The organism is Streptomyces sp. NPDC024698, from assembly GCF_055559015.1.
The window spans coordinates 548,142-603,663 of record NZ_JBVHLK010000003.1 but is presented as its reverse complement, the minus strand read 5'-3'; the positions used below and the strand labels follow the sequence as shown (position 1 = coordinate 603,663).

General features: G+C 72.2%; 50 protein-coding genes, 1 pseudogene and 1 riboswitch (1 of these 52 running past the window's edge). Of the genes and pseudogenes, 20 read left to right on the top strand and 31 right to left on the bottom strand.

Annotated features, from left to right (window positions below; translation table 11 throughout):
- Both ACZ4AA_RS10585 and ACZ4AA_RS10580 read left to right on the top strand, forming a co-directional pair.
- Window positions 1-199: the 3' portion of a helix-turn-helix domain-containing protein gene (locus tag ACZ4AA_RS10585; RefSeq protein WP_467598710.1), read on the top strand. Its footprint begins 374 nt before the window's first position; only the last 199 of its 573 coding nucleotides appear in the window; its start codon lies beyond the left edge, outside the window; it ends in the stop codon at window positions 197-199.
- Window positions 200-288: 89 nt separating this feature from the next.
- Entirely contained in the window at window positions 289-849 is a 561-nt protein-coding gene (locus ACZ4AA_RS10580; protein ID WP_467598707.1) for a YbaK/EbsC family protein, read from the top strand.
- Between the two features lie 202 nt (window positions 850-1,051).
- Here the strand turns inward: ACZ4AA_RS10580 and ACZ4AA_RS10575 are convergent, their stop codons facing one another.
- Complete coding sequence (locus tag ACZ4AA_RS10575) at window positions 1,052-2,173, bottom strand: cation diffusion facilitator family transporter (protein WP_467598704.1); 1,122 nt, start codon at window positions 2,171-2,173, stop codon at window positions 1,052-1,054.
- Window positions 2,174-2,234: 61 nt separating this feature from the next.
- On the opposite strand from ACZ4AA_RS10575, the gene ACZ4AA_RS10570 reads away from it, so the two are divergent.
- A complete protein-coding gene (locus tag ACZ4AA_RS10570; protein WP_467598701.1) occupies window positions 2,235-2,594 on the top strand; it encodes an ArsR/SmtB family transcription factor in 360 nt (119 codons plus the stop codon).
- Window positions 2,595-2,651: 57 nt separating this feature from the next.
- On the opposite strand, the gene ppk2 is transcribed toward ACZ4AA_RS10570, so the two are convergent.
- The 3 genes from ppk2 to ACZ4AA_RS10555 all read right to left on the bottom strand — a co-directional run bounded on the left by ppk2 (window position 2,652) and on the right by ACZ4AA_RS10555 (window position 5,078).
- Window positions 2,652-3,584 carry a polyphosphate kinase 2 gene (gene ppk2 / locus ACZ4AA_RS10565; protein ID WP_467598698.1) on the bottom strand — a complete coding sequence of 311 codons (933 nt, stop codon included), beginning with the start codon at window positions 3,582-3,584 and terminating at the stop codon, window positions 2,652-2,654.
- A gap of 190 nt (window positions 3,585-3,774) precedes the next feature.
- On the bottom strand, window positions 3,775-4,182 hold the full coding sequence (locus ACZ4AA_RS10560) for a CoA-binding protein (RefSeq protein ID WP_467598695.1): 408 nt from the start codon (window positions 4,180-4,182) through the stop codon (window positions 3,775-3,777).
- Between the two features lie 23 nt (window positions 4,183-4,205).
- Window positions 4,206-5,078: an alpha/beta fold hydrolase gene (locus tag ACZ4AA_RS10555; RefSeq protein WP_467598963.1), complete on the bottom strand. Its 873-nt coding sequence runs from the start codon at window positions 5,076-5,078 to the stop codon at window positions 4,206-4,208.
- Between the two features lie 293 nt (window positions 5,079-5,371).
- Here ACZ4AA_RS10555 and ACZ4AA_RS10550 point away from each other — a divergent pair, with 293 nt between their 5' ends.
- The 5 genes from ACZ4AA_RS10550 (at window position 5,372) to ACZ4AA_RS10530 (ending at window position 11,733) form a co-directional block, all read left to right on the top strand.
- Entirely contained in the window at window positions 5,372-6,121 is a 750-nt protein-coding gene (locus ACZ4AA_RS10550; RefSeq protein ID WP_467598692.1) for a hypothetical protein, read from the top strand.
- Window positions 6,118-6,660, top strand: coding sequence for a SixA phosphatase family protein (locus ACZ4AA_RS10545; protein ID WP_467598689.1), 543 nt, complete (start codon window positions 6,118-6,120; stop codon window positions 6,658-6,660). The genes ACZ4AA_RS10550 and ACZ4AA_RS10545 overlap by 4 nt, the downstream gene beginning before the upstream one ends.
- Before the next feature lie 121 nt (window positions 6,661-6,781).
- Window positions 6,782-7,408, top strand: a complete 627-nt coding sequence (locus ACZ4AA_RS10540; RefSeq protein ID WP_467598686.1) for a YigZ family protein — start codon at window positions 6,782-6,784, stop codon at window positions 7,406-7,408.
- A 109-nt stretch (window positions 7,409-7,517) separates the two neighbouring features.
- Window positions 7,518-8,681 carry an exonuclease SbcCD subunit D gene (locus ACZ4AA_RS10535; protein ID WP_467598684.1) on the top strand — a complete coding sequence of 388 codons (1,164 nt, stop codon included), beginning with the start codon at window positions 7,518-7,520 and terminating at the stop codon, window positions 8,679-8,681.
- A gap of 55 nt (window positions 8,682-8,736) precedes the next feature.
- Window positions 8,737-11,733, top strand: a complete 2,997-nt coding sequence (locus ACZ4AA_RS10530; protein ID WP_467598681.1) for an AAA family ATPase — start codon at window positions 8,737-8,739, stop codon at window positions 11,731-11,733.
- 35 nt (window positions 11,734-11,768) lie between these two features.
- On the opposite strand, the gene ACZ4AA_RS10525 is transcribed toward ACZ4AA_RS10530, so the two are convergent.
- Window positions 11,769-12,215 (bottom strand): Lrp/AsnC family transcriptional regulator, encoded by a 447-nt coding sequence (locus tag ACZ4AA_RS10525; RefSeq protein WP_467598678.1) that lies wholly within the window; start codon window positions 12,213-12,215, stop codon window positions 11,769-11,771.
- Between the two features lie 185 nt (window positions 12,216-12,400).
- Here ACZ4AA_RS10525 and ACZ4AA_RS10520 point away from each other — a divergent pair, with 185 nt between their 5' ends.
- Entirely contained in the window at window positions 12,401-12,919 is a 519-nt protein-coding gene (locus tag ACZ4AA_RS10520; protein ID WP_467598675.1) for a rhodanese-like domain-containing protein, read from the top strand.
- Window positions 12,920-13,037: 118 nt separating this feature from the next.
- Window positions 13,038-13,553, top strand: a complete 516-nt coding sequence (locus ACZ4AA_RS10515) for an immunity 21 family protein (RefSeq protein WP_467598672.1) — start codon at window positions 13,038-13,040, stop codon at window positions 13,551-13,553.
- Window positions 13,554-13,717: 164 nt separating this feature from the next.
- On the opposite strand, the gene ACZ4AA_RS10510 is transcribed toward ACZ4AA_RS10515, so the two are convergent.
- Both ACZ4AA_RS10510 and ACZ4AA_RS10505 read right to left on the bottom strand, forming a co-directional pair.
- Window positions 13,718-15,409 carry a DUF885 domain-containing protein gene (locus ACZ4AA_RS10510; protein ID WP_467598670.1) on the bottom strand — a complete coding sequence of 564 codons (1,692 nt, stop codon included), beginning with the start codon at window positions 15,407-15,409 and terminating at the stop codon, window positions 13,718-13,720.
- Between the two features lie 50 nt (window positions 15,410-15,459).
- The gene (locus ACZ4AA_RS10505; protein WP_467598667.1) at window positions 15,460-15,978 is read right to left on the bottom strand and encodes an Lrp/AsnC family transcriptional regulator; all 519 of its coding nucleotides are present in this window, start codon (window positions 15,976-15,978) and stop codon (window positions 15,460-15,462) included.
- Between the two features lie 60 nt (window positions 15,979-16,038).
- On the opposite strand from ACZ4AA_RS10505, the gene ACZ4AA_RS10500 reads away from it, so the two are divergent.
- On the top strand, window positions 16,039-17,256 hold the full coding sequence (locus tag ACZ4AA_RS10500; RefSeq protein ID WP_467598662.1) for a trans-sulfuration enzyme family protein: 1,218 nt from the start codon (window positions 16,039-16,041) through the stop codon (window positions 17,254-17,256).
- A 229-nt stretch (window positions 17,257-17,485) separates the two neighbouring features.
- Here ACZ4AA_RS10500 and ACZ4AA_RS10495 read toward each other — a convergent pair whose 3' ends face one another.
- From ACZ4AA_RS10495 to pdxR, 5 genes are all read right to left on the bottom strand, one after another.
- The gene (locus ACZ4AA_RS10495; protein ID WP_467598659.1) at window positions 17,486-18,958 is read right to left on the bottom strand and encodes a GNAT family N-acetyltransferase; all 1,473 of its coding nucleotides are present in this window, start codon (window positions 18,956-18,958) and stop codon (window positions 17,486-17,488) included.
- Between the two features lie 214 nt (window positions 18,959-19,172).
- A complete protein-coding gene (locus ACZ4AA_RS10490; protein WP_467598656.1) occupies window positions 19,173-21,932 on the bottom strand; it encodes a DUF7824 domain-containing protein in 2,760 nt (919 codons plus the stop codon).
- Window positions 21,929-23,452: an SWIM zinc finger family protein gene (locus tag ACZ4AA_RS10485; protein ID WP_467598653.1), complete on the bottom strand. Its 1,524-nt coding sequence runs from the start codon at window positions 23,450-23,452 to the stop codon at window positions 21,929-21,931. Before ACZ4AA_RS10485 ends, ACZ4AA_RS10490 begins: the two co-directional genes overlap by 4 nt.
- A 113-nt stretch (window positions 23,453-23,565) precedes the next feature.
- Window positions 23,566-25,161, bottom strand: coding sequence for an alkaline phosphatase D family protein (locus tag ACZ4AA_RS10480; RefSeq protein ID WP_467598650.1), 1,596 nt, complete (start codon window positions 25,159-25,161; stop codon window positions 23,566-23,568).
- A 236-nt stretch (window positions 25,162-25,397) separates the two neighbouring features.
- Window positions 25,398-26,849 carry a MocR-like pyridoxine biosynthesis transcription factor PdxR gene (gene pdxR / locus ACZ4AA_RS10475; protein ID WP_467598647.1) on the bottom strand — a complete coding sequence of 484 codons (1,452 nt, stop codon included), beginning with the start codon at window positions 26,847-26,849 and terminating at the stop codon, window positions 25,398-25,400.
- On the opposite strand from pdxR, the pseudogene ACZ4AA_RS10470 reads away from it, so the two are divergent.
- A pseudogene (locus tag ACZ4AA_RS10470) lies at window positions 26,840-27,733 on the top strand (DMT family transporter); the annotation flags it as partial. The gene pdxR and the pseudogene ACZ4AA_RS10470 overlap by 10 nt on opposite strands.
- A gap of 93 nt (window positions 27,734-27,826) precedes the next feature.
- Here ACZ4AA_RS10470 and ACZ4AA_RS10465 read toward each other — a convergent pair.
- Together ACZ4AA_RS10465 and ACZ4AA_RS10460 are read right to left on the bottom strand one after the other, a co-directional pair.
- Window positions 27,827-28,657, bottom strand: coding sequence for an alpha/beta fold hydrolase (locus ACZ4AA_RS10465; RefSeq protein ID WP_467598644.1), 831 nt, complete (start codon window positions 28,655-28,657; stop codon window positions 27,827-27,829).
- Between the two features lie 264 nt (window positions 28,658-28,921).
- Window positions 28,922-29,575 carry an NADPH-dependent F420 reductase gene (locus ACZ4AA_RS10460; protein WP_467598641.1) on the bottom strand — a complete coding sequence of 218 codons (654 nt, stop codon included), beginning with the start codon at window positions 29,573-29,575 and terminating at the stop codon, window positions 28,922-28,924.
- A gap of 388 nt (window positions 29,576-29,963) precedes the next feature.
- Here ACZ4AA_RS10460 and ACZ4AA_RS10455 point away from each other — a divergent pair, with 388 nt between their 5' ends.
- On the top strand, window positions 29,964-30,725 hold the full coding sequence (locus ACZ4AA_RS10455) for a GntR family transcriptional regulator (protein ID WP_467598639.1): 762 nt from the start codon (window positions 29,964-29,966) through the stop codon (window positions 30,723-30,725).
- Window positions 30,726-30,981: 256 nt separating this feature from the next.
- Here ACZ4AA_RS10455 and ACZ4AA_RS10450 read toward each other — a convergent pair whose 3' ends face one another.
- Window positions 30,982-32,139 carry an ROK family transcriptional regulator gene (locus ACZ4AA_RS10450; protein WP_467598636.1) on the bottom strand — a complete coding sequence of 386 codons (1,158 nt, stop codon included), beginning with the start codon at window positions 32,137-32,139 and terminating at the stop codon, window positions 30,982-30,984.
- Window positions 32,140-32,509: 370 nt separating this feature from the next.
- On the opposite strand from ACZ4AA_RS10450, the gene ACZ4AA_RS10445 reads away from it, so the two are divergent.
- Window positions 32,510-32,965 carry a hypothetical protein gene (locus tag ACZ4AA_RS10445; RefSeq protein WP_467598633.1) on the top strand — a complete coding sequence of 152 codons (456 nt, stop codon included), beginning with the start codon at window positions 32,510-32,512 and terminating at the stop codon, window positions 32,963-32,965.
- An 85-nt stretch (window positions 32,966-33,050) separates the two neighbouring features.
- Here ACZ4AA_RS10445 and mug read toward each other — a convergent pair whose 3' ends face one another.
- The 4 genes from mug to ACZ4AA_RS10425 all read right to left on the bottom strand — a co-directional run bounded on the left by mug (window position 33,051) and on the right by ACZ4AA_RS10425 (window position 36,427).
- On the bottom strand, window positions 33,051-33,551 hold the full coding sequence (gene mug, locus ACZ4AA_RS10440; protein ID WP_467598630.1) for a G/U mismatch-specific DNA glycosylase: 501 nt from the start codon (window positions 33,549-33,551) through the stop codon (window positions 33,051-33,053).
- An 83-nt stretch (window positions 33,552-33,634) separates the two neighbouring features.
- On the bottom strand, window positions 33,635-35,077 hold the full coding sequence (gene purB / locus ACZ4AA_RS10435) for an adenylosuccinate lyase (protein ID WP_339127989.1): 1,443 nt from the start codon (window positions 35,075-35,077) through the stop codon (window positions 33,635-33,637).
- Window positions 35,078-35,377: 300 nt separating this feature from the next.
- Window positions 35,378-35,863, bottom strand: coding sequence for a hypothetical protein (locus ACZ4AA_RS10430; RefSeq protein ID WP_467598626.1), 486 nt, complete (start codon window positions 35,861-35,863; stop codon window positions 35,378-35,380).
- Between the two features lie 96 nt (window positions 35,864-35,959).
- Window positions 35,960-36,427, bottom strand: coding sequence for a transcriptional regulator (locus ACZ4AA_RS10425; protein WP_467598623.1), 468 nt, complete (start codon window positions 36,425-36,427; stop codon window positions 35,960-35,962).
- 438 nt (window positions 36,428-36,865) lie between these two features.
- Between ACZ4AA_RS10425 and ACZ4AA_RS10420 the strand changes: the two genes are divergently transcribed.
- Window positions 36,866-37,447: an RNA polymerase sigma factor gene (locus tag ACZ4AA_RS10420; protein WP_467598620.1), complete on the top strand. Its 582-nt coding sequence runs from the start codon at window positions 36,866-36,868 to the stop codon at window positions 37,445-37,447.
- Window positions 37,444-39,027 carry a BN159_2729 family protein gene (locus ACZ4AA_RS10415; protein WP_467598618.1) on the top strand — a complete coding sequence of 528 codons (1,584 nt, stop codon included), beginning with the start codon at window positions 37,444-37,446 and terminating at the stop codon, window positions 39,025-39,027. The genes ACZ4AA_RS10420 and ACZ4AA_RS10415 overlap by 4 nt, the downstream gene beginning before the upstream one ends.
- 689 nt (window positions 39,028-39,716) lie before the next feature.
- On the opposite strand, the gene ACZ4AA_RS10410 is transcribed toward ACZ4AA_RS10415, so the two are convergent.
- The 6 genes from ACZ4AA_RS10410 to ACZ4AA_RS10385 form a co-directional block, all read right to left on the bottom strand.
- A complete protein-coding gene (locus tag ACZ4AA_RS10410) occupies window positions 39,717-40,514 on the bottom strand; it encodes an SGNH/GDSL hydrolase family protein (protein WP_467598615.1) in 798 nt (265 codons plus the stop codon).
- 179 nt (window positions 40,515-40,693) lie between these two features.
- On the bottom strand, window positions 40,694-41,707 hold the full coding sequence (locus ACZ4AA_RS10405) for a hemolysin family protein (RefSeq protein WP_467598610.1): 1,014 nt from the start codon (window positions 41,705-41,707) through the stop codon (window positions 40,694-40,696).
- Window positions 41,704-43,029 (bottom strand): hemolysin family protein, encoded by a 1,326-nt coding sequence (locus ACZ4AA_RS10400; RefSeq protein ID WP_467598607.1) that lies wholly within the window; start codon window positions 43,027-43,029, stop codon window positions 41,704-41,706. Before ACZ4AA_RS10400 ends, ACZ4AA_RS10405 begins: the two co-directional genes overlap by 4 nt.
- 260 nt (window positions 43,030-43,289) lie before the next feature.
- Window positions 43,290-43,715: a GNAT family N-acetyltransferase gene (locus ACZ4AA_RS10395; RefSeq protein ID WP_467598604.1), complete on the bottom strand. Its 426-nt coding sequence runs from the start codon at window positions 43,713-43,715 to the stop codon at window positions 43,290-43,292.
- A 213-nt stretch (window positions 43,716-43,928) separates the two neighbouring features.
- Window positions 43,929-46,493: an ABC transporter permease gene (locus tag ACZ4AA_RS10390; RefSeq protein WP_467598601.1), complete on the bottom strand. Its 2,565-nt coding sequence runs from the start codon at window positions 46,491-46,493 to the stop codon at window positions 43,929-43,931.
- A 7-nt stretch (window positions 46,494-46,500) separates the two neighbouring features.
- Window positions 46,501-47,415, bottom strand: coding sequence for an ABC transporter ATP-binding protein (locus ACZ4AA_RS10385; RefSeq protein ID WP_467598598.1), 915 nt, complete (start codon window positions 47,413-47,415; stop codon window positions 46,501-46,503).
- A gap of 207 nt (window positions 47,416-47,622) precedes the next feature.
- Here ACZ4AA_RS10385 and ACZ4AA_RS10380 point away from each other — a divergent pair, with 207 nt between their 5' ends.
- Both ACZ4AA_RS10380 and ACZ4AA_RS10375 read left to right on the top strand, forming a co-directional pair.
- Window positions 47,623-47,862, top strand: a complete 240-nt coding sequence (locus ACZ4AA_RS10380; RefSeq protein ID WP_339127977.1) for a toxin-antitoxin system HicB family antitoxin — start codon at window positions 47,623-47,625, stop codon at window positions 47,860-47,862.
- A 40-nt stretch (window positions 47,863-47,902) separates the two neighbouring features.
- Complete coding sequence (locus ACZ4AA_RS10375) at window positions 47,903-48,241, top strand: fic family toxin-antitoxin system, toxin component (protein ID WP_398392372.1); 339 nt, start codon at window positions 47,903-47,905, stop codon at window positions 48,239-48,241.
- Window positions 48,242-48,318: 77 nt separating this feature from the next.
- On the opposite strand, the gene bioD is transcribed toward ACZ4AA_RS10375, so the two are convergent.
- From bioD to bioB, 3 genes are read right to left on the bottom strand one after another with little or no spacing between them, the layout of a single operon-like run.
- Window positions 48,319-49,035 carry a dethiobiotin synthase gene (gene bioD / locus ACZ4AA_RS10370; protein ID WP_467598593.1) on the bottom strand — a complete coding sequence of 239 codons (717 nt, stop codon included), beginning with the start codon at window positions 49,033-49,035 and terminating at the stop codon, window positions 48,319-48,321.
- Between the two features lies 1 nt (window position 49,036).
- Window positions 49,037-50,317, bottom strand: a complete 1,281-nt coding sequence (locus tag ACZ4AA_RS10365) for an adenosylmethionine--8-amino-7-oxononanoate transaminase (protein WP_467598591.1) — start codon at window positions 50,315-50,317, stop codon at window positions 49,037-49,039.
- Window positions 50,310-51,560 (bottom strand): biotin synthase BioB, encoded by a 1,251-nt coding sequence (bioB, locus tag ACZ4AA_RS10360; protein WP_467598588.1) that lies wholly within the window; start codon window positions 51,558-51,560, stop codon window positions 50,310-50,312. The genes ACZ4AA_RS10365 and bioB overlap by 8 nt, the downstream gene beginning before the upstream one ends.
- 170 nt (window positions 51,561-51,730) lie before the next feature.
- Here bioB and ACZ4AA_RS10355 point away from each other — a divergent pair, with 170 nt between their 5' ends.
- A complete protein-coding gene (locus tag ACZ4AA_RS10355) occupies window positions 51,731-52,855 on the top strand; it encodes an 8-amino-7-oxononanoate synthase (protein ID WP_467598585.1) in 1,125 nt (374 codons plus the stop codon).
- Between the two features lie 27 nt (window positions 52,856-52,882).
- Here the strand turns inward: ACZ4AA_RS10355 and ACZ4AA_RS10350 are convergent, their stop codons facing one another.
- Window positions 52,883-53,107: a DUF397 domain-containing protein gene (locus tag ACZ4AA_RS10350; protein WP_467598582.1), complete on the bottom strand. Its 225-nt coding sequence runs from the start codon at window positions 53,105-53,107 to the stop codon at window positions 52,883-52,885.
- 11 nt (window positions 53,108-53,118) lie between these two features.
- A complete protein-coding gene (locus ACZ4AA_RS10345) occupies window positions 53,119-53,976 on the bottom strand; it encodes a helix-turn-helix domain-containing protein (protein WP_467598579.1) in 858 nt (285 codons plus the stop codon).
- A gap of 212 nt (window positions 53,977-54,188) precedes the next feature.
- Between ACZ4AA_RS10345 and ACZ4AA_RS10340 the strand changes: the two genes are divergently transcribed.
- Complete coding sequence (locus tag ACZ4AA_RS10340; protein WP_467598576.1) at window positions 54,189-54,647, top strand: ATP-binding protein; 459 nt, start codon at window positions 54,189-54,191, stop codon at window positions 54,645-54,647.
- A gap of 201 nt (window positions 54,648-54,848) precedes the next feature.
- Here the strand turns inward: ACZ4AA_RS10340 and ACZ4AA_RS10335 are convergent, their stop codons facing one another.
- A complete protein-coding gene (locus tag ACZ4AA_RS10335) occupies window positions 54,849-55,322 on the bottom strand; it encodes a C40 family peptidase (protein WP_467598573.1) in 474 nt (157 codons plus the stop codon).
- Between the two features lie 3 nt (window positions 55,323-55,325).
- Window positions 55,326-55,481, bottom strand: a riboswitch (cyclic di-AMP (ydaO/yuaA leader).
- Window positions 55,482-55,522: the final 41 nt, after the last annotated feature.

Below are 55,522 nucleotides of genomic sequence, written 5' to 3'. Positions count from 1 at the left end.
CGACCCGCATCCCGCGGGGACCGTCGAACTCGTGCACGTCATCTCGGGCGACATGACCCTCACCGTCGACGGGGTCGAGCACCGCGTGCCCGAGGGGGCGAGCGTGTCGTTCGAGGCCGACACCCCCCACACGTACGCCAACACGGGCGAGGTCCCGGTCGAGATGGTCATGGCCGTCTCGGTCCCGCTCGTGCACTGAGGTCCGCGACCCCGTCCCGTCCCCGAAGGACCGTTCCCGGAGGGCAAGGCGGGCGCCGGGCGCGCCCACCGGACTGTTAGCGTGCCGTCATGCGCGCGCCCATCGGACACTTCGACGATGCCTGTCCGGCCCCCGACCGTCTGGACGAACTCGTCCGCCCCGTCGCCGACGCGGTGCGCGGCTGGCGCGGCGGTACGCCCGCCGAGCAGATCGTCTACGTCGAGACGAACCCGGAGTGGGCCGACACCGCCGTCTTCGTGGAGCACTACGGCAAGGAACTGCTCGACACGTCCGCCAACTGCGTGGTCGTCGCGGGCAGACGAGGCAGCGAGACCACCCTGGCCGCGTGTGTCGTCCTGTCCGCCACCCGCGTCGACGTCAACGGCGTCGTACGACGGCAACTGGGCGCCCGCAAGGCCTCGTTCGCCCCGATGGACCTCGCCACGGGCGAGAGCGGCATGGAGTACGGCGGCATCACCCCCGTCGGACTCCCCGCGGACTGGCCGGTGTTGGTCGACGCGGCCGTCGTCGCGCTGCCGTACGTGCTGGTGGGCAGCGGACGCCGACGCGGCAAACTCCTGGTGCCGGGCAAGGCGTTCGCGGAGCTGCCGAACGCGGTGGTGCTGGAGGGACTGGGTGTCGGCGTCTGACGCCCGCCTGCCGCTGAGGTGTGACCGCCCCGCCGATTGACTTCTCGTCGACGGGCCGGTGCCCCGTCGTGACCGCGACCGTGACTGCGACCGCGGAAGGTCACGGCCTTGGGTGGTCGCGACCCCGGACGGGGCGATGTCCGACGGGACCAGGGCCTCGCCCGGGCGCGAACCGGGGGCGGAGGCCGGCGGCGGGGTCCGTTCACGCGGCCGTGTGATGTGCCAGCGCCCGATGGGGGTCCGCCGCGCCCGGTGCCGGCGCCGGATCGGCGTGGACCAGGGCGGCGGTCAGTCTCGGGACGGCGTGCAGCAGGGCGTGTTCGGCGTCCACGGTGATGTCGTGGGCGTGCCGCACGGTCGCCTCGCCGTCCACCACGACCGCCACCTCGGCGCGCAGCCTGTGCCCGATCCAGCGCAGCCGCAGTTCCCCCACGTCACGCACCCCCGGAACCTGCCGCAAGGCGCGTTCGGCCCGGTCCACCAACTCCGGCTCCACGGCGTCCATCACGCGCCGGAAGACCTCCCTGGCGGCGTCGCGCAGCACGAGCAGGATCGCGGCGGTGATCGCCAACCCCACCAGCGGGTCGGCGAGTTGCAGGCCGAGGGCGGTGCCACCCGCACCCACCAGCACGGCGAGTGAGGCGAACCCGTCGGTACGGGCGTGGAGTCCGTCCGCGACCAGTGCGGCGGAGCCGATCTCGCGCCCGACGCGGATGCGGTACCGGGCGACCCACTCGTTGCCGGCGAAGCCGAGGAACGCGGCGGCCGCCACCACCGGAAGGTGCCGCACCGGCTGGGGGTCGAGCAGCCGGCCGACGGCCGCCCAGGCCGCGAAGGCGCCGGAGGCCGCGATCGTCAGGACGATCATGATGCCCGCCAGGTCCTCCGCCCTGCCGTAGCCGTAGGTGAAGCGCCGCGTCGCGGCCCGGCGGCCCAGGGTGAAGGCGACCGCGAGCGGCAGGGCGGTCAGGGCGTCGGCCGCGTTGTGCACGGTGTCGCCGAGCAGCGCGACCGATCCGGACAGTGCGACAACGGCCGCCTGCGCCAGGGCCGTCGTGCCGAGGACGGCCAGGGAGATCCACAGTGCCCGCATGCCCCGCGCCGATGCCTCCAGCGCGGAATCGAGCTTGTCGGCCGCCTCGTGGGAGTGCGGGGAGAGGAGATGGCGCAGCCGGCCCAGGCGCCCGTGCGGATCGTCGTGCGCGTGACGGTGGGGCCGCCCGCCGGTGCCCTCGCTGTCCTCGCCGCCGTGGCCGCCGCTGCCGTGGCCGTCCGCGTGGTGATGGCCGTGGTGGTGCCGGTCGTGGTCGTGCCGGTCGTTCACGTGCGTCCCCTTCCGTGCGCGGGAGTGGACGCGCCGACGCCCACGGGGCCATTATGTGCGTATGAGCGCACGCATGCACCTGTCACCTGCACATGCTGCGCACCCGCGCACCCCGGGCGAGGAACAGTTCGCGCTCGCCGCCGAACTCCTCGCCCTGCTCGCCGACCGCACCCGCCTGACGCTGCTGCACACGCTGACCGGGGGAGAGGCCGATGTCACGACGCTGACCGAGACCTGCGGAGCCGCTCGTCCGGCGGTCAGCCAGCATCTGGCCCGGCTGCGTCTGGCGGGGCTCGTGAACACGAGAAAGGAAGGGCGCCGGGTGATCTACTCGCTCGGGGACGGGCATCTGCGCCGGGTGGTCGACGAGGCGCTGAGCCTCGCCGACCACCGGCTCACCGACCGTCCGGCGCACGACTGAGGCCACCCGCGCGCGGTGGCCGGGCGGGTCAGGGCCGTCCCGTCCGACCGCCGGCGGTCAGCGGGTGAGGGTGCCGTCGCCCAGGACCGGGCGGTCCTCCGCGGGCGTGACGTGGTCCTCGCCCTCGCCCTCCTCCAGCAGGTTCGCCGCCGCGCCCACGATGCTGGGGTCGGGGCTGCCGACGACCTCATGGTCCTTGTCCGCGTAGGCGAAGCGGGCCAGGACGCTGCGCATGGCCTCGACGCGGGCCCGCTTCTTGTCGTTGCTCTTCACCACGGTCCAGGGCGCCTGCGCGGTGTCCGTCTCGCGGAACATGGCGACCTTGGCCGCCGTGTAGTCGTCCCAGAGGTCCAGCGAGGCCAGGTCCATGGAGCTCAGTTTCCACTGCCGTACCGGGTCGACCTGACGGATCGTGAAGCGGGTGCGCTGCTCACCCTGGGAGACCGAGAACCAGAACTTGATCAGGTCGACCCCGTCGTCGACGAGCATCCGCTCGAAGGCGGGCGCCTGGCGCATGAAGCGGCGATACTCGTCGTCGGTGCAGAAGCCCATCACCCGCTCCACGCCCGCCCGGTTGTACCAGGACCGGTCGAACATCACGATCTCGCCCGCGGTCGGCAGATGCTCCACGTACCGCTGGAAGTACCACTGCCCGCGCTCCCGCTCGGTCGGCTTCTCCAGCGCCACCACGCGGGCGCCGCGCGGGTTGAGGTGCTCGGTGAACCGCTTGATCGTGCCGCCCTTGCCTGCCGCGTCGCGCCCCTCGAAGACGACGACGAGCCGTCGGCCGGTCTCCTTGATCCAGCTCTGGAGCTTCAGCAGTTCGATCTGCTGGAGCCGCTTGTGCCACTCGTACTCCTTGCGCTCCATGCGCCGCTCGTACGGGTAGTTCTCCCGCCAGGTGTCCACCGGGCTGCCGTCCGGCCGGATCAGTACGGGGTCGTCGTGGTCGGTGTAGTCCACCCGCATCCCAGCCAGCAGTTCCGTCATCCGGCCCTCCTCCGCCCGTGCCCCGATTGTCCGCCGATCCGTTCGTTCGCGCCGTTTCAGTGATCATCGCGGGAGGGGCGTGATGGTGCCCGTCCCCGATGGAAGCAAGCGGAGGCGTACAGCGGGAGAACCACAGACGAAGAAGCCGAGCCGGAGCCGAGGCCGGGGTGCCGGTCGGGGCGTCCCCGCCTCAGCCCATGCGCGGGATCTCGATCGCCGGGCAGCGGTCCATCACCATGTCGAGGCCGGCAGCGCGGGTTCGCTCGTAGGCCGCTTCGTCGATGACGCCGAGCTGGAACCAGACGGCCTTGGCGCCGATGGCGACCGCCTCGTCCGCCACGGGACCCGCGAGGTCGCTGTTGACGAAGACGTCGACGACATCGACCTCGAAGGGGATGTCCGCGAGCGAGGCGTACCCCCGCTCCCCGTGGACGGTCTCGGCCTTCGGGTGCACGGGCACGATCCGCTTGCCGTAGCGCTGGAGGACGTCGGCGACCCCATGGGCCGCGCGCCGCTCGTTGGACGAGAGCCCGACGATCGCCCAGGTCTCGCCCTGCTCGGTCAGGATCCTGCGGATCGTGTCTGAGTCGCCGTACACGCTCGGCCTCCCTGGGGGCTGGATCAGTTGGTTCCATCCCGCTCAACGGTGGGCGGAGCGTGATGATTCCTCGGGCCGTGCGCCCGCAGGTGGTCGAGCAGCAGACGGTTCAGCGTCCCGGGTGCCTCCTCCGGGATCCAGTGACCGAGGTCCGGAAGGACCTCGAACCGGTACGGCCCCTCGACCCAGCGCGCGGTGTCCTTCGCGGGAACCGGGCCGAACGCGCTGTCCCCCGTGCTCCACACGTACAGCGTGGGCACCTCGATGACGCCGATCGTGCCGTCGGGGCGTCCGGACCGGTACCAGTTCAGCGCCGCGGTGAGGGCGCCCGGCCGGGACAGGTGCCGGACGTAGGCGTCGGCACTGGCCCGCGGGACCCCACCGGCGTAGAGCCCGCGCAGCAGCCCGGCGTCGTCGGCCAGCATGCGCTGCTCGGTCGCGGGTGTCTCGCGCCAGTCGATCATGTACCGGGACCGTGCGCGCTGGTCGTCGTCGGTGCGCAGCGCCTCGGCGAGAGCGCCGGGGTGCGGGGTGGACACGACCGTCAGGGTGCGGACGCGGCCGGGATGGGCCGAGGCGGTCCACCAGGCCACGGCGCCGCCCCAGTCGTGACCGACGAGGTCGAACGTGGACCAGCCCAGCTCCTCCGTGATGGCGACGACGTCCGCGACCAGGAGGCTGATGCGGTAGTCCTCGGCCCGCTCCGGGCGTACCCCCGGGGAGTAGCCGCGCTGGTCGGGCGCCACGACGCGGCAGCCCTCCGCGGCGAGCGCCTCGATCTGCGCCCGCCACGCCAGCCCCGTCTGGGGGAAGCCGTGCAGCAGCAGTACCGGGCGGCCGTCGGGCGGACCCGCCGCGACGGCGTCGAACGCACCGGCGGCGGTGGAGATGCTCATCCGGGTCACGGTCCACTCCTTCATACCGACTGGTCGGTCAGTCCTTGGCCAGCCTTTCGTCGGTGGAAGCGGATTGTCAAGGGCGCGTGGACCCGCGCCCCGATCCCCTCGCCCGGGACCGGCCCGCGACACCGAACGGACCGTACTGCACGCGCTGTTCACGCCCGCCGGGACCCCGCCCGGCCGTCCCGGGACCCGCGGCCGTCGTCGGACACGCGTTCCCCGCGCGGGCGCGTGTCCGGAACGGCCCCCACCTCCCCGCACCCGCACCGACGGCCGCCTAGGCTCACCTCGTGCTCCGTATCATCGACGCCCGTACGGGCGAACCCGTCGACGCAGCCCTCGCCCGCCGCGGTCTGGTCCGCGTCCACGCGCATCCGCCGGGGTCCGACCTCACGGGTCTGCGCGTGCTCCTCGTCGCCGACGTCCTGGTCCGGGCCCTGGAGATCGGCGGCAACCCCGCCTGGACGACGCTGACTTCGGCGCCGGACCCGGTCGACGGGGAAGCCTCCTGGGGCGAGGCGGGGCTCCGGGCGCGCGCCGCCGAACTCGGGATCCGGCCGTTCGAGGAGCACAGGGACACCGAACCGGGACCCGCGGCGACACGGACCGTCGACGTCGTCGGGCAGGGCGCCGCGGTGACGGGCGGACCGCGGGTCGAGGTGGCACCGGTCGCCACCGGGCAGGGTCCCGCACCCGCTCCCGGGGACCCCACGGCGCTGCGGCTCGCGCTGCTCGCCCGGCGGCGGGACCTGCCCCTGAGCCTCGACACCGAGACCGTCGCGGAGGCGGAGGGAACACTGGGGCGCTGGCGCGCCGCCGTCGCCGACTGGGCGACGCGGCCCTCCAAGCCGGTCCCCGAGGACGTACGCCTGCGGCTGCGCGCCGCCTGGGAGGACGACCTCGACATGCCCGCCGTGCTGGACGTCCTGCGGTCGGTGGAGACCTCCGCCGTCCCCGAGGGCGCCCGGTTCGAGACGTACGCCTACGCCGACCGGCTGCTCGGCCTCGAACTCACCCGCGAGATCGGGGCGTCCCGGTGAACGTGCGCGCGGCCGGCGGCCCCAGGCGAAGACTGGTCGTCCTGCGGCACGCCAAGTCCGCCTGGCCGGACGGGGTGTCCGACCACGAACGGCCGCTCGCGACGCGCGGCCGCCGCGACGCCCCCGCCGCCGGGCGCGCCCTGGCGGACGCCGACCTGCTGCCGGACCTCGCGCTGTGTTCGACCGCCGTACGGGCCCGGGAGACCTGGGAGCTGGCGGCGCGCGAGTGGGGCACACCGCCGCCCGTACGGCTCGACGGGCGGCTGTACGGGGCGGACGTAGGGGAGTTGCTGGACGCGGTGCGCGAAGTCCCCGAACACGTAAGGACCTTGCTGCTCGTCGGGCACAACCCGGGGCTCGAGGAGCTGGTCCTGGAACTGGCCGGGGACGGCTTCGACGACGCGCTGGGCCAAGTCCGGACGAAGTTCCCGACCTCGGCCGTCGCCGTCCTGGTCTGGCACGGCAGCGCCTGGCGCGAACTCGCCCCCGGTGACGCGCTGTTGACGGACGTCGTCGTACCGAGGGGCAAGAAGGAGTGAATCCCGGCCGACGTGCGCCCGCGTGGCCTGCCGGACGGCTGCGCCGTGTGATCGCGGATGCGCGCAGGGTCGCCGTCCGGGCCCGTCGGCCGCGCCCGCGCGCAGCGCATACGCTGGGCTGATGCAGGACGAGTACCGCACAGTGGCCCACCCGGGCGTGCACGAGACCGAGGTCAACCGCTCCCGTTTCCTGTGCGCTCTCGCCCCGGCCGCCAGCGAGCGGGAGGCCCAGGACTTCGTCGCGGCCGTCAGGAAGGAACACGCGGACGCCTCGCACAACTGCTTCGCGTACGTCATCGGGGCCGACGGCGCCGTGCAGAAGGCGAGCGACGACGGGGAACCGGGCGGCACCGCGGGCGTCCCCATGCTCCAGATGCTGCTGCGCCGCGACATGCGCTACGTCGTGGCCGTCGTCACCCGCTACTACGGCGGGGTCAAGCTGGGGGCCGGCGGACTGATCAGGGCGTACGGCGGCTCGGTGGGCGAGGCGCTGGACACGCTGGGCACGATCACCCGCCGCCGGTTCCGGCTGGCCACGGTGACCGTCGATCATCAGCGGGCCGGCAAGGTGCAGAACGATGTGCGGTCGACCGGCCGCGAGGTGCGTGATGTGCGTTACGGCGAGGCCGTCACCATCGAGATCGGGCTGCCGGACGCCGATGTCGAGTCCTTCCGGGCCTGGTTGGCCGACGCGACCGCGGGGACGGCCGGCTTCGAGCTGGGCGGAGAGGCCTACGGAGACGTGTGACAAACCGGGCGATCGTGGATGAATGACCCGCGTCCGGTGACGGTCGTGGTGGGCCGATACGGGAGTAACCGCCCGTGATGTCAGACCCGGCCGATACCCTTCGGGGATCATGAGGCTCCTGCACACTTCCGACTGGCACCTGGGCCGGGCGTTCCACCGCGTGAACATGCTCGACGCCCAGTCCCGCTTCATCGGCCATCTCGTCACCACCGCGCGCGAGCGCGACGTGGACGCCGTGGTCGTGTCGGGAGACGTGTACGACCGTGCCGTGCCGCCCCTGGCCGCGGTCCAGCTCTTCGACGACGCCCTGCACCGGCTCGCCGACCTCGGTGTGCCCACGGTCATGATCTCCGGTAACCACGACTCGGCCCGGCGGCTCGGCGTCGGTGCCGGACTCATCGGACGCGCGGGCGTCCATCTGCGCACCGACCCCGCCGGGTGCGGCACCCCCGTGGTGCTGGCCGACGCCCACGGCGATGTCGCCTTCTACGGCCTGCCCTATCTCGAACCCGCCCTGGTGAAGGACGAGTTCGGGGTCAAGAAGGCCGGCCACGAGACCGTGCTGGCCGCCGCCATGGACCGGGTCCGCGCCGACCTCGCCGGCCGCGCGCCCGGCACCCGCTCCGTCGTCCTCGCCCACGCCTTCGTCACAGGCGGCGAGGCGAGCGACAGCGAGCGGGACATCACCGTCGGCGGCGTCGCCTCCGTGCCCGCCGGAGTCTTCGACGGCGTCGACTACACCGCGCTCGGCCACCTGCACGGCAGCCAGACCATCACCGAACGCGTCCGCTACTCGGGGTCCCCGCTGCCGTACTCCTTCTCCGAGGCCGACCACCGCAAGAGCATGTGGCTCGTGGACCTCGGACCCGACGGCTCCCTGACCGCCGAGCGGATCGACTGCCCGGTGCCCCGCCCGCTCGCCCGTCTCCGGGGACACCTGGAGGACCTGCTCGCCGACCCCGGACTCGAGAGCCACAGGGACGCCTGGGTCGAGGCGACCCTCACCGACCCGGTGCGGCCCGCCGACCCCATGGCGCGGCTCGCCGAGCGCTTCCCGCACACGCTCAGCCTCGTCTTCGACCCCGAACGCTCCCCGCAGGCCCCGGACGTCTCGTACGCCCGCCGGATCGCGGGCCGCACCGAGGAACAGATCGCCGAGGACTTCGTGGCCCATGTGCGGGGGACCGGGCCCGACGCCCGGGAACAGACCGTGCTCCGGGACGCCTTCGACGCCGTCCGCGCCGACGAGAGCGCGCGGGAGACCGCCCGGTGACCTCACGTCCGCCGCACACCCAGCGGGCCGACCGCCCGGAGACCGAGGGAAACCGATGAGGCTGCACCGCCTGGAGATCACGGCCTTCGGCCCGTTCGCCGCGACCCAGCGGGTCGACTTCGACGAGCTGTCCGGCGCCGGGCTCTTCCTGCTGCACGGACCCACGGGCGCGGGCAAGACCTCCGTCCTCGACGCCGTCTGCTACGCGCTGTACGGAGCGGTTCCCGGCGCCCGGCAGAGCGCCCAGGGCCTCGGCCTGCGCAGCGACCACGCGGCACCCGACGCCCGCACCGAGATCCGCCTCGAACTCAGCGTCGCCGGACGCCGGCTGGAGGTCACCCGGCAGCCGCCCTGGGAACGCCCCAAGCTGCGCGGCAAGGGCATGACGACCGAGAAGGCCCAGAGCTGGCTGCGTGAGTACGACGCCACGGCCGGCACCTGGAAGGACCTCAGCCGCTCCCACCAGGAGATCGGCGAGGAGATCACCCAGCTGCTGGGTATGAGCCGCGAGCAGTTCTGCCAGGTCGTCCTGCTGCCCCAGGGCGACTTCGCGCGCTTCCTACGGGCCGACGCCGAGGCCCGCGGCAGACTCCTCGGCCGTCTCTTCGACACCCACCGCTTCGCCGAGGTCGAGAAGCGTCTCGCCGAGCGCCGGCGCGCCGCCGAGGCCGAAGTACGGGCCGCCGACACCACCCTGCTCGCCGACGCGCACCGGATGCACCAGGCGGCAGGCCGCACCGTCCAGGAACCGCTGCCCGACCTCGCGCCCGGTGATCCGGGCCTCGCCGAGTCCGTGCTCGGCTGGGCCGCGCTGGCCCGCAGCACGGCCCGCGAGACGCTGGCCGTCGCCCACTGCGCCCGCGGGGCCGCGGAATCCGCCCAGGCCGCGGCCGACCACGCGCTCGACGACGTACGCGAAGTGGACCGGCTCCAGCGCCGGTTCACCGAGGCACAGGAACGGGCCGCACGACTGGAGCAGCGCGCCGACGCCCAGCGGGAGGCCCGCACGCGCATGGAGCGGGCCCGCAAGGCCGAGGCCGTGGCCCCCGCGCTCGACCTGCGCGACGCGGCCGAAGCCGAACACCGACGCGCGAGCGCCGAGGAGACCCGCGCGCGTGCCGCCCTGCCGGAGACGTTCGCCGGCGCCGGAGCGCCCGGACTCGCGGCCGCCGCACGCAAGGCCGCCGAGGAACTGGGCGGTCTGGAGTCGGCCCGCCGCGCCGAGCGGCGCCTCGGTGAACTCGCCGCGGAGCGCGCCCTGCTGGACCGCGAGGAACGCGCCGACGACGACGTCCTCCAGGACGCCGAGAGCTGGCTGGCCGACTGGGAGGAGACCCGCGCCGGTGTCGAGGCGCGGGTCGACACCGCGCAGCAGGCCGCCGCGCGCGCGGAACAGCTCGCCGTCCAGCGCGAACCGGCGTCCAAGCGGCTCGCCGCCGCCCGGCTGCGCGACGAACTGGCCCAGGACACCGAGAACGCCCACGCCCGGAGCCTGGCCGCGCGTGAGCAGGCGACGGGGGCGCACGCCCGCTGGCTCGACCTGAAGGAACAGCGCCTCCAGGGCATCGCCGCCGAACTCGCCGCCGGACTGGTCGACGGCGAGTCCTGCGCCGTGTGCGGGGCCACCGAACACCCGGAGCCCGCGCGGAAGATCGCCGGGCATGTCGACCGCGAGACGGAGGAGCGGGCCCTCGCCGCCTACCGCGGCGCCGACGAGGAGCGCGCCCGGGCCGAGCGCGGGCTCGGCGTCGTACGCGAGGCACTGGCCGCCGCGACCGCCGAGGCGGGCGACGCGCCGACCCATCAACTCCAGCGACAGGCCGAGGAATTGGACCGGCTGCACACCGAGGCGCGGACGGCCGCCTCCGGGCTGCACGCCGCCCGCGAGGCCCGCGAGCAGGCCGAGCGGGAACACGAACGACGGCTGACCGACCGGCAGGAGGCCGGCCGGCGGGCCGCCGCACGGACCTCGCACCGGGACTCACTGGACCGTGAGAAGGCCTCCCTGGAAGGGGAGTTGGAACAGGCGCGGGGCACCGCCGCGAGCGTGTCCGAGCGGGCCACGCAGCTGGAGCGGCAGGTGGCCCTGCTCACCGAGGCCGCGGACGGCGTCCGGGTGGCGGAGGACATCGCGCGGCGCCTCAAGGACGCCGACGCGCGTCTGGCCGACGCGGCCTTGCGCGCCGGATTCGAGACCCCGGCGGCAGCGGCCGCCGCCATGCTCGACGACGTGGCACACCGTGGCCTCCAACGGCAGCTCGACGCCTGGCAGTTGGAGGAGTCCTCGGTGCGCGCCGTACTCGCCGAGGCCGACACGGCGGCCGCGGCGCGGCGCCCCGCGGTCGACGTGCGGGCCGCCGAGCGGACCGCCGAGTCCGCCGCGCGGCGGCTGCGGGAGAGCGCGTCGGCGCGGGACGCCGCGGCCCGGCGCTGCGCCGAACTGGACGCGCTCTCCGCCCACGCGACCGCGGGAGCGCGTCGGCTCGCCCCGCTGCGGGAGGAGCACGAGCGGGTGGCCCGTCTGGCGGGACTCGCGGCCGGCACGTCTGCGGACAACGAGCGCAGGATGCGCCTTGAGGCGTACGTCCTCGCCGCCCGGCTGGAACAGGTCGCCGCCGCCGCGACCGTCCGCCTCCAGCGGATGTCCTCGGGGCGCTACACCCTGGTTCACTCCGACGACCGGGCCGGCCGGGGGCGCAGCGGCCTCGGATTGCATGTCGTGGACGCCTGGACCGGACGGGAGCGCGACACCGCGACCCTCTCCGGAGGCGAGACCTTCTTCGCCTCCCTCGCCCTGGCCCTCGGTCTCGCCGACGTGGTCACCGACGAGGCCGGCGGGGTACGGCTCGACACGCTCTTCATCGACGAGGGCTTCGGAAGCCTCGACGACCAGACGCTCGACGAGGTGCTGGACGTCCTCGACTCGCTGCGCGAACGCGACCGCAGCGTGGGCATCGTCAGCCACGTCGGGGACCTGCGCCGCCGCATCCACGCGCAGCTGGAGGTCGTGAAGGGCAGAACGGGATCGGTGGTACGGCAGCACGGCGCGTGATCGTCGCCGGGGACGGCCCGCCGACCGCCCCGGTCTCAGTGGCCCAGCGGCCGGCCGGGCAGTGGTGAGGAGTAGACGACGCTCGTCGTCACCGAACCGAGCGTGCCGATCTTGCCCGAAATCGTCTCCAGATGGGACATCGACCGCGCGGCGACCTTGATGACGAAGCAGTCGTCGCCCGTGACGTGGTGCGCCTCCAGGATCTCGGGCGTGACCTCCACGAGGTCGTGGAACGGCTTGTAGTTGCCGTTCGGGTATCGGAGCCGGACGAACGCGAGGATCGGCAGTCCGAGGCGCTCGGGGTCGACGACGGCCGCGTACCCGCGTATGACGCCCGCCTCCTCCATACGGCGAACCCGCTCGGTGACCGCGCTCGCGGACATGGAGACGGCCCGTGCCAGCTCGGCGAAACTGGACCGGCCCTCACGCTGGAGGACGTCGAGGATGCGCCAGTCGGTGGCGTCGGGGGAATACGTGGTCATCCGCGATGCATACCAGGGAAATCCCCGGCCGATCAACCGTACCGCCGTGGATCGTCACTTCAGGACACAGGCCGGCGCCCGTAGATTTTCACCGAGAGATCCCGCGGAACGCGGTGCGCGGAAGCACCGGGACGGCAAGGGCGGCATCCGTCCGGCGGGATCACGGAGCGAAGAGAGGCCAGGCCATGACTGCGACTGCCGAGGGCACCACCGACGGCACGGTGACCGGTTCCACGTCGGCGGCGAACCCCGTCCTGCGGGTGCCGCCGGCTTCGCCCGCCGCGGCCGCCGCCTACTTCGGCGCGAGCCTCGCGTTCCACGCGGACGTGGCCGACGTGGCCGCGGCCCTCGCGGCCGGCGGTGATCCCGGGTTCGTCGTCCTCGACTCCCGCTCCACCGCGTCCTGGGACCAGGGCCACATCCCCGGCGCGGTCCACCTGCCCACCGCCCTCGTCGCCGAGCAGGCCGAGCGGCTTCTGGACAAGTCCGTCCCGGTCGTCACGTATTGCTGGGGACCCGGCTGCAACGGCGGGACCCGCGCGGCCCTCGCCCTCGCCGAACTCGGCTTCCAGGTCAAGGAGATGCTCGGTGGCTTCGAGTACTGGGCGCGCGAGGGCTTCGCGTTCGAGACCTGGCAGGGGCGGGAGAGCCGTGCCGCGGACTCGCTGACGGCGCCCGTGGACGCGGAGGACTGCGGCTGCTGACCTACCGGGACGGGGAGCGCGCCGACCGGCCGGGCCTCTGTCCTCACCGGTGTCCGGATCCGTTTTCCGGGGGCCAACTGCCTTAGGGGGGAGCGGTTCCGCCGTGTAGTTTCTGCGCATGCCAAGATACGCGGACCCCGGTGCGGTCCAGTGGGTGGAGTCGGGCGGCGGGCCGCTCATAGCGATTCCGGAGACGGTGCTCCCGTTCTGGTCGGGGGCCGACGGCGACGACCTGTCCTGCGACTACGACCGGGCCTGTGACGTCGACGGGTTCATCGGCCTCCTGCCGGTGGGCGACACCAGGGCACTGGTCCTCGGCGACGATCCCGCCTCGACCACCTACCTCCCCGAGCACGGCGTCTTCGTCCGCTGGTGCGCGGCCGAGTCCGAGGACGAGCTGCTCTCCGTCGTCCCGGCGGCACTGGCACAGGCCGCGTGGCAGCCGGAGGTGGAGTGGACGGTACCCGGCCCCGTCGTCCTCTTCGACGCCACCTGGCCCGGCACCGCGTCCGAGAGCACCGAGCACCTGAAAGTGGATCTCGCGCCGGGCCGTTACGGGGTCCGCGCGGCCCGCGTCGAACCGGGACCCGAGACATGGGTGGGACTCGTACGACTGCGTCGGCTGACGCCCTGACGCCCTGACGTCGTGCCGGCCTGACGTCGTGCCGCTCTGACTTCGTGCCGCTCCGACTCCGTGACGCCGGGTCACTCCGACCGCGTGCCGCCGTGCCGCCGTGACATTTCCGCGTCACGGTGACGCGCGCGGCGGCCGGACTCCGGCCGCCGCGCGGGACGCCGTCAGAGCCGGGAGAGTTCGTCCACCAGGTCGTCCAGGCCCAGGGAACCCTGGGACAGGGCGGCCATGTGCCAGGCCTTCGCGTCGAAGGCGTCACCATGGCGCTTCTTCGCGTTCGCGCGCCCCAGCAGCCAGGCACGCTCGCCGAGCTTGTAGCCGATGGCCTGGCCCGGCATCGTCAGATAGCGGGTCAGCTCGCTCTCCACGAAGTCGGCCGGCCGGCTGCTGTGGGCGCCGAAGAACTCCTGGGCCAGGTCCGGGGTCCACCGCTCGCCCGGGTGGAAGGGCGAGTCGGCCGGGATCTCCAGCTCCAGGTGCATGCCGATGTCGACGATGACCCGGGCGGCACGCATCATCTGCGCGTCGAGATATCCCAGCCGCTGTTCGGCGTCGGTGAGGAAGCCGAGTTCGTCCATCAGCCGTTCCGCGTACAGGGCCCAGCCCTCGCAGTTGGCGCTGACCATACCGACGGTGGCCTGGTAGCGGGACAGGTCGTCGACGACGTACGCCCACTGCGCGAGCTGGAGGTGATGGCCGGGCACGCCCTCGTGGTACCAGGTCGAGACGAGATCGTAGACGGGGAAGCGGGTCTGTCCCATCGTGGGCAGCCAGGTGCGGCCCGGCCGGGAGAAGTCCTGCGAGGGGGCGGTGTAGTAGGGGGCCGCCGCGCTGCCGGGCGGCGCGATCCGGGACTCCACCTTCCGTACCGGCTCGGCGAGTTCGAAGTGAGTGCCGTCCAGGGCCTCGATCGCCTCGTCCATCAGCCCCTGGAGCCACCGCTGGACCTCTTCGACGCCCTCGATGTGCCGGCCGTGCTCGTCGAGGTGGGTGAGGGCCACCCAGGGGGTCGCCGCACCGGGCAGGATCTTCTCGGCCTCGGTCCGCATCTCGGCCAGGAGACGGTGGTACTCGGCCCAGCCGAACGCGTACGCCTCGTCCAGGTCCAGATCCGTACCGTTGAAGTAGCGCGCCAGCCGCGCGTATCGCTCGTGGCCAACGGTGTCGGGACCGCCCTCGATCGTGGGCGCGTACACATCACGCATCCAGTCCCGCAGCGCGACCACGGCCCCCGTCGCGGACCGAGCGGCCGTGTCCAGCTCCTCGCGCAGGGAGGCGGGACCCGCCGAGACGAAGTCCTCGAACCAGCCGCGGCCCTGTCCGTCCGTGTCCGACCACTCCGTGAGCTGCTGGACGAACGTCGCGGTCGGGCGCGGCCCCGCGTACAGCTTGCGGTCGAGCCCGAGCGCGAGGGACTCCCGATAGCCCGCGAGCGCGTCCGGCACCGCCCGCAGCCGTTGCGCGACCGTGGCCCAGTCCTCGTCGCTCTCCGTCGGCGTCAGGTTGAAGATCTCCCGGACCGAGTGCACCGGTGTGTGCAGATTGCCGACCGCCCGCAGGCCCTCGCCGGCCTCGTGGACCGCGATCGCGGCGGTGAGGCGCTCACGCAGCAGCCGGGCACAACGGCGCTCGATGTCACGGTCCGCGCCCGGACGCCGCTGCGCCTCGTCCAGCCGCGCGAGGGTCACCCGCGCCAGTTCGGCGACGGCCTCCTGGCCGGCGGGCGAGGTGTCGGGAAGCCTGCCGTGACTCTCCTTCACACCGAGGTAGGTGCCGAGAACCGGGTCGAGGGCGATGAGCTCGTCGACGTACGCGTCGGCGACCTCGCGGGGCAGCGGGTTCTTCGTCTCTGACATGCGCACATCCTCGTACGGGCACGGGTGCCGCGTCAGCCCGCGCAACCGGGCTATTCGGCGGGTCGGGCGGATTTGGCCGGAGACGGTGTGCCGGACGCGGCGGGCGGCAGCAACGGCCCGCAGTCCCATTGCTGGAATATCAGCCGCGTCTCGACCCGCGCCACTTCACGCTGCGAGGTGAACTCGTCGAGCACCAGCCGCTGGAGATCAGCCATGTCCGCGACCGCGACATGGACGAGATAGTCGTCCGGGCCGGTCAGATGGAAGACGGTCCGCGACTCCGGCAGCAGCCGGATCCGGTCGACGAACGGGCCCACCAGTTCCCGCCGGTGCGGCCTGACCTGCACCGACAACAGCGCCTCCAGACCCCGGCCGAGCTTCGCCGGGTCGAGCCGCAGCTGATGGCCGAGAATCACTCCGGCCCGTCGCAGCCGGGTCACCCGGTCGAGGCAGGTGGACGGAGCGACCCCGACCTGGGCTGCGAGGTCGCGGTAGGTCGTCCGGGCGTCGTTCTGCAACAGCCGCAGCAGATGAAGATCCACCGGATCGAGTACGACAGAATCGGCCATGGCGCGAACGTAACACGGGATGCGGCGCCGAAACTCCGCCCGGTGTTCAGGCTTCGGCGCATGGACTCCGTTGTGTACGACACGAAGGGCGCGCAGGACGCGCAGGACGACCTGAACGGAAACGGCCAGGTCTTGGCGGCTCCGACCCGGGCACTCGCCACGGAAGCCGTGCACGCGGGGCGGGAGGACCTGGCGGCTCTGGGCCTGCACGCCGCCCCGATCGACCTGTCCACCACCTACCCCTCGTACGACAGCCGGGGCGAGGCGGCCCGGATCGACGCCTTCGCGGCCGAGGGCGCCGAGCCCGAGGGCCCGCCCGTCTACGCGCGGCTCGGCAACCCGACCGTCGCCCGCTTCGAGACCGCCCTGGCGCGTCTCGAAGGCACCGAGAGCGCGGTCGCCTTCGCGAGCGGCATGGCGGCGCTGAGCGCCGTCCTCCTCGTACGCAACTCCATGGGCCTGCGCCATGTCGTCGCCGTACGCCCGCTGTACGGATGCAGCGACCACCTCCTGACGGCGGGGCTGCTCGGCAGCGAGGTCACCTGGGTGGACCCGGCCGGGATAGCCGACGCGCTGCGGCCCGACACGGGTCTGGTGATGGTCGAGTCCCCGGCCAACCCGACGCTCGCCGAGCTCGACCTGCGGGCCGTGGCACACGCCTGCGGTTCCGTCCCGCTGCTCGCCGACAACACCTTCGCGACCCCCGTGCTCCAGCGCCCGGCCGAACAGGGCGCGCGACTGGTCCTGCACAGCGCCACCAAGTACCTGGGCGGGCACGGGGACGTGATGGCCGGAGTGGTGGCCTGCGACGAGGACTTCGCCCGCAAGCTGCGCCAGGTGCGGTTCGCCACGGGAGGCGTCCTCCATCCGCTGGCCGGCTATCTGCTGCTGCGCGGCCTGTCGACCCTGCCCGTCCGGGTCAGGGCCGCCTCCTCGAACGCCGCGGAACTCGCCCGCCGGCTCGCCGCCGACCCGCGCGTCGCCCGCGTCCACTACCCGCGCATCGGCGGCGCCATGATCGCCTTCGAGGTGCACGGCGACCCGCACGACGTGATCGCCGGAGTCCGGCTGATCACCCCCGCCGTGAGCCTCGGCAGCGTCGACAGCCTCATCCAGCACCCGGCCTCCATCAGCCACCGCATCGTCCCCACGGCGGACCGCCGCGACGCCGGCGTCAGCGACCGGCTGCTGCGTCTGTCGGTGGGCCTGGAGGACGTGGACGATCTGTGGTCCGATCTGGACGGGGCACTGGGGTTCGGCGGCAGCGGCGGGGAGTGAGGGGCCCGGACGGCGAGAGGCGGGGCGCGGACCGCCCGTGGTTTCGGGCGGTGCCGGAGGTGCGGGCCGGTGGGGCCTGCCTGGCCGCACCGGGCCGCCTGGCTCGGCGGGCCTGCCGGGCTGTGACGGGCTCGGCGGGCTTGGTCGTATCGGTGATGCCGGCGTGCTCGTGGCCGAGGCGAGGGCTCGGGCACGCCGGCACCGAAGGGTGCGGACCGGGGGTCTTGGGTCAGTCCCGGCCCGTCCCGGTCCCCGGCACCGTCCACGCCCCCTGCTGAAGGTGACCGAGGGCGTACGGCGGGGACGACGTCACGGGCGTCGCCACCGCTGCCGTGTCCAGGCGGGCGGTGATGACCAGGGTGCCCTCCTCGATCTGGTAGTCGAGGGGGAGGCCGAGGCCGCGCATGGCGGCGACCATGCCGGTGTTCGAGGCCTGCGTGACGGCGTAGACGCTCGCGCAGCCCGCCTCGCCGGCCATCGCCACCAGGCGGCCGAGCAGTTCGATACCGATCCCGCGCCGCTGCCATTCGTCCTCGACGAGCAGCGCGACCTCCGTCTCGTCCCCGTCCCACAGGAGATGGCCGAGCCCGACGATCCTGCCCGATGCCGTCCGGACGGCGAGGGTGCGCCCGAAGCTCGGGCTCAGCAGATGGGTGAGGTACCGGTCGGCGTCCCCGACGGGTCCGTGGTACCGCATGCTCAGCGTGCGCGCCGAGCACCGGTCGTGCATCGCCTTGGCGGCCTCGAGGTCGGAGACGTCCGCACGCCGCACGGTGATCGCGTTGCCCTCGGGCAGCGTCAGCAGGTCCTGCCCGCGCGGAATGCGCGGACCGAGCCGCGCGTCCAGTTCGACCAGCGCCCGCGCCCGGGCGAACTCGGTCGGTGTGAACGGCAGATACGGCCGCTCGACCGTGATCACTCCGCCCTCCGGCGCGCGCAGGCGCATCACCGTGTCCTCAAGAGCCCCCTCCACGGGAGCGCCCTCCGTCGCCCGGCCGGAGACGGGCGAGGTGCCGGGCAGCGAACGGATCGTGCACCGTCCGAGCAACTGCCGCAGGGCGAGCGGGAGTTCCGAGGCGTCCAGAGCCGTGCGGGTGGCCAGTCCGAGCACCCGGGTCGGCGCGTCCACCAGGTCGTGGGCATCGGCGCGCTCGATCCAGGTCGAGGTGCCACCGGCCTGGGCCACACCGCGGGCGATCTCGGACGTGGGCAGTTCGGCGGGGGCGCGCAGCAGGAACTCGTCGACCGTCCCGTCCGCCAGCGGGTGCGTCTGGAGGCTCAGGATGTCGACCTGGTGCCGCGCGAGTGCCGCGCACAGTGCCGCGAGCGAACCCGGTGCGTCCTTGACCGTCGTACGCATCCGCAGCAGTGCCGTCGCCTCCGCGCCGGCCAGGGGCGCCGAGGCTGCCGCCTGGTCCGCGGGAAGCGTGCCCGTCCGCCCGTCCGAGGGCGGCCGGGCGCCGGTATCACTCGTCGGCGGCGCGTGCCCGTGGCGCCGTGCCCACCATGTGTGGAATCCGGCCGTGGCGACCAGGAACACCGCGGAGATCACGAGCAGCGTGGGGCCGCCCGGCCCGTGCCCGACGAGGTTGGCCACACCGTCGGCGACCGCCACGGCCGTGAACAGTGCGGCGAGTTCGACGATGTCCCGTCGCCAGTGGTGAATGGGTCGTCCATGCTTCGCGCGCGTCACATCAGACATGTCTGGAGTCATACAGTCACTGTGAAGGAATGGTGTTGCGTGATCACGAACGGCTTGTGACTGATCGGTTAAGTGTCAATCTGTCCTTTTTGTAGTTCTTTTTACGGGTCTTTTGCCCCGACCGTGGGAGCCCGCTGCCCACCTGGTCAGAGCCGACAGACGGTTGATCCCCTTACGTCCAGTGCGGCGGCCCTGCCCGACGGAGCCCGTCGCGTCAGGCGGCGGCCTCCCGCGTGAGCGCCGTGCGCAGCCGTCGTGCCTGGGTCACCACTCTGGACGAGCCCTGCCGGTCGGCGGTCCCGGCGAGATGCGCGAGATCGCCGCTCGCCCCGGAACGCTCGGCGCAGTCCGCGGCGACGGCCAGCAGCTCACCGAGCCCCCGCACCGCGCCGCCGGCCGCCCCGTCGGCGGCGAGGTCGGCCAGCAGATCGGGCAACAGGCCGCGCAGCACCGACCAGACGGTGCCGTACGCGCCCGTGGCCGCCGCCGTGCGGAGCGACTCGGCCAGCCGCGACTTCTTCAGCGCGCCCCGGCGCACCAACTCCCCGATGTCCGAGCCGAGCCGCCCGGCGTCGAGCTGTCCCCGGGCCGCGAGGACCAGCAAGGCGTCCACCGCGCTGAGCCTGTCCTCGGGATGCCGGGCCCCGAGCCCGTACGCCACGCACAGATGCAGGGCCTCGCCCGCCGTACCGTCGGCCTCGGCGAGCAGCGGCAGTGTCGTGGCGTCCATGCGGGTGTCCTCCACCGCGGCCGTGCTGATGTCGCGCAGCAGACGCGCGGCCACCAGCTCGCGTCGTCCCGGAACGACGGCCGGCCAATGCTGCTGGTCCGTGAAGCCCCAGTGCCGGCAGTACCAGTGGTCCTTGAACACCGTCAGAGGGCGGCCCAGCGGCCGGAACTCCCTGGGGAACAGGCCCTGTATCTCCTCGAGTTCGCCGAGTTCCAGCAGGACCCGGGCGCCTGACGTCCTGCGACGGCTCGCCGGGAGCAGAGGCCCCTCCGCGGTGAGCAACTGGGCCAGTCGGTACCCTTCGGGGCTGCCGAGCGTGCGGGCCCGCGCCGCGGCTGCCGCCGACACCGCCGGGTCGTCGCGTCGCACCCGCAGGAGCGCCTGGGCGAAGTCGGCCGTGCCCGGCCGGGCGTCGAGACGGCGGTACTCGGTGAGGCGTTCGACCAGCTCGTCGGGTTCCAGGAGCCCGGTGTCCCAGCTGGGCGTGGCCAGCAGGAACGGCATCGGTTCGGCACGGAGCCGGTAGGCCGCCTCCCACAGACGCGCCTCGAAGGCCCGGGAGAGCGCGCTGTGATGGCAGTTCCCGCTCGTCGTCCCCTGCTGTGCCGCCGCGTGGAGGGTGTCCATGCCGACCTGTTCGAAGAGGGCCGCGAGGACGACTTCGAGACCGTGCGGCGCGTCCCGGAAGACCCTGTCCGCGCTCGGGTACCGCGGGTCGCGGTCCTGCCACCAGCATCGCGCGACCACGGGTTCGAGCGCCTCCGTCAGGGCGTCGCGGTCGCGGTGGGCGTGGCGGACCAGGCCGTCCAGGGTGCGCTCGAACGCGGCGACTCCACCGCCGGAGGCCAGGATCGCGCTGACCTCCTCGGCCAGTTCGGCCACCGACTCCGGCGCGGGCGTCAGCCTTTCCCGCTGTGGAACGGGCGGAAGCACGTCCTCCTGGACCGTCGAGGCGGAGCTGGGAGCCTCGATGCCGAGGGCTCGCCGCGCCCGGAGCCGCAGGCCGGGACTCAGGTCCGCGGCGAGCTCGCCGAGTCGCTCCCGCGCGGTGTTCGCACCATAGGCATCGCCGGTGTCGTCGGTGCCGCCCGCGCCGTCGGGGTCGTCCGCGTCGGCTGCGTTGCTTCTGCCGGCGGTGCCGACGGTGCCGGACGGGCCGTTCGTGCCGGGCAGCGCCGTCACATGGCGCTCCACCAGCTTCAGCGCACGCTCCTGCACCTCCGTGTCCTCGTGCCCGAAGGCCTCCGCCACCGCGGGAAGCAGCACATCCGCCGTGGACGGATCGCGTTTGAGGACCTTGCCGAGCAGGACGAGCTGGGCGCGGACCAGTTTCTTCTCGGTGCGGAACAGCACGCCCGCGGACATCTCCGCCAGTTGCCGGGGGGTGAGCTCGCCGTCCAGCGCGAAGGAGGCGAGCACGGACTGCGCGTGCCAGGCGACCGATGGCACGGCCTGGCAGGCGAGAGCCGTCCAGTCGGCGGAACGCTCGCGTTCCTCGGCACGGGTCAGGGCCAGAGCGGACAGGAGACGCAGGAACACCCGCTGGTCGGCCGGGGCGCCGCCGCGCAGGAGCCGCGCGACGCACGCGTCCACCAGGACCTTGCGGTCGAGAACGCCCTCCTCGGCCAGCTCGGCCAGGGCGTTGTACCAACTGCCCGGCCCGTCGCCGAACAGCCAGGCGATCTGCCCGGTGACCTCGAGCGACTCGAACAGCGCGTTGATCATGACGGACAGGTGCGGTTCCTGGCGCAGGCGCTGTGCCACGGAGCACCCGCCGTGCCGGGAGGCACCCATGTGCTCGAACCAGCCCCGCACATAGGCGTCCGTCGTCGGAACCTCGCAGCCGGACAGCCCCACAAGACCCGACAACAGGGCGAACGGCAGCCGGGAGGTCGCGGGCCGGGCGGCGAGCCGGCGGGTCAGATCGGCGAGCCAGTCGGACTCGCGGTCGCCGAGCACATGGAGCAGGACGCCGGGGGAGGCCTGGGACCAGCGCATGTCGACGCCGGCGATCCAGGTCGCCGCTCCGGCGGCGCCGGTGTGACACGCGGCCCCCGCCGCGTGCAGCGCGGGACAGGCCACACGGGAGGCCGCGTTCCACGGAGCGGACCGCAGCTCCTTGCGGAGTTCCTTCAACGCGGGCAGACATGCCCGGCGTTCGGCGTCGGTCATCCCGTCCAGCAGACCGGCGGCCTCGACGGTCCGCCCCGCCCGTACCGCCTCCAGCAGTGCTTCGTCGCTCATCGCTCAACGCCCCCGTCGGCCGGAACATCCGTCATGTCATCGATGCGTCCCGCGGTCGCGGCCATAGCCCTTGCCGCAGCGGGAGTTGAAGCCTCAGCCGGAGCCGGAGCCGGAGCCGGAGCCGGAGCCGGAGCCGGACCGGCCTCCTGGCCTGCCCGGGTGGCGCCCCGGCGCACCATCCGCACCGCGAGAGCGTGCTTGCACGGCCCGCGGCCGCCCCGGTACTTCGCCCACCACAGGCAGGAACAGGTCAGCGTGCCCGCGTCGTCGCGGACCCGGTGCACATGACCGTCGTCCGCCGTGACCGTGCCGATGGCTCCGTCCAGCGCGACCGCGCCGGCGGAGACCAGGGCGAGGGCCGACCGCAGGCGCGGATTGTGCCGCTCCGCCCGCCCCGCGTCGTAGGGCAGCTCACGATGGAAATACGCGGCCTCGGCGGTGTCGTAGCCGACACGGCCCGACGTGCCCAGCCGGATCAGGGCGGCCCGCACCCGCTCGGCGGGAAGACCGGAGGAGGCGGCCAGGTCACCCACGTCCACGCGCGGCTCCCAGGCCAGCAGCACCGCGATCAGCTCCGCGTCCTCGGCGGCCTCGTCGGTCGCCAGGGCGTCCAGCACTCCCCCCTCACCGGAGAAGCCGCGGGAGGCGTCCGGTGACAGCGTGAGTGTCAGCCGCATCCCGGGAAGGACGGCTTCCCAGGCGCCGGCCAGCGCCGCGTCGCCGTCGACCGGCGGGCCGTACACCCGCAGGGCCGTGGCATGGCGCAGCACCCGCTGGAGCGCGATCAGCCGGTCGGGTCCGGGCAGACAGACCGCTCCCGGGACCGGCCGGGTCGTCGGACGCAGTGCCCTCCCGGCCGGCACCACCCACTGGGCGCCGCCCGACCGGCCGCGCGCCGTGCCGCGCGGGAGCGAGCGCAGGAACCGGACGGCCTCGGCCGCGGGCAGCTCCGCCCGCAGGTCGAACCGGGCCGCTGTCACCTGGGCCTCGGCGAATCCCCGCAGCCAGCGATCGGGAAGCGGCACCTTCTTCTCCACCACGGGTCCGTCCAGGGTGGTCACGGCCATCTCGTCGGGACCGACCCGGAGGTGCAGCGGATCGTCCGTTCCTATGCGGGAAAGGGCCTCGCGCAGTGGGTTGTTGACGTCGACGTTCGTCGTCCCGTGACCGATCTCGTCGCCGTCGAGGCCCGGGGTCAGCACGTCCAGTCGCGCGTACACCCCGCCGCAGCCGGAGAAGGACTCGAACCGCAGACGGTCGCCGTTGCCCGTGACCACCGGGTCGAGGGAGGCCCGCAGCTGCGGCTGGTAATAGCGCGCCGCCGCGACGTCGGCCACCGCCAGCAGGCCCGCGGCCGCCACCTGAGGTGACGTCAGAAAGCCCGCGAAGAACCGCGGATGGTCCTCGACACCCCTGGGCGTCGAGCCCCGCGAGGTCTCCAGTCCCAGCCGTCGTCCGCCGGGCGCGGATTCCAGCACGGAGGGTCGGGTGTAGGCCACGGCCTGCAAGGATCGCGTCATGGAAAAACCGTAGAGGCGACCACTGACAATCACCTCTGACCTGCGACGACTTACGCACGGTGGCCGCCCTACCGGGCGCCCGAGGACGGCCCCGGGGTCCGGTACGGCGGTTCCTACTGGCCCACGCGCCCCGGCGGGAGCACCTGCGTGAACAGCACGCTCCCGTCCTGCTCGCGCAGGCGCACCGTCAGTTCACCGCTGTCGCCGTCGATGTCGACCTCGCCGAAGAACTGGTAGCCGCCCGCCGGCGAGACGTTCGAGGCGACGGGCGCCTTCACGAAGACCCGCTCCGGACCGAAGGTGCCGTCCAGGGCGCTGGCCGGGAAGGCTCCGGCGTTCAGCGGCCCCGACACGAACTCCCAGAACGGCTCGAAGTCGGTGAAGGCGGCCCGCGAAGGCTGGTAGTGCTGCGCCGAGGTGTGGTGCACGTCGGCCGTGAGCCACACGGTGCCCGTGATCCGCCGGTGCTTGATGAACCGCAGCAGCTCGGCCAGCTGGAGTTCCCGTCCGAGCGGCACACCGGGGTCGCCCTGGGCCACGGCCTCGAAGTTCGGCCGCCCTTCGGTCGTGTCCGGGACGACGAGTCCGAGCGGCATGTCCGCGGCGATCACCTTCCACACGGCCCGAGAGCGCGAGAGCTCGCGCTTCAGCCACTCCAGCTGGGCGGCCCCGAGGATGCCCTGAGGGTCCGTCGTCCGGTCGTCCGGGGAGTTGGCGTCGCGGTAGGTGCGCATGTCCAGGACGAACAGGTCCAGGAGCGGACCGTGCCGCACGACCCGGTGCACACGGCCGTCCCGGTCGCCTGGTCGCAGGGTCGACACGGGGAAGTACTCGCTGAACGCGCGCCGGGCCCGCGCCGCCAGGACGTCGACGCTCTTCTCCGTATACCGCGTGTCCGTGGTGGCGATCGCCTCGCCCGGGTACCAGTTGTTGCGCACCTCGTGGTCGTCCCACTGGATGACGGAGGGCACCTGGGCGTTGAACCGTCCGAGGTTCTCGTCGAGCAGGTTGTAGCGGAAGTTGCCGCGGAACTCCGCGAGGGACTCCGCGACCTTGGACTTCTCCTCGGTCGTGATGTTCCGCCAGGTGCCGCCGTCCGGGAGCGCGGCCGTCGCGGCGATCGGTCCGTCCGCGTAGATGTTGTCGCCGCTGCACAGGAAGAAGTCGGGGTCGAGCCGGGCCATCGCGTCGTAGATGCGGTATCCGCCGAGGTCCGGGTTGATACCCCAGCCCTGCCCCGCCAGGTCGCCCGACCACAGGAAGCGCACGCCGCCCCGGCGCCCGTGCGGAGCCGTACGGAACGTCCCGCCGACCGGTTCGCCGGTGCGCCGGGGGTCGTCGGGGTCGGCGAGCAGCACGCGGTAGTGGATCTGTTCACCCGCGGGCAGGCCGCGCAGCCGGGTCGTCCCCGTGAAGTCCGTGTCGGCGCCGAGGAGCGGGCCGTGCCATCTGCGCGGGGCGCGGAACGACTCGGTGGCCGAGGTCTCGACGATCATCCGTGCGGGCCGGTCGGAGCGGACCCACACCAGACCGGAGTCGGCGGTCACGTCTCCGGTCTGGACGCCCCAGCCCGCCTTCGGCCGGCCGGACAGGGCGAACGCCGGTGCCGAGCCGAGGGTGGTGGGCAGGGCCAGTGCCGCCGACGCGGCGAGGGAGCCGCGCAGCACGCTGCGGCGGCCGGGGGACGAGCTGAGCGGACGGTGCGCCATGGATACGCCTCCGGGATCGGATTCGGCCAGTGTGCAGAGCCACACCTACTGGCGCGGCGCAGCGCGCACGCAAACCATGGATGAACAACCGGCTGTCGCCCGGAGGCACCCGGGCCCGTGCGGCGATTCGCGCCTGCCCTCCGGGCGACGAAGCAAAGGGTCGGTCGCGCACACTCGATCACCCCCAGGGTGTCTCAACAGGCCCTAGGCGTGCGTGCCGTGCACCGCATTCGCCATCAGCCGCACACCGCCTCCGCCATCAGCCGCACACCGTCCCGTATCCGTGCGGGAGCGAGATGGGCGTACCCCAGCACGAGCCGTACGCCGTCCGCGGCCGTCGCTCCGTAGTGCGCCGAGGGCCGGACCACGATCCCGGCCGCCGTGACCCGTTCCATGAACCGGTCCTGCGGCCCGTAGCGGTCGGGCAGCGCGGCGACGACATGCAGTCCGGCCGCGATCCCCGACACCTGCGTGCCCGGGAAACGCTCCTCCAGGGCCGTGACCAGCGCGTCACGCCGTTCCCGGTAGGCGCGCTGGCAGCGGCGGAGCTGGCGGTCGTAGTCGCCGCGTTCCACGAGACGGGCCAGGAGCGCCTGGTCGATGACGGGGTTGCCGAGGTCCATGGTGCGCTTGCGTTCGACGGCCTCCTCGAAGTGGGACGCGGGGACGAGGAGCCAGCCGAGTCGCAGCCCCGGGGCGAGCGACTTGCTGACCGAGCCCGTGTAGGCGACCTGTTCGGGGTCGAGCCCCTGGAGGGCCCCCACCGGGGCGCGGTCGTAGCGGAAGTCGCCGTCGTAGTCGTCCTCGATCAGCAGTCCGTCCACGGACCGCGCCCAGTCGAGGAGTTGGGCGCGGCGCCGGGCCGAGTACGCGATCCCGGTGGGGAACTGGTGGGCGGGCGTCGTCACCACGGCCCGTACCCCCGAGCCCTCCAGTGAGGTGATCGCGAGACCCTCGTCGTCGAGCGGCAGCGGTACGGTGCCGACGCCGGCCGAGGCGAACAGCGAGCCGAGTTCCGGACTGCCCGGATTCTCCACGCCCACGCGGGTCGTCCCGCGCGCGTGGAGCGCGAGTCCGAGCAGCGTCATCGCCTGGGCGACACCGGAGACCACGATGACGCGCTCCGGGTCCGCGACCACGCCCCGGCGGCGTACGAGGAGTTCCGCGACGGCGGTCCGCAGCCTCGGCAGACCGCGCGGGTCCGGGTAGCCCAGCGCGTGGTGGGGCAGCTCGGCCAGCACTCCGCGGTGCGCCGCGGCCCACGCCGAGCGGGGGAAGAGGGACAGGTCGGGGGTTCCCGGCACGAAGTCGGCCCGTACTCCGGCAGGCCGCGGGGCACGGTCACGCGCGCGTGGGCCGACCGCGCGGACCGCGCCGCCGACCCAGGTACCGGCGCCCCGGTCACTGCGCAGATACCCCTCCGCCGTCAACTGCTCGTAGGCCTCCGTTACCAGCCCTCGCGACACGCCGAGATCACCGGCCAGTTCACGGCTGGACGGCAGCCGGGTCCCGGGAGCGAGCCGCCCGGAGCGGACCGCCTCGCGCAGAGCGGCCTGAAGGGTCCGCCCCCGCGCGCGTGGCGCCGCCGCCGCGGCCGGCAGGAGCAACTCCCACGCGGCCGACGCGGACGCCTTCCCCTCTTGAGCCGTCGGTGGCGGCCCGGCGCGATTGGTCCCCGATGACGTCATGGAAGTGGACCTTAAACCGGACCGCGTCCGTTCATAACGTCGAAGGCATGAACGCCACCACCACCCGGGGCGCGCTGCTCGCCGCCCTCGCCTGTGTGCTCGTCGGAGGTTCCTTCACCGCCAACAGTGTCATGGGCCACTATCCGTACGCGGGCGGCCTGTTCCTGCGCTACGCCCTCGCCTGTGTCCTCCTGCTGCCCCTCGTCGGCCGGGGCGGGGCCGCCCCGCTGCGGCGGCTCACGCTCCGCCAGTGGGGCCGCCTCGCCGTGGTCGCGGCCGTGGGCATGGTCGGCTTCAACCTCGCCGTCCTCGCCGCCGAGCGCACGGCCGAACCGGCGGTCCCCGGCGTCTTCGTGGGCTGCGCCCCGGTCGTCGTGGCGGTGCTCGTGCCGCTTCAGGAGGGCCGCCGTCCGCAACACCGCGTCCTGTACGGGGCGTTGCTCGTCGCCCTGGGCGCCTGCGCCGTTCAGGGGTGGGGCCGCACGGACGCGGCCGGGATCGGGTACTCCCTCGGCGCGCTGGCCGGGGAAGCGGGGTTCGCCGTCCTGGCCGTACCCGTACTGCGCCCGCTCGGGCCGCGGCTGCTGTCGGCCACCGTGTGCGGTGTGGCCGCGATCGAGGCGGCCGCGGCCGGGGTCATCACCGGCCGGGGAGCGTGGCTGCGGGTGCCGGACGCCACCGAGGCGACCGCGCTGCTGTGGCAGGCGGCGGTCGTCACGGTCGTCGGCTTCGTCTGCTGGTACATGGGCGTGCAGCGCATCGGAGCGGAGCGCGCCACGCTCTTCTCCGGCCTCGTCCCGGTCTCCGCAGCCCTGACCGCACCGCTCGTCGGCACCGGCTCCTACGGGCTCGCGCAGGCCGCGGGCAGTGTCCTCGTGGGCGCCGGAGTGGCCCTCGGATCAGGCGCGTTGAGCCGCCTCGGGGGACGCGGCGCTCGTGCCGCCCAGGGCCGTCCGGTGCCTGGCTCCGAGGTCGGCTCAGCGGCTGCCGTCCAGGACGACCCGGGCGACGAGCGCCGGGTCGTCGTTCATCGGGACGTGACCACAGCCGGGCAGCCGTACCAGCCGGGCCCGCGGGATGATCTGCTTGGCCCGGACACCCTGGCGGCGCATCAGGAGCCGGTCCTTGCTGCCCCAGGCCACCGTGACGGGCAGCGTCGGGATGTCGTCCGTGAACTGGACGCCCGTACCCGCCCGGAGAGTCTCGGCGAATCCCTCGGCGTGGGCCAGGGCCAGGGTCTCGGCGACGACCGCGTCGGGTGAACGGCGGCCGGGCCGGGCGTAGATGGTGCTGGTGAGCACCGTCCGCCCGGCCACGGACCGGGAGAGCCGCTCGACGACCGGGAGCGGCATGCGCCGGGCCGTCTGGCGCATGGCGATCAGCAGGCCGAAGGCGTAGCGCCGCTCCACCGGTGACCAGAATCCGGCGGGCGAGAGGGCGGTCACGGACCGTACGAGCTTCTCGCGGCCCAGTGCCAGGGCCAGCAGCCCGCCGAGCGAGTTGCCGGCGACGTGCGGCCGTCCGAGTTCCAGGGCCTCGCACAGCGCCCCGAGCACGGGTACCACCGTCGGCAGATCGTGGGTGAGCCCCTCGGGCAGGGCCGGGGACGCGCCGAAGCCGGGGAGGTCGACCGCGATCACGTCGCGTTCGGCGGCGAGGATGGGGATGACCGGGTCCCAGGCCTGGCGGTGATGACCGATGCCGTGCAGCAGGAGCAGTGGTTCGCCGGTGCCCACGCGCGCGTAGGACACGGTGACCGCCTTCGGGCCGCGCGGTGAGGGAAGGCTGACGGTGACCGTTTCGGACATGGAACTGCTCCTCGCCTGAACGCCGTGACGAACCATCTCGTAGACAGCTTGTCAGCAACTGCTACCGACGGGTAGCCCCGAACCCTCACGAACCGTACGTCGTACGCCGAACGGCCGCACCCGAACGGCCGCACCCGAACGGCCGCACCCGAACGGCCGCACCCGAACGGCCGCACCCGAACGGCCGCACCCGAACGGCTCCCGGCGGTCCTCACGCACTGCGCCGACCACCCCCGGCGCCCCGATCCGGATCCGCGGCCCGCTCTAACGCGCCCTGCGCACCTCCACGTTGAAGTCCGGGTGCCCGATGCCCCGCATGAGGTTCAGCCACAGCGGCAGATACATCTCCGCGGCCCGCGCGCTCCGGATGCCCCCGAGGTCGAACACGCGGTCCGCGGGCCAGCCGAACTCGCCGAGCAGCGCCGTCACCTGCTCCTTGGCGCTCTCGTCGTCACCGGACACGAAGATCTGGTGCTCGCCCGGCACCCTCGTAGGCTCCACCATCACCTCGCAGTTGACGGTGTTGAGGCTCTTCACCACGCGGGCCCGTGGGAACGCCCGCTGGATCTGCTCACCCACACTGTCCGACTCGACCGGGGACAGGCGCAGTTCGCCGTCCTCGAACGCCATGGGGTTGGAGACGTCGAGCAGCACCTTGCCGTCCAGGTGTTCCTCCCCGGCGGAGCCCAGCACGGTGAGCGCGATCCGCCCGCCCACCGCGTTCACGACCACCTCGCCGAACGCCGCCGCGTCCGCGAAGGTGCCGTGATGCGCCGTGGGACCCGCGCCCTCGGCCCACTCGACGGCCGCCGTGTTGTCCTTCGTACGCGAGCCCAAGGTGACTTCGTGGCCCAGTTCGACCAGCTTGCCGGCCAGGGTGCGTCCCACGTCGCCCGTGCCGAGAACTCCGTATCGCATGGTCATTCCTCCCGTTGTCCCGAACCGTCGGCCACCGGCGGCCCGTGGTCATTGTGCTCCGGAGGCGGCCGTCCCGCCCGGACACCGGGCAGCGGTTCCTCGGCCCGGCCCCCGGCGGACGCCCTCGGCGGACGTCTCCGGCGAGGCGCGCGGGACCGCGAAAGTCCGCTTCCTTGTACGGGGGCTTTCGGCGTCGTGTCACGAACATCGCCGGGCGAGAACACCCCGTGAACACCCCGCCGCCGGCCGCCTGTGCAAACCGTACGGGTTCCAGGATTGGTCTTGACCAAGGGTGGGGCCCGCCCTATCGTCGCAGGGATAGTGCAGGAACCTTTAATAAACAAGGGCGTTAAAACGCCGCCGGGCCACGGCGATTGCGGAGGACAGGGTGGGGACCACGCAGTTGGAATCGGTGCCGGAACCGAAGTACTGGCATCTCAGGACCGTGCTCAGCGAAGCACTGGACTCCGAGTTCACCGTGGGCGAGATCCTGCCCAACGAACGTGACCTCGCGGCCCGCTTCGGGGTCGCCCGGGCGACCTTGCGCCAGGCACTCGAACAACTGGAACTGGAAGGCCGGCTCCAGCGCCGTCGCGGGGTGGGCACCACCGTCGCGCCGCCGCGCGTGGGGGTGGCCGTGGGCACCGAACAGCACGTGTGGCCGGGGGCGGCGGGCGATGCCTGGCACGCCGCGGACTGCACCGTGGCGGCGCCTCCCGCGTCGGTGGCCGGCATGCTGGAGGTCGCGGACGGCGAGTCGGTGCACACCGTCCGCCGGTCCCGGGTGACACATGGTCAGCCCGTGGCCGCCGAGCTCCTGTACATCCCGGAGTCCTCGGTGCCCGACCTGTCGGCGATCGACGCGCCCTCGGGTGCCGCACGCGCGCGTGCCGTGCTGCGCGAGCTCCAGCGCCTGGACCTGGAGGGCCAGGACCGTGCCGTCGAGCTCGGCTCGGCCCGCGCGGACGACGCCAAGGAGCTCGACCGCCTTCCCGGAGCGCCCGTTCTCGTCGTCACCACCCGCTTCTTCACCGAGGGGCGTACCGCGGCGGTGTCCGTCGCCACCTACCGTGCCGACACCTGCCGGCTCACGTTCGGTGATTCCGGCGGTGTGGAGATCCACCACGACCCGGAGCGCCGGGCCTCCTGAACCGTCCGGCCCGGACCCCGGGCCGTCCAGGGCGGGCCCGCACCTCACCCGTCGCACCCCGGAACACTTCGGGGCGCGACGGGTTTCGCGGTCGTGGCCGAGACCTTCACCGAAGCGGAATCCGAAGCGGAAGCCACGGCCGAAGTCGAAGCCGAGGCCGAGGCTGAGACCACAGATGGGACCTCCGCCGAGTCCGGGTTCGCCGGCCGGTCGGCGCCACCGCCTCGCTCGCGCGCCACCGCCTCACCCGCGCGTCTCAGCGGCGCGCCGTCACGGTTCCCTCCACCGCGAACAACTGCTCCTCCACATGGTCCAGGGCCAGCCGCAGCGCGCCGGTCGCCACGGCCGCCTCCCCGAGCATCGAGAGCGTCACCCTGGGCGGGCGCAGGCAGTAGCGCGCCAACTCCCGGCGCAGGGGCTCCAGTACGCCGTCGAGACCGGCCGCCCAGCCGCCGACGACGACCAGCTCCGGGTCGAGGGCGAGGACCAGGGCGGCCACGTCGTGCACCAGCCTCTGGATGAACCGGTCGACCGCCGCGCGTGCCCGCTGGTCGCCGTCCTTGGCCAGCGCGAACACCTTCGCGACCGCCGGCTCGTCGAGCGGGTGCAGCGGCTCGTCCGTCGTCGACAGGAGCGTCTCGGGGGTGACGTCACGGCCCAGCAGATGCAGCGCGCCGATCTCACCGGCCGCCCCGCCGAACCCCCGGTGCAGCCGCCCGCCGATCAGTGAGCCGGCGCCCGGACTCAGCCCCGCCAGGACGAACACGACGTCGTCGACCTCGGTCGCCGCACCCTTCCAGTGTTCCGCGACCGCCGCGGCGTTGGCGTCGTTCTCCACGAGCACCGGACACTTGAAGGAACGGCCCAGCCGCTCGCCCAGCGGCAGGCCCGTCCACTCCGGCAGCGCCGTGCCCAGACGTACGGTGCCGTCCGCCTCCACGATGCCGGGACTTCCCACGCCCACCGCGCGCAGCGAGCTCCGGGCGACACCCGCCCTGCGCAGCAGCTCCGCGACCGCCACCCGCAGCCGTTCGAGCCGCTCGTCGGCGGACGCCGTCTCCTCCACGTCCTTGGCCATGGCGCCGATCACGCGTCCGTCCAGGTCCGCGAGGAGCGCCGCGACGCGATGCGGGCCGATCTCCAGGCCCAGCAGATGCCCCGCCTCGGCCCGGAACCGGAATCTGCGCGCGGGACGGCCCTGGCGCCGCGTGGCGCCCTCCTCGGCCGCCTTCTCGACGACGAGCCCGTTCTCGATCAGCCCCTCGACGACTCCCTCGACCGTCGGCCGTGACAGTCCGGTCACCCGGGTGATCTCGGTGAGCGTCGCGCAGTCCGTGGCACGCAGCGCGTGCAGGACCACCGCGGAATTGATCCGTCGCAGCAGAGAGGGATCCCCGCCGGTCAACCGCCCCAACGTCTGTCCTCCCAGCTCGTACGCGTGTTGGCCGGATCGTACTCGCCGCGGGGGACCCCGGCGAGGGCCGGGGACCCTTTCGGTCCGCGGGCCGCCGTCAGCCCGGCGCCACGAAGCCCGACTCGCAGGCCGCGATGACCGCCTGCGTACGGCCCCTGGCCCCCGCTTCACCAGTACATCGGGGGCCGCGCGTACGCCACCCTCGACGAGCGGCTCCGGACGCTGGGCGCCCGCCTCGACGCGGCGGGCCGTGCACGAATCGCGGCGGCGCCGGGGGCGGGCGCGTGGTGCGTCCGGTGCCGGGACGGGCGACCGCTCCGGTTTCCTGACGCCTCACCAATTGTCAGTGGTGGCCGCTTTACTGGACGTCATGACCATCGCGGACCAGCTCGCCATGATCGACCGGCTGTGCGCCGAGGAGTTCCCCCCGGAGCACGGCGGGTCGGTCGCCCGGTCGTACGGAGGACCCGGGGGCCCCGGCTTCCATGTCGTCGAGCTGGAGCGGGGCACCGGTTCCGCGGCGGGCCCGGAGAGCGAGGAGCAGGAGGCCGAGCAGTACGAGGCACAGCGGGAGGCCCTGGCACAGCGGCTCACCGACCGCTGGCGGGACCCGGACTGGATGAGTCTCGACGGCGTGTTCCTGCGCGCGCAGCAGGGCGACGAACACATACCCGAGCCCTGGGCGTCCCTCGGTTCGCACATGAGGAACGCGCAGGTGTGGCGGGCGGACGAGGCCGGCCGCTGGGTGGCGCTCGGTGTCTCCCGGCTGGGCGAGGACCAGGAGTTCAGACTGCTCGCGGTGATCACGGACGTGGATCCCCCGTGACGCCGGAGACGGCCCGCGGTGATCATGGAGACCGGCCGTGGTGACGTGACGCGGTGGTCGCAGCGGTGGCCGGTTCCACGGCGGCTCAGGGTGCCCGCGTGGCCGCCCGTAGACGGCCGAACTCGTCGGCCATCGTCGCCGCGGTCCAATGCGCGTTGAGCCCGCTCGGGTTGGGCAGCACCCACACCCGGCTCAAACCGATCGTCCGCTCCTGGGGACCGATACGCGCCTTGCGGTCGCCGAAGGCCGCTCGGTACGCGGTCACGCCCACCACCGCCAGCCACTCGGGGCGCAGCCGCTCCACCTTCTCGCCGAGCAGCCGCCCGCCCTCGCGGTACTCCTCGGTACTCAGCTCGTCGGCGCGGGCGGTGGCCCGTGCCACGACGTTGGTGATGCCCAGCCCGTAGGAGAGCAGTTCGTCCTGCTCGGACGGCTTCATCAGTCGTGGAGTGAACCCGGACAGCTGGAGCACCGGCCAGAACCGGTTGCCCGGCCGGGCGAAGTGGTGGCCGGTGGCCGCGGTCATCAGGCCGGGATTGATGCCGCAGAAGAGCACCGAGAGGCCGGCCGCGGCGACATCGGGCACGAGCCGGTCGCGGGCGGCCTCCAGGTCCGCTCGGGTAAGGGGGGAGCCCCCTGCCCGAGCGGAGCCGCGAGCTCGGGGGAGGGTCAGAGGATCGCTCCGGGCGTGTAGCCGGCGGCCTCCGGGTGCTGCTTCACGATCTCCTCGACACGGCCGACGACGACGGCCACCTGGCCGGCCGCGGCGCCCGTGAAGGACAGCTTGTCGGCCATCAGCTCGTCGAGCTGAGCGCGGTCCAGCGGAATCCGCTCGTCCGCCGCGAGCTTGTCGAGCAGCTCGTTGCGCTCGGCGCCCTGCTCCCGCATGGCGAGGGCGGAGGCGACGGCGTTCTCCTTGATCGCCTCGTGGGCGACCTCGCGGCCGACACCGGCGCGGACCGCGCCCATCAGGACCTTGGTCGTCGCCAGGAACGGCAGGTAGCGGTCCAGCTCACGGGCGACGACGGCCGGGAAGGCGCCGAACTCGTCGAGGACGGTCAGGAAGGTCTCCAGCAGACCGTCCAGGGCGAAGAACGCGTCCGGCAGCGCGACCCGGCGGACCACCGAGCACGACACGTCGCCCTCGTTCCACTGGTCGCCGGCCAGCTCGCCGGTCATCGACGCGTAGCCGCGCAGGATGACCATCAGGCCGTTGACACGCTCGCAGGAGCGGGTGTTCATCTTGTGCGGCATCGCGGAGGAGCCGACCTGGCCGGGCTTGAATCCCTCGGTGACCAGCTCGTGCCCGGCCATGAGCCGGATCGTCTTGGCCGTCGAGGACGGAGCGGCCGCCAGCTGCACCAGCGCGGTCACGACGTCGTAGTCGAGGGAGCGCGGGTAGACCTGGCCGACGGAGGTGAAGGCCCGCGAGAAGCCGAGGTGACCGGCGATCCGCTGCTCCAGGTCCTCCAGCTTGGCCGCGTCGCCGCCCAGCAGGTCGAGCATGTCCTGGGCCGTGCCGACCGGGCCCTTGATACCGCGCAGCGGGTAGCGGCCGAGCAGCTCCTCGAGGCGGCCGTACGCGACGAGCATCTCGTCGGCGGCGGTCGCGAAGCGCTTGCCCAGGGTGGTGGCCTGCGCGGCCACGTTGTGCGAGCGGCCGGCCATGACCAGCTCGGCGTACTCGCCGGCGAGCTTGGCCAGCCGGGCGAGGACCGCCACCGTACGGTCGCGCATCAGTTCCAGGGAGAGCCGGATCTGGAGCTGCTCGACGTTCTCGGTGAGGTCGCGGGAGGTCATGCCCTTGTGCACGTGCTCGTGGCCGGCGAGGTCGTTGAACTCCTCGATCCGCGCCTTCACGTCGTGCCGGGTGACCTTCTCGCGCTCGGCGATGGAGGCGAGATCGACCTGGTCGAGGACACGCTCGTAGTCGGCGATCGCGGCGTCCGGCACCTCGATCCCGAGGTCCTTCTGCGCCCGCAGCACGGCGAGCCAGAGCTGACGCTCCAGTTTGACCTTCTGCTCGGGGGACCAGAGCGTGGCGAGCTCGGCGGAGGCGTAGCGTCCGGCGAGAACGTTGGGGATACGGGGCTTTGCAGGCGCGGCTGTCACGTGAACGGAGCATACCGGCTGTCCGAGGAGGGTTCCGTTCTGTCCGCCGCGTCCCGGATGCGCAGGTCAGGGCGGAGCGGCACCCCCCGGCGGACCGGGGTGTGCGTGAGAGGTGCGGGGACGGGAGGGGGGTGTCGCGCTCGGCGCGCACCACAGACCACGTCGTCGCTCCTGCCGACCGCCGGTGCTCTCGGCGGATTGACGCTCAACTCCTTTGAACAGAAGGGAGTTGTTCACCGTATTGATGGACGGAAGTTCTGGTGGAACGTTTCTGGTGGAACGTTTTCGCAGGGTTCGTGCTCAGGATCCCGACCGCGGGGGACGGCTTCCGTAGCCTGCTTGGGCGTGCGGATCCGAGCGGGACTGTTCGCTGCCGACCACAGCGCGCAGACCCCCGTAGGTCTTGGAGGTGAACCGGTCGTGGGCGAGCGTGAGCTCGGCCATGATCAGCTGGTTGCGCTCGTCGTTGACTTCCTCGATCTCCTGCATGAGCCGGGAGTTCTTGGCGCGCAGTGCCGTGTTCGCGTTCCGCGCGTCGTCGAGGGCTCTGGCATGGCTGCCGAGTCTGATGGCGGTGATGGTGGCTCTGCGGGCCATGGCTTTCTCCCGCTGGGCCAGGTTCAGCTCGCGCTTGTGCATGTCCAGCTCAAGGCGTCGTCTGTGCTCCGCCATGACGCTGAGATCATGCCGTGTGCGGGCGTCGGCCTGGCTGACCATGTGACGGAGCAGAGCGGCGAGCGCCCCTGCCATGCCCATGGTCAACAGACCGATCCCGACTGTGGCCAACTCCCATGTATGGTGCCAGACGCCTTCGCCCACGAATGTCCAGCCGGCTGTGCAGCTGGCGGCGGACGCGAATGCCAGTCTGTACGCCACGTCTTGTTACCCCCTTGCAGTGGCCCCCCGGCTGTCGTCGGCATCGAGATCCTTTTGGAGCTCGATCGCTTGGACGATGTTCCCGCTGAGCATTGTGCGGATTCTGAGATCAGTGATTCCCCATGCGTCCATGGCCTCCTCCGGGGTGAGTGATGCTGAGGCTACCCTCCGTACCGAGGGCTGAGGCCCGTGTTCCGGCGGAAGCATGCCGCTGTTCACCAACATCTCTCGCTGGTCGAGGCCGAGTACTGACGCCCAGGTCGTCAGTTGCGAGGGAAGGGGGAGGGTCTTTCCTTCCAGCGTTCTGCTGATCGTCGTGAGGCTCACTCCAATCGAGGTGGCCAGCTGAACCCGGCCGCCGGCTCGTGGGCGGACGTCGTACCCGGCCGCTGTCGCGGCCTTCGTGAGGTACTCGCCCACCCTCCTTGCGAGAGCTTGTCGCTCGTCGCGGGACTCGTGGGGGGACTCTTCCATGCTCCGCATGGTCCGGAGAGTAGCGCGCGTGTATGCAACTTGCACGTGACTTGCATGCGTGCATCTCCGCAGGTCAATTGGTGTATCGGTGTCATGGCAGGCCAAGAGGGACGGCTCGCACGCCAGTTCCCAGCAAAAAGTCTCGCCGTGATACCGGCGAAGCAACTTGCGTGCATGTACGCAAGTTGCATATGTTGCATGACTGTGAGTTAGTCGCACGTATGCAAGTCCCTTTGAGGGGACCCTATTTGCACCGCCTCGGCATCGGCTCGAACAGGCTCCGGAGCTGCGAGGCATCCGCGGGGGGACGCCTCGAAACGTTCGGACGCGACGACCCGGTCACCCGGCGCCCGGCGCCCGGGCCCGGTGGCCATGGCCGGAGCGGACCGTCGCAGCACCTGCCCACCAGAGTTCATCCACTCATGAACGGAGTAGGCCTTGATCGCCGAGGCTAACGCCGCCACACCGCGGTTCGACACCAGAGAACCGGCCCTCATCGCCCGTGCGCTCGCGGGAGACCGGGACGCGTTCGGGGAGCTCTACGCCCTGCATCACCCTGCGGTCCTGGCTTATGTACAGCGCCGTGTACGCAATCGGCAGGTCGCCGAGGACCTCACCGGCGAGACATTTCTCAACGCCTGGATGAAACGCGGGACTTTCACCTATCGCGGCATCGGGTTCGTCGGGTGGCTGATCACCATCGCCCGGAACAAGGTCATCGACCATTGCAAGAGTGCGCAGCGCCGCGAGTTCGTCGTCGAGGACATGCTCGGCTTCGACGAGGATCTCACCGTCAGTACCGAGGACACCGTACTGATCGGCCTGGACGAGGAGTTGCTCCGCCGGGCGCTGGAGCAACTGCGGCCGCCGCAACGCGAAGTCCTCACGCGCAGGTTCTTGATGGAGTTCTCGGTGCTGGAGACGGCACGCCAGATGGAACGGTCCGAAGGGGCAGTGAAGACCTTGCAGTTCAGAGCACTTGCCAAGCTGCGCAGTGAGTATCTGGGGGTGGCGGCATGACCACCGTGCCCGGGACCCGTTCGGCCGTCGAAGCCCACCTTGCCGAGCAACTCAGTGCTTTCGCCCGGGAGTTCGTCGCCGATCTGGAGGCGCAGGGGCGCCTGGTTGAGGCGGGCGGTGCCGGCGTCCTCGAACGGCTGCGGACCCAGGTCGAGGCAGGGCAGAACTGCCCGGAGGCCTATCACGCCGCGGTCGACACGATCGTCGAGGACTGCGGCTACCCGAGCGAGGTCGCCATGCGGATCGCCACCGCGCTCAACCGCAAGGGGCTGATCCCGGGCGACGAGGCCGAGCCGCCGTACGACGGCGAGTCCGCGTCCGCGCCGGACCGCGAGGAGCGGGGCCTCGCCGAGGGCGCCGAACCCCGGCACGACCGTGCTCCCGCACCCGGGACGGACCACGGGGAACCCGCTCCGGGCGGCGAGGGGCCCGCGCCGCGTCGCGATCACGGTCCCGCGTCCGTGCCGGACCTGGTGGGGTCGGGTTCCGGTGGCGGAGGCCCCGCGCCGCGTCGCGATCACGGTCCCGCGTCCGTGCCGGATCTCCTGGGACCGTTCTCCGGCGGCGAGGGGCCCGAGTCCCGGCGGGATCATGGTTCCGTCTCGGCGCCGAACCTCAGGGGGGCGGCCCCCGGTGGTGAGGCGCCCGAGTCCTGGAGGGATCACGCTCCCGCGTCCGAACCGGACCTCCTGGCGCCGGCCTCCGGTGGTGAGGGGCCCGAGCATGCTTCCGCTTCGGCGCCGGACCTCAGGGGGGCGGTTTCCGGAGGTGAAGGGCCTGAGTTCCGGCGCGATCACGGTCCCGCGTCGGTGCCGGATCCGGTGGGGTCGGTTTCCGGTGACGGAGGCTCCGAGCGGCCGCACGACCGGGCCTCCGCGGCCTCCCCGCTCGTGCCGCCCGCCCGCGGAGCGATCGTCCTGCATCTCGCCGACCGAAGTGCGGGCCGCGTCATGGCGGAGCACGGGGCGGCGCCGGTCCCGCAGCGCGTCGACGGCCAGGCTCCGCGGGTACGGCCGGCCGCCGCGCGATCGCGCGTGGTCGGCTGGGGCAGCGCCTCCGCCCGGGCGGTCTCCGTCGCCGCGAGCCTCCAGTCCGACCACCTGGCCCGCCTGGAGGCCATGCAGATCACGGCGGACGGCGAGCGGGTGACGGTGGCCATCAAGGCCACGTGCCTGGACGACTGGGACTACTGGCTCGACGCGATCGGGGCTCCCCGCAACGTACGGACCAGGACGGCCGGGCACGCGCAGGTGGCCGCGGGGACCCTCGACGGGGTAGCCGTCCACCTCACCGCGCACGGTGTCCCCGAACTCCTCCAGGAGGCGAGCGACGCGGCCGCCGATCCCTTCTATCTCTGGGGACGGATCTACGACCTCGGAATGGGGCAGGTCGACCGGACCGACCGCATCTGGCTGTCGCTCGGCCGGCGCCAGGACGAACGCGGGATGCCTCTGCTGATCCTGCGCGGCACCGACGGTCCTCCCTATCCGCTCGCCTCGATCGTCATGGCGCACGGCCCGCTGACGGCGACCCCCCTGCCGTCCGGCGGAATGGCCGGAATGGCCGGGGACAGCGCCTGACCGCTGCCGGGGCGCCGACTCGGCCGACTGTTTCTCACTCGTCCCACCCCACACCTCTGCATGAGGCGGACCGCGCACGCATGTCCATTCATGCTCACGTTCCGTGTACTGCACCTGGCGCAGAGCGATATCGGCCCGTGGTAGGTGTGGTCGCGTGGCATGGCTGGTTTCCCACCTTGTCGACGGCCCGCCGCAAGGGTGCCGATGGGGCACATCGGCCCTGATCGGTCGAGCGGTGGCGTGTCGGTGCCAAAAGGTACGCGCATCTCTTTGCCCCGGCCACACCGGTGAAGGGCGTCGGCACGTTCCTCCGGTGGCGCTCGGGGGCGTACTTCTCAGGCCCACGCATGAGTGCTTTGATGTTCGATCCAGCGGTAACTCGCGACTGGCCTGTTACTTGCCATCCGGTCCAGGGTGGCGAGACGGCTCCTCTCCATGCTCCGCAAAGCTGGAGGGGCCGTCGGCGGGGCCCGGCGTACGCGCCGGGCCCCGCCCTACTTCCGGGGCGTGAGCGAGCGAGGCGACGGCACTCCCGCGCTGTCGAGCGCCCCCTGTGCGCCCTGTGGCGGACTCGGGGGTAACCGGTAGCGTCTGCTTCATGCGGAGCATGGGCCGCCGTGTCACTCGGGAGAGGGACACGGCGGAAGCCGTCCGATCGGCGCTCCCCCCGGCCCCCCTGGCCATCCCGGTCAGTGGCTGTGGCCGCCCGTGACAGGACCCTCGTAGGGCAGTAGTTCGGGCCGCTTCGCGGGCAGTCCGTCGCCGGACGAACGCCCCGTCAGCCGTCGCCCGATCCACGGCAGGAGATGCTGCCGGGCGAAGCGTGCGTCGGCGGTGCGGCGGGAGACCCAGCCGGGGGGTGCGGTGGGCGCCGAAGGGACGTGCCAGTCCGGGTCCTCCGCCTCGTATCCGAGGGTCTGCCACACGGCCTCGGCGACCCGGCGGTGTCCGTCGGCGGTCAGGTGCAGCCGGTCGACGTCCCAGGAGCGCGGGTCGGCGAGCGAGGGCGCGCCGTAGAGGTCGACCACCAGGGCCCCGTGCCGCTTCGCGAGCTCGTCGACGACGATGAAGAGCTCCTCCATGCGGGGCCGGAAGCGCTCCAGGACGGGACCGTTGCGGCCGGGGCTGCGCATCAGGACGAGCTGCTCGCAGGCCGGGGCGAGGCGTTCAACGGCCTCTTCCAGCAGACCGCGGACGCGTCCCATGTCGACCTTGGGCCGCAGGGTGTCGTTGAGGCCGCCGACCAGGGTGATCACGTCGGGCCGCATCGCGGCGGCCACGTCCACCTGCTCGTCGACGATCTGCCCGATCAGCTTGCCGCGCACCGCGAGATTGGCGTAGCGGAAACCGGGTGCCCGGGCCGCCATCCGGCCCGCGAGGAGGTCGGCCCATCCGCGGTAGGAGCCGTCGGGCAACAGGTCCGACATGCCCTCGGTGAAGGAGTCGCCGACCGCGACGAGGCTGGTGTAGGAGGCATTCATCTGCATGGCGAGAAAGATGGTAACCCGAACACATACCCATCGGTCTGTCGGACCGCCCCACCCGCGCCTTTCGCGCACGAGACCTGTCCGGCGGACCACGCCGGACAGACCCTGGCCGACTCTCCGAGCAGCTGCTGACGCCGGTTGTCCCAACAGCTGCTGACGCCGGCTGTCCGGACAACTGCTTACGCCGGCTGTCCGAACAGCTCTCTCAGGACGTCCTCCATCGTCACCAGTCCCGTGAGCCGGCCGTCGCTGCCCATGACCCCCGCGAGATGGGTACGGCTGCGGCGCATCGCGGTCAGCACGTCGTCCAGGGGTGTGCTCTCCCGGACGCGGGCGATGGGCCGCATGTCCTCGACGCGGAACGGCACCTCGCGAGGTGCCGCGTCCAGCGCGTCCTTGACGTGCAGATACCCGACGATCCGGCGTCCGTCGTCGACGACAGGGAAGCGGGAGAATCCCGACTCGGCCGACAGTCGCTCCAGTTCCTCCGGAGTCACGCCCACGCTCGCGTAGACGACACGTTCGACCGGCAGCACGACGTCGTGCACGGGCCTGCGGCCCAGCTCAAGGGCGTCACGCAGCCGCTCCTGGGCACGGTGGTCGATGAGCCCCGCCGCACTGGAGTCCTTCACCAGGCGGGCGAGTTCGTCGTCGGAGAAGGTCGCCGCGACCTCGTCCTTCGTCTCGACCCGCAGCAGCTTCAGCAGCCCGTTGGCGAAGGCGTTGACCGTGAAGATCACCGGGCGCAGCGCACGGGAGAGCGCGACCAGCGGCGGTCCGAGCACCAGCGCCGTCCGCACGGGTTCCGCGAGGGCCACGTTCTTCGGCACCATCTCGCCGAGCAGCATGTGCAGATACGTCGCCAGGGTCAGCGCGATGACGAAGGAGACGGCGTGACCCGCGCCGGAGGGGACGCCCACCGCGTGGAACACCGGCTCCAGCAGGTGCGCGATGGCGGGTTCGGCCACGATGCCGAGCACCAGGGTGCACAGCGTGATGCCGAGCTGCGCGGTCGCGAGCAGCGCCGAGACGTGTTCGAGGCCCCAGAGCACACTGCGCGCCCGCCGGTCGCCGCGTTCGGCGTGCGGTTCGATCTGGCTGCGGCGCACCGAGATCAGTCCGAACTCGGCGCCGACGAAGAAGCCGTTCACGACGAGGGTCGCGAATCCGATCAGCAGTTGTACGGCGGTCATCGCGCGCTCTCCTCGGCGTCGTGCGGGGCGTGCAGCAGCACCCGGGCGGCCCGCCGCCCCGAGGCGTCCACGACGTCGAGCCGCCAGTCGTCGGCCTCGACGGTGTCTCCCTCGGCGGGGATGCGGCCGAGCTCGGCCGCGATGAAGCCGGCCAGGGTCTCGTACGGGCCGTCCGGGACCCGCAGCCCGACCCGGGCGAGCTGGTCCGTACGGGCGGACCCGTCGGCCGAGTACAGTGCCCGGCCGTCGGCGTCCGTGCCGACCGGGGCGAGGTCGGGGGTCTCGTGCGGGTCGTGCTCGTCGCGAACCTCGCCGACGACCTCCTCCACGATGTCCTCAAGGGTGGCCACACCGGCCGTACCGCCGTACTCGTCGATGACCACGGCCATCGTGCGCCGTCCCGCCAGCCGGTCCAGGAGCCTGTCGACGGTCAGCGACTCCGGTACGAGCAGCGGTTCGCGCATGATCTGCGAGACGGGCGTCTGGGTGCGGCTCGTGGCGTGCACGGTCAGCACGTCCCTGATGTGCGCGACGCCGACGACCTCGTCGAGGGTCTCGTGGTAGACCGGGAACCGGGACAGGCCGGTCGCCCGGGTCGCGTTCGCCACGTCCTCGCAGGTCGCCTGGACGTCGAGCGCCATGACCTGGACGCGCGGTGTCATCACGTTCTCCGCGGTCAGGTCGGCGAGGTTCAGGGTGCGCACGAACAGCTCGGCGGTGTCCGCCTCCAGGGCGCCCTCCTTGGCGGAGTGCCGGGCGAGCGCCACCAGCTCCTGGGGTCCGCGGGCGGAGGCCAGCTCCTCGGCGGGTTCGAGGCCGAAGCGGCGTACGACGTGGTTGGCGGTGTTGTTGAGATGGGCGATGAACGGGCGGAAGGCGGCGCTGAACCAGCGCTGCGGTGTCGCCACCCGCTTGGCCACGGCCAGCGGTGCGGAGATCGCCCAGTTCTTGGGCACCAGTTCCCCGACGACCATCAGGAAGAGCGTCGACAGCGCCGTGCCGACGACCAGGGCCACCGAGTCCGACGCGGAGGCCGGGACGCCCAGCGACTCCAGGGGGCCCGCGATGAGCTTGGCGATCGACGACTCGGAGAGCATGCCGACCACGAGGTTCGTCACCGTGATGCCGAGCTGGGCCCCGGACAGCTGGAAGGTGAGGTTCCGTACGGCTTTCAGGGCTCCGGAGGCGCCCCGTTCACCGCGCTCCACGGCACGTTCCAGTTCGCTGCGCTCGACCGTGGTCAAGGAGAACTCTGCCGCCACGAAGCCGCCGCAGGCCAGCGACAGCAGAACTGCGACCAGCAGGAGCAACACTTCGGTCATCGGGTCACCTCCGTCCCATGATCGGGCAGGGACAGGGGGATCGCGCGATGTCCGCTGTCGCCGTGGGGAACACGGCCGCGGGTACTGGGAGGCTCGCCCATGGGCGGACGCTCACACCTTTCGTGGAGGGGACGGTGCGACAATAGTAAAGGACAGGCAAAGCGGCGTCGTCGGTGACCGCCGCCGCCCCTTCGAGCCTCCGCCTCCGCCGGTGGGCCCCTGGGCCGTGTCCGCAAGTCTCGTCCGCCCCGCGGCACGCCCTAGTCGGTCAGCGGCTTCACCCAGCGTCGCCAGTGCTCCTCCGGCGTGTACCCAGCGACCCGCCAGGCATGGTGGGCGGTCTCGTTCCGCTTCAGCACCATCGCGTCCCCGCGCCGCCCGCCCAGTCGTACGAAACGTTCCTCCGCCGCGGTCAGCAACGCCGAACCGATACCCAGGCGCCGCCGGTCCGGACGGACCGCCAGCCGGTACAGATGACAGCGCCAGCCGTCGAAGCCCGCGATCACCGTGCCGACCAGTTCTCCGTCGCGCTCCGCGAGCAGCAGGGCCCCGGGGTCCCGGGCGACGAGCCCTTCCACACCGCCGCGGTCGTCACTGATGCTGGTGCCCTCCGCGGCCGCCTTCCAGAAGGCGAGCACGGCGTCGAGGTCCTCGGGCAGGGCTGCCCGTATGCGCGAGTCGGTCATGACCCGATCCCACCACGGGGCCCGGACGCCGGAACGGCATTTCCGCCATACGGACGGTCACCGGCCGCGCAGCCCGCCGGCCGCGGGAGCCAGGACCCTCCGGGTTCGGCGCCACGGCCGTCACGTCCTCGTGGGAATCCCCCCGGCCCCGGCGGACCGGGCAGAGCCCACGGCCGAGCCCCGGGCCGAGTGGCCCGGAGCCCGGTCGCCGCCTCACTCGTGCGCGATGGCCGCCAGTACGTTCATCCGGGACGCGCGCAGGGCCGGGAGCAGCGCCGCGACGATGCCGACGACGGCCGAGCCGATCACGACCGCGACGATCGTCGTCCACGGCACGGCCAGCGCCTTCATGCCCTGGAGCGCGAGCACCTGCTGGACACAGACACCCCAGAGGATCCCCAGCGCCAGGCCGAGGACGGCGCCGAACACGGCGATGACCACGGACTCCAGACGGATCATCCGGCGCAGCTGGCGCCGGCCGAGACCGATGGCGCGCAGCAGCCCGATCTCCCGGGTGCGCTCCACGACCGACAGGGCGAGGGTGTTCACGACGCCCAGCACGGCGATGACGATCGCGAGTCCGAGCAGGGCGTACACGAGGTAGAGCAGCACGGCGATCTGGTCGTGGACGAGCTTCTTGTAGTCGGCCTGGTCGCGGACCTGGACCTGCGGATACGGCTCCAGGGTCTTCTCCAGCCGGGGCCGCAGCTTCGCCGGGGACGTGCCCGGGGCCGCGTTCACGTACAGCGCCGAATCCTGCCCGCCGGGCACGTACTTCTCGATCGTGCCGAAGCCGAGGACGAGTCCGCCCTGCGTCCCGAACCCGCCGCCGCCCTGGTCGGTGAGCGCGCCCACCGTCAGTTCGGTCGTGCGGCCGGCGGGGAACTCGACCGCAATCGTGCTGCCGACCCGCACGTCGTGGTCCTTCGCGAACGTGGCGTCCATGGCGATGCGCCCCTCGCCGAGCGCCGCCGCGGTGTCGCCCCGTGTGTACGTGACATGGGCGACGTCGTCGAGCCGCGGATCGTAGGCCGCGGCGGTCGTCTCGACCCGCTTGCCGTCGGGCAGTTCGACCGCGATGGGGGTGAACCGCTGCCGGACGACCAGTCCGACGCCGTCGGTGGCGCGCACCTTGTCCGTGACCTCGTGCGAGAACGGAACGAAGTTGGCGTTCTGGAGCACGAAGTCGGCGCCGAGTGTTCTGTCGATCTGCTGGTCGAAGGACTTGCTCATGGACGCGCTGGCCACGGACATCCCGCCGACCAGGGCGAGTCCGACCATCAGGGCGGCGGCGGTGGCGCCGGTGCGCCGCGGATTGCGCAGCGCGTTGCGCTGGCTCATCCGGCCGACCGGGCCGAAGAGCGCAGGGAACGCGCCGCCGAGGACCCGGATCACCGGACGGACGAGCAGCGGGCCGGCGATCACCGTCGCGATCAGCGTCAGGACGACACCGAGTCCCAGCAGCGAGGCCGCCGTCGACGTCTTCGTCGAGGCCGCGCATCCCGCGAGTGCCGCGGCCCCGGCCGCGCCGACGACTGCGCCCACCACGGCCCGTACGCGCAACGGCCGTCCCACGCCCGCGACTTCGGCGTCGGAGAGCGCCGCCATGGGGGAGACACCCGCCGCGCGTCTGGCCGGCAGATAGGCCGCCACGTACGTGACGCCGACGCCGACGACGTACGCCGCCACAGGAGTCGGCCACCCGATCACCATCTCCGTGGACTTGAGGTTCATGCCGAAGGCGGTCATCAGCTTGATCAGCCCGACCGCCAGCCCGATCCCGGCCGCGAGGCCGAGCGTCGAGCCGACCAGGCCGAGGAGCAGTGCCTCGGTGAGCACCGACCGGCGCACCTGACGGCGGTCGGCGCCGAGCGCCCGCAGCAGCCCGAGTTCGCGGGTGCGCTGGGCGATCAGCATGGAGAAGGTGTTGACGATGAGGAATATCCCGACGAGCACCGCGATCCCGGCGAAGCCGAGCATCACGTACTTGATGACGTCGAGGAATCCGCCGAGTTGCTCGGCGGACGACTTCGCCTGCTCCTGCGCGGTCTTCACGTCGTAGGTGCTGTTGCCGAGTTCGGCCGAGACGCGACGCTTGAGCTGGGCGTTGTCGACGCCCTTGGCGGCGTCCACGGAGATGCTCGTGGCGAGACCGGGACGGCCGAGCAGCTTGGTCTGCGCGGTCGGGGTGTCCAGGAAGATCAGCGCGGCACCGGGGTTGGTGGTGGTGAAGGTGGCGATCCCGACGATCCGGACCGCGAAGGAGCCGGGCTGCGCCTGCACGGTGAGGGTGTCGCCGATGCCGAGGTGCTTCTTGTCGGCGGTGTCCGCGTCGAGCAGTGCCTCGTTGTCGCCGCGCGGCGCGTGTCCTGAGGTCAGTTTCACCGGACTGCGTTCGGTGATCTGCCAGTTGGTCACGATGGTGGGGGCGCCCGTCGTCGGCCCGACCGACTTGTTCGCGCCGTCGACGACCGGGGCGTTCTCGACCGAGGCGTCCACGTGCGTGGCGGCGACCCCGTCGACCTTCGCGAGCCGGTCGGCGAGGGAGGCCGGGACCGTCTCGGTGGCGCCGGTGGGCAGTTGGGACTTCAGGTCGTTCTTCGGCTCCACGGTCACATCGGCCGCGGTGGAGGCGAAGAGCCGGTCGAACGTACGGGTCACCGTGTCCGAGAAGATCAGGCTTCCCGCGACGAAGGCCACGGACAGCACGATGGCCAGCGCCGAGAGCAGCAGCCGCCCCTTGTGCGCGAGAAAGCTTCGCAGTGTCGCCTTGAGCACGACCGCCTCAGTCCTTGTCGGGGGTTACGTCGCCGGAGCCGCCGCCGGGAGCCACGCCGCCGCCGGGAGCCGTGTCGCCGAAGGTGCCGTGGGCCGGGACGCCGGCGCCGGCTTCTCCGGGTGCGTCACGTCCGGCCTCGAAGGTCACCCGGGCCGTGTCGAAACGCTTCATCCGTTCCAGTACGGCTTCCGCGGAGGGCCGCTCCATCTCGTCCACGATCCGCCCGTCCGCGAGGAAGAGGACCAGGTCGGAGTGGGCGGCCGCGCCGGGATCGTGGGTGACCATGACGACGGTCTGACCCAGCTCGTCCACGGCCTCGCGCAGGAATCCGAGGACTTCGAGGCCTGCCCGCGAGTCCAGATTGCCGGTCGGCTCGTCCGCGAAGATCAGTTCGGGCCGGGAGGCGAGCGCGCGGGCGCAGGCGACGCGCTGCTGCTGGCCACCGGAGAGCTGGGCGGGCCGGTGCTTGAGGCGGTCGCGCAGTCCGAGGGTGTCGACGACCTGGTCGAGCCACTTCTGGTCGGGTTTCTGGCCCGCGATGTCCATGGGCAGGGTGATGTTCTCGGCCGCGTTCAGGGTGGGGATCAGGTTGAACGACTGGAACATGAAGCCGATGCGGTCCCGGCGCAGCCGGGTCAGCTCACGGTCCTTCAGCCCGGTGATCTCGGTGTCGCCGAGCCACACCTGTCCGGCCGACACGGTGTCCAGGCCCGCGAGACAGTGCATGAGGGTGGATTTCCCGGAGCCCGAGGGGCCCATGACGGCGGTGAACCGGCCGCGCGCGATGTCCACGTCGACCGAGTCGAGGGCCAGTACCGCGGTCTCGCCGGAACCGTACGCCTTGGTCAGACCGCGGGCGCGGGCGGCGATCCCGTCCCCTTCCGCGCGGCCGGGAATCTGCTCGGCAGCAGCTGTGGACAAGACCGCCTCCTCCTGGGATGGACGTCCGGACACATGGTCGGCCCGAGCGTAGTGTGACCGGACGCACACCCGGTATCCCCCCTAGGTGCCGCATGCTCTCCGCCCCAGGGTGTGGCCCTCTTATGGATGTAAGGGGCAATCTCCACCGGCCTCGTCCACCCTTGGTTCCCCTTGCCCGCGCTAGCGGTATCGCGCTAGCTTCGAAGCATGGCGAAGACTCAGCTGAACGTCCGGGTGGACGAGGGCACCGCGCGAGCGGCCCGGGAGCGAGCCCTGGAACGGGGGATGAGCGTGAACCGCTACATCGAGGAGCTGGTCAGGCAGGACACCGGGGAAGTGGGCCACACCTTCGTGGAGGCCGCCGCCGACTTCATGAAGCAGTACGAGTCCGTCTTCGCCGAGGAGTTCGGCGCGGAGCGCGAAGGCACCAGCGAAGGTCGTCGTTGATCCCTTGAGCAGTATCAGAGTCGATCTTGCCTGGCTCCTCATGATCGCCGAACAGAAGACACCCGGAGACCCGCAGGTCACCGACTGGGGCGCGCTCGTCGCCGCGGTCAGCCGGCACGAGGCGGAGATCCTCGGGATTCCGGTCTACGACAGCCCGCACGCCCGCGCCGCCGCGTTGCTCCAGCTCCTGCTGCACGTCCCGGCGCTCGAACGCTCCAACGCGATGTTCGCCTCGGCCGTCGCCTACGCCTACCTGGTCGCCAGCGGCCTGAAGGTCGTCACCTCGCCCGAGCAGGTGCGGGAACTGGCCCGTCTGGTCAAGACCGGCGAGGCCACCGTGCACGACATCGCCCACGAACTGCGCCGCTGGAGTCTGTGACACCCCGGCGCGATGTGCCGGGGTGTCACCCGTCAGGTGTCCGACGGCCCGCGCCGGCCTGTGTGGGGCGGTTGGGGTCAGGCCGGGTGAGTCGTGGTGAAGATCCCGGCGTTCCAGCGTCCGCCGAGCCGGTGGTCCAGCCAGCTCGGTGCCCCCGTGCGGAAGTCCGCGGGGGAGAGGGCCCCCGCGCCCGCCGGGACCGCGCCCAGCAGGGGCGCTCCGGACACCGCCGGGAGGTCCCCGAGATTGCACCGCATCGCCAGGTCGGGGGAGTCCGGCCAGCTGCCGATCACGACCCCCGCGAACTCCAGCTCCCGCAGCCGCAGTTCACGGGCCGTCAGTTCCGTCGTGTTGAGCGTGCCCAGTCCCGCCGAGGCGACGACCAGCACGGGCGCGTCCAGCAGCCTGGCCGCGTCGGCCAGCGTCCCGTCCTCGTCGTCGAACCGCACGAGCAGACCGCCCGCGCCCTCGACCAGCACCAGATCGTGCTCGGTCGCGAGCTTCGCCGCCGCCTCGGCCGCCGCCACCGGGGACACCGCCGCGAGGCCCGCCCGCCGGGCGGCCGTCGCGGGCGCCAACGGCTCGGGATAGCGGCCCAGTTCGAGGGTCGTGACGGCACCGGCGAGCCGGGCCACCTCGTCGGCGTCGCCGCGCTCGTGCGGTCCGACACCCGTCTGCGCGGGCTTCAGGACGGCCACGGACCGTCCGGCCGCCAGGGCCGTGGCGGCGACGGCGGCCGTGACGACCGTCTTGCCCACCTCCGTGCCCGTGCCCGTGATCACCAGTACCGTCATCTCAGCCCTCCCGCGCCGCCGCGCACACGGCGCGGGCGATCCGCGCCAGGTCCGTGTCGCCGGTGACGTACGGCGGCATCGTGTAGACGAGGTCGCGGAACGGCCGCAGCCACACGCCCTCGCGCACCGCGGCCGCCGTCGCCGCCCCCATGTCCACCTCGTGGTCGAGCTGGACGACTCCGATCGCGCCGAGCACGCGCACGTCCCGGACGCCCGGCAGCCCCGCGGCCTCCGCGAGCCCGTCCCGCAGACCGGTCTCGATCCGCTTCACCTCGGTCCGCCAGTCCTGCGCGAGCAGCAGGTCGACCGAGGCGCATGCCACCGCCGCGGCGAGTGGATTGCCCATGAAGGTCGGGCCGTGCGCCAGCACCGGGACCTCACCGCGCGAGATGCCGTCGGCCACCCGCGCGGTGCACAGCGTCGCCGCCATCGTCAGATAGCCGCCGGTCAGTGCCTTGCCGACACACATCACGTCCGGGGTCACGCCCGCGTGGTCCGCGGCGAACAGCTCACCCGTACGGCCGAATCCCGTCGCGATCTCGTCGAGGACCAGCAGGACGTCGTGCTCGTCGCAGGCCTCGCGCAGCACCCGCAGATACGCGGGGGAGTGGAAGCGCATCCCGCCCGCGCCCTGCACCACCGGCTCCACGATGACCGCCGCGAGCTCGTCGGCGTGCCGCCCGATCAGCTCGCGCAGATGGTCCGCGTACGACTCCTCGTACGCGGCCGGTGGCGCGTCGGCGAAGATCTGACGGTGGAGCACTCCCTGCCACAGCTCGTGCATCCCGCCCTCGGGGTCGCACACCGACATGGGCTGCCAGGTGTCCCCGTGGTAGCCGCCCCGCCAGGTCAGCAGCCGCTGCTTGCCCGGACGGCCGAGCGAACGCCAGTGCTGGAGACACATCTTGACCGCGACCTCGACCGCGACCGAGCCGGAGTCGGCGAGGAAGACGTGCTCCAGACCCTCGGGCGAGATGTCGACCAGCCGCTTCGCCAGCCGGACGGCGGGCTCGTGGGTGAGCCCGCCGAACATGACATGGCTCATCCGTTCCAGCTGGCCGCGGGCCGCGTCGTTCAGGACCGGGTGGTTGTAGCCGTGGATGGCCGACCACCAGGACGACATCCCGTCGATCAGCTCACCCGTGCCGTCGGCCATCCGCAGCCGGACCCCGCTCGCCGACTCCACGACCAGCGGCTCCTGGCGGCCGGGCATGGGCCCGTAGGGATGCCAGACGTGCCGCCGATCGAGGTCGAGCAGTTCCCGCACGGACAGGTCAGGCATTGGGCGCGAGGTCCGTTCCGGCACCACGGCGACGCACGGAGACCAGGTCCGTACGGGCGTCGGAGGGCGCCTCGGCCTCGGCCGCGGGCGCGGGAGCGCGCACACCACCGCCCTGCCGGGGCCCGGGGCCCGCCTCGGCGTGCGAGCCGCAACCGGCGGCGCCGTGCGAACCGCACCCCTCCTCCTCGTGCGAACCGCAGCCGTTCTCCGCGTGCGAGCCGCAGCCGCCGCCGGACGGAGCGCGGTGCTCGGGCAGGGTCACCTCGCCCGCGTTCTCCACCTCGAAGCCCGCGTCCGCGATCATCTCCAGGTCGGTCTTGCCCGCCTGGCCCTCGCTGGTGAGGTAGTCACCCAGGAAGATCGAGTTGGCGAGGTGCAGGGCGAGCGGCTGGAGGGTGCGCAGATGCACCTCGCGGCCGCCGGCGATCCGGACCTCGACGTCCGGGCAGACGAAGCGGACCATGGCGAGGATGCGCAGACAGCGCTGCGGGGTGAGGTTCCACTCCTTGGCGAGGGGGGTTCCCTCGAACGGGATCAGGAAGTTCACCGGAACGGAGTCGGGGTCGAGCTCGCGCAGGGCGTACACGACGTCCACGAGGTCCTCGTCCGACTCGCCCATGCCCGCGATCAGACCCGAGCAGGCGGACAGCCCCGCGGCGTGGGCCTTCTGGACCGTGTCCACCCGGTCGGCGTACGTGTGGGTGGTCGTGATCTCCCCGTACGTCCCCTCGGACGTGTTCAGGTTGTGGTTGTAGGCGTCCGCGCCGGCCTCGCGCAGCCGCTCGGCCTGGCCCTCGGAGAGCAGACCGAGACAGGCACAGACCTCGACGTTCTCGTTCTGGTCCTTGATCGCCTTGATCGTGTCGGAGACCCGGTCCACGTCACGGTCGCTCGGACCGCGCCCGCTCGCCACCAGGCAGACCCGCTTGGCGCCCCCGGCCAGCCCGGCCGCCGCGGCCTTGGAGGCCTCGTCGGGCTTGAGCCAGCTGTACTTGAGGATGCCGGCCGTGGAGCCGAGACGCTGCGAGCAGTACGAGCAGTCCTCCGGGCACAGGCCCGACTTCAGGTTGACGAGATAGTTCAGTTTCACCCGTCGGCCGAACCAGTGCCGGCGTACCTTTCCGGCCGCGGCCACGACGTCCAGCACGTCGTCGTCGGAGGTGGCCAGTACGGCCAGCGCCTCGTCGCGGGTCGGCAGCTCGCGCCGAAGCCCCTTGTCCACCAGCGTGTTCAGCAGGTCCATGAGGTCCGATCCTGGACCATGCGACCGCTCCCGGCCAAGGAGAGTTTGCACAACAGAGATGGTTCGACGTGTGGGTATTGCCACATCATGCGCCGCCGGACCGCCCGCTAGGGTCTGTGCACAGCCTACAAATCACCGAGACCGCAGGTGTGGCGAGACCCGGAGGACACATGGCGTTCGGCTGGATCGACGAGCAGGCCGAGGCGCGCCGCCGGGCCGGACTCGTCCGTACGTTGCGGCCCCGTCCGGCCCACTCGCCGCTCCTCGATCTCGCGAGCAACGACTATCTCGGGCTCGCCCGCCATCCGGAGGTCACCGAGGGCGCGGCCGAGGCCGCGCGCCGATGGGGCGGCGGTGCCACGGGCTCCCGGCTCGTCACCGGCACCACCGAACTCCACACCGAGCTGGAACGCGAACTGGCCGACTTCTGCGGTTTCGAGTCCGCGCTCGTCCTGTCCTCCGGCTACGCGGCCAACCTCGCCGCCGTCACCGCGCTCGCGCCGCACGGCTCCCTGGTCGTCTCGGACGCCGGGAACCACGCCTCCCTGATCGACGGCTGCCGGCTCGCCCGCGGCACCACGCAGGTGGTCTCCCACGCGGACCCCGACGCCGTGCGCAAGGCCCTCGGCACCCACGACGGACCGGCCGTCACCGTCTCCGACACGGTCTTCTCGGTGGACGGCGACGCGGCCCCGCTCGGCGAACTCGCCCTCGCCTGCCGGGAGTACGGTGCCGGACTGATCGTCGACGACGCGCACGGACTCGGTGTCCTCGGCGACGGCGGCAGGGGCGCTCCGCACGCCGCGGGGCTCGCGGGGGACCCGGACGTCGTCGTGACCGTCACGCTCTCCAAGTCGTTGGGGAGCCAGGGCGGAGCCGTCCTCGGTCCGGCCGCGGTCATCGACCATCTGATCAACGCCGCGCGTACCTTCATCTTCGACACCGGTCTGGCGCCCGCGGCGGCGGGCGCGGCCCTGTCGGCGCTGCGGCTGCTGCGTCGTGAGCCCGGGCGGGCGGCACGGGCGCGCGAGGTGGCCACGGCACTGCACACGCGGCTGACGGCGGAGGGTCTCTCCGCGGTACGACCGGATGCGGCGGTCGTCTCCGTGCGGGCACCGTCCCCCGAACGGGCGGTGCGTTGGGCGTCCGACTGTCGCGAGGCGGGCCTCGCCGTCGGCTGTTTCCGTCCCCCGTCGGTGCCCGACGGTGTTTCGCGACTGCGGCTGACGGCCCGCGCGGACCTCACCGAGGAGCAGATCGAGCACGCGGTGGACGTGATCAGCCGGAACCGTTGACGCGGTGGAGCGGTGAACCGTACGGGGTCAGTTCAGCCCGGTGATGAACCCCTCCCAGACGTCCGGGGTGAACAGCAGGGCGGGTCCCGCGGTGTTCTTGGAATCGCGCACGGCGACCATTCCGGACCAGGGTCCGGTGCTCGGGCGTGCGGTCTCGACGCAGTTGTTCATCCCGGTACTGCGGCTGCTGCGCAGCCATCGCACAGGGTGCAGTGAAGTGCTGGAAGGTACGTACCGAGGCATTGCGGGCATGACGTGCCTCCTTACGCGTCGTCACCTATCGCGGCGATGTAGTCCGACGAGTCCTCGGGTGAAAGGGCGTGGAACTGAAGGGCGTTGAAGGCCTCGGCGTAGGCCTGGAGGTCTTCTTTCCGTTCGAGATAGAGGCTACTCGTCAAGTGGTCGAGAACAACCACATCCAGATCGGTTGTGTTCGGAAATGAGAAAATAACGAAAGGGCCGGTTACGCCGATGTGTGCCCCGGCGGCGAACGGCAGTACCTGGAGCCGCACTTGGGGCAGGGCGGCGGCCTCCCGCAGCCGGCGCAGCTGGCGTGCCATGACATCGGGACCGCCGACCTCCCGCCGTAACACCGCCTCGTCCAGGACGGCCGACAGTTCGAGCGGCGGGACCGAACGCAGCACGTCCTGCCGGGCCAGGCGCACCTCGACCAGGGCGTCGAGCTTGCTCTCCTCCAGTCCTCCCACCGCGGCCCGCGTCACCGCGCGGGCGTACTCCGGGGTCTGGAGCAGACCGGGTACGACGGAGGTCTCCAGCGTGCGCATACGGCTGGCGCCCGACTCCAGGCTGATGAAGTCGCGGTAGGCCTGCGGGAGCACGCCGCGATACGCGTGCCACCAGTGGTGCCGGCCGTTGCCCTCGGATCCCGCCAACACGACCAGAAGCTCGCGCAGTTCGGGATCCTCGACGCCGTACGCGTGCAACAGGCGCTCCACATCGGCCGGTTTCACCCCGCTGGTGCCCGTCTCGATGCGGCTCACCTTCGACTGGTGCCAGCCGAGCAGGCGGGCCGCCTCGCCGCTCGTGAGGCCCGTGCCCGCGCGCAGCGCGCGCAGTTCGGCACCGAGCTTGCGGCGGCGCACCGCGGGACCGTGCTGCATGGTCGTTCTCCTTACTCCTTCCAAGTCGCCCGAATACGCTCTGCCGACGCAGAGTTCACCGCATCGAGCGACAGATATATGCATTACTCGGTGGATCGCACCCGCGACCGGCCCGGTAATGGCAGTCTGGCGCAAGCACCAGTCCGGGACCGTACTCGAACCATCCGCTCGGTGTCGGGTTCCGGTCCCGTGGGAAAGGGACGAACGTCGCCATGGCAGACCATCAGGAAGCATCCGTCACCCTGCCGAGCGAACCGGCCTCGGTTTCCGTGGCCCGGAAATTCGTCGCCGAAGTACTGGCCGAATGGGGCCTGCCGGGTGACGCGGAAGTCGCCGAGACCGTACGGCTGATCGTGTCCGAACTGGCCACCAACGCGGTCCAGCACACGTTCGGGCAGTCGCCCACCTTCACGGTCGGGGTGCTTCTCGAACGGGAGGAGCGACTGACCGTCGGAGTCACCGACAGCCATCCCCGCTTTCCGAAGCGGCTGCCCGCGGCCGTCCAGCAGGACAACGGGCGCGGCATGGTGATCATCCGCTGGCTGACTGCCGAGTGCGGAGGCAGGCTCACCGTGCTGCCGACCCGGGAGGGCGGCAAGACGGTCTCCATCGAGCTCCCCTGGACGGTCCCGGTCCGTCCGGTTCCCGCCGGCCGGCCCCAGGAACCCTGAGGCGGGCCGGCCCGGCATCCGGCCGACCTGTGCGATGCCCAGGTGCCTCCGAGGGGCCCAGAGGGCGTCACGGGGGCCGTGGGAGGGGCCGCACCGGGGCGAGGAGCGCCGTCTGCGCCAAGGCGAGGAGCGCCGTCCACTCCGGGGCGGAGAAGGCGCCCGCGCTGGGGCGGCGAGGTGCCGCCGCCCCAGGGACGAGGGTCAGCCGACCCTGCCGTACCAGACGCTTCTCGTCCAGATCCTCTCCAGCTTCACCACTTCCCCGGTCTTCGGGGAGTGCCAGATCTTTCCCTTACCGGCGTAGATGCCGACGTGGTACACGTTCCGGCCCGAGTGGAAGAACACGAGGTCACCGGCCTTGCGGTGCGAGGCCGAGACATGGTGCGTCTTGTTGTACTGCGCCGCGGCCGTACGAGGCAGCGTCTTGCCCGCCTTCTTGTACGAGTAGAGCGTGAGCCCTGAACAGTCGAAGCGACGCGGTCCGGTGGCGCCCCACTGGTAGGGGGAGCCGTGCTTCGACGCCGCGACCTGGAGTGCCCGCGTCGCCAGAGTGGCCGCCTCGGCGTCAGGTGCGGCGCCGGGGACCATCAGGCTGCCGCCCACCGCGGCAAGGGTGAGGGCCGAGGCCGTACCGGCCCTGGTCCACAGCGACGGGACACGATTGAGCGCAGTCATGCGCAACCCTTCGTCAGCCGCCTGTGAAGGATGACCTGTCGGATTCGGGCTGGCGAAGTTGCCCGGCCGCGGCTGCGGCTTCACCCCAAGGACCGCCCGGAACTGTTCCGGCGGCCCGTCTAGCTGGGTCCTCCACTCCTGCCGATGCACTTCTGTCGACCGGGCATCCGGGCGGCGGCAGGACTCGGCGTCCGCCCGGA

Excerpts from the sequence above, each read along its gene's own strand:
- ACZ4AA_RS10460 (WP_467598641.1), bottom strand. The coding sequence starts at position 29,575 with ATGCGATACGGAGTTCTCGGCACGGGCGACGTGGGACGCACCCTGGCC.
- ACZ4AA_RS10425 (WP_467598623.1), bottom strand. The coding sequence starts at position 36,427 with ATGGAAGAGTCCCCCCACGAGTCCCGCGACGAGCGACAAGCTCTCGCA.
- ACZ4AA_RS10580 (WP_467598707.1), top strand. The coding sequence starts at position 289 with ATGCGCGCGCCCATCGGACACTTCGACGATGCCTGTCCGGCCCCCGAC.
- ACZ4AA_RS10340 (WP_467598576.1), top strand. The coding sequence starts at position 54,189 with ATGGCAGACCATCAGGAAGCATCCGTCACCCTGCCGAGCGAACCGGCC.
- ACZ4AA_RS10405 (WP_467598610.1), bottom strand. The coding sequence starts at position 41,707 with ATGACCGCCGTACAACTGCTGATCGGATTCGCGACCCTCGTCGTGAAC.
- bioD (WP_467598593.1), bottom strand. The coding sequence starts at position 49,035 with ATGACGGTACTGGTGATCACGGGCACGGGCACGGAGGTGGGCAAGACG.
- ACZ4AA_RS10555 (WP_467598963.1), bottom strand. The coding sequence starts at position 5,078 with ATGAGCATCTCCACCGCCGCCGGTGCGTTCGACGCCGTCGCGGCGGGT.
- ACZ4AA_RS10515 (WP_467598672.1), top strand. The coding sequence starts at position 13,038 with ATGCCAAGATACGCGGACCCCGGTGCGGTCCAGTGGGTGGAGTCGGGC.
- ACZ4AA_RS10335 (WP_467598573.1), bottom strand. The coding sequence starts at position 55,322 with ATGACTGCGCTCAATCGTGTCCCGTCGCTGTGGACCAGGGCCGGTACG.
- ACZ4AA_RS10380 (WP_339127977.1), top strand. The coding sequence starts at position 47,623 with ATGGCGAAGACTCAGCTGAACGTCCGGGTGGACGAGGGCACCGCGCGA.
- ACZ4AA_RS10395 (WP_467598604.1), bottom strand. The coding sequence starts at position 43,715 with ATGACCGACTCGCGCATACGGGCAGCCCTGCCCGAGGACCTCGACGCC.
- ACZ4AA_RS10495 (WP_467598659.1), bottom strand. The coding sequence starts at position 18,958 with ATGTCTGATGTGACGCGCGCGAAGCATGGACGACCCATTCACCACTGG.
- ACZ4AA_RS10490 (WP_467598656.1), bottom strand. The coding sequence starts at position 21,932 with ATGAGCGACGAAGCACTGCTGGAGGCGGTACGGGCGGGGCGGACCGTC.
- ACZ4AA_RS10520 (WP_467598675.1), top strand. The coding sequence starts at position 12,401 with ATGACTGCGACTGCCGAGGGCACCACCGACGGCACGGTGACCGGTTCC.
- ACZ4AA_RS10485 (WP_467598653.1), bottom strand. The coding sequence starts at position 23,452 with ATGACGCGATCCTTGCAGGCCGTGGCCTACACCCGACCCTCCGTGCTG.
- ACZ4AA_RS10530 (WP_467598681.1), top strand. The coding sequence starts at position 8,737 with ATGAGGCTGCACCGCCTGGAGATCACGGCCTTCGGCCCGTTCGCCGCG.
- ACZ4AA_RS10510 (WP_467598670.1), bottom strand. The coding sequence starts at position 15,409 with ATGTCAGAGACGAAGAACCCGCTGCCCCGCGAGGTCGCCGACGCGTAC.
- ACZ4AA_RS10400 (WP_467598607.1), bottom strand. The coding sequence starts at position 43,029 with ATGACCGAAGTGTTGCTCCTGCTGGTCGCAGTTCTGCTGTCGCTGGCC.
- ACZ4AA_RS10350 (WP_467598582.1), bottom strand. The coding sequence starts at position 53,107 with ATGCCCGCAATGCCTCGGTACGTACCTTCCAGCACTTCACTGCACCCT.
- ppk2 (WP_467598698.1), bottom strand. The coding sequence starts at position 3,584 with ATGACGGAACTGCTGGCTGGGATGCGGGTGGACTACACCGACCACGAC.
- ACZ4AA_RS10445 (WP_467598633.1), top strand. The coding sequence starts at position 32,510 with ATGACCATCGCGGACCAGCTCGCCATGATCGACCGGCTGTGCGCCGAG.
- ACZ4AA_RS10375 (WP_398392372.1), top strand. The coding sequence starts at position 47,903 with ATGATCGCCGAACAGAAGACACCCGGAGACCCGCAGGTCACCGACTGG.
- ACZ4AA_RS10570 (WP_467598701.1), top strand. The coding sequence starts at position 2,235 with ATGAGCGCACGCATGCACCTGTCACCTGCACATGCTGCGCACCCGCGC.
- ACZ4AA_RS10465 (WP_467598644.1), bottom strand. The coding sequence starts at position 28,657 with ATGTCCGAAACGGTCACCGTCAGCCTTCCCTCACCGCGCGGCCCGAAG.
- ACZ4AA_RS10525 (WP_467598678.1), bottom strand. The coding sequence starts at position 12,215 with ATGACCACGTATTCCCCCGACGCCACCGACTGGCGCATCCTCGACGTC.
- ACZ4AA_RS10410 (WP_467598615.1), bottom strand. The coding sequence starts at position 40,514 with ATGCAGATGAATGCCTCCTACACCAGCCTCGTCGCGGTCGGCGACTCC.
- ACZ4AA_RS10540 (WP_467598686.1), top strand. The coding sequence starts at position 6,782 with ATGCAGGACGAGTACCGCACAGTGGCCCACCCGGGCGTGCACGAGACC.
- ACZ4AA_RS10365 (WP_467598591.1), bottom strand. The coding sequence starts at position 50,317 with ATGCCTGACCTGTCCGTGCGGGAACTGCTCGACCTCGATCGGCGGCAC.
- bioB (WP_467598588.1), bottom strand. The coding sequence starts at position 51,560 with ATGGACCTGCTGAACACGCTGGTGGACAAGGGGCTTCGGCGCGAGCTG.
- ACZ4AA_RS10345 (WP_467598579.1), bottom strand. The coding sequence starts at position 53,976 with ATGCAGCACGGTCCCGCGGTGCGCCGCCGCAAGCTCGGTGCCGAACTG.
- ACZ4AA_RS10480 (WP_467598650.1), bottom strand. The coding sequence starts at position 25,161 with ATGGCGCACCGTCCGCTCAGCTCGTCCCCCGGCCGCCGCAGCGTGCTG.
- ACZ4AA_RS10355 (WP_467598585.1), top strand. The coding sequence starts at position 51,731 with ATGGCGTTCGGCTGGATCGACGAGCAGGCCGAGGCGCGCCGCCGGGCC.
- pdxR (WP_467598647.1), bottom strand. The coding sequence starts at position 26,849 with ATGACGTCATCGGGGACCAATCGCGCCGGGCCGCCACCGACGGCTCAA.
- ACZ4AA_RS10415 (WP_467598618.1), top strand. The coding sequence starts at position 37,444 with ATGACCACCGTGCCCGGGACCCGTTCGGCCGTCGAAGCCCACCTTGCC.
- ACZ4AA_RS10535 (WP_467598684.1), top strand. The coding sequence starts at position 7,518 with ATGAGGCTCCTGCACACTTCCGACTGGCACCTGGGCCGGGCGTTCCAC.
- ACZ4AA_RS10505 (WP_467598667.1), bottom strand. The coding sequence starts at position 15,978 with ATGGCCGATTCTGTCGTACTCGATCCGGTGGATCTTCATCTGCTGCGG.
- ACZ4AA_RS10500 (WP_467598662.1), top strand. The coding sequence starts at position 16,039 with ATGGACTCCGTTGTGTACGACACGAAGGGCGCGCAGGACGCGCAGGAC.